This is a genomic window from Desulfocastanea catecholica (genome assembly GCF_054657295.1).
Window position 1 is genome coordinate 1 of the sequence record NZ_BAAHYZ010000019.1, and the last position, 57,671, is coordinate 57,671.

Annotated in this window: 49 protein-coding genes, 1 tRNA gene and 1 pseudogene (1 of these 51 running past the window's edge); 38 read left to right on the forward strand and 13 right to left on the reverse strand. The window is 49.3% G+C overall.

Translation table 11 applies throughout. The features are described from left to right. A partial coding sequence (locus ACYQ8U_RS16130; protein WP_459946585.1) for a hypothetical protein occupies positions 1-209 on the forward strand: 209 nt, incomplete at its 5' end. 310 nt (positions 210-519) lie between these two features. On the opposite strand, the gene ACYQ8U_RS16135 is transcribed toward ACYQ8U_RS16130, so the two are convergent. Continuing rightward, the gene (locus ACYQ8U_RS16135) at positions 520-786 is read right to left on the reverse strand and encodes a hypothetical protein (protein WP_459946586.1); all 267 of its coding nucleotides are present in this window, start codon (positions 784-786) and stop codon (positions 520-522) included. Between the two features lie 50 nt (positions 787-836). On the opposite strand from ACYQ8U_RS16135, the gene ACYQ8U_RS16140 reads away from it, so the two are divergent. The 19 genes and pseudogenes from ACYQ8U_RS16140 to ACYQ8U_RS16230 all read left to right on the forward strand — a co-directional run bounded on the left by ACYQ8U_RS16140 (position 837) and on the right by ACYQ8U_RS16230 (position 22,456). Next, the gene (locus ACYQ8U_RS16140) at positions 837-986 is read left to right on the forward strand and encodes an IS66 family transposase (RefSeq protein ID WP_459946587.1); all 150 of its coding nucleotides are present in this window, start codon (positions 837-839) and stop codon (positions 984-986) included. A gap of 401 nt (positions 987-1,387) precedes the next feature. After that, positions 1,388-2,353 carry an IclR family transcriptional regulator gene (locus ACYQ8U_RS16145; protein ID WP_459946588.1) on the forward strand — a complete coding sequence of 322 codons (966 nt, stop codon included), beginning with the start codon at positions 1,388-1,390 and terminating at the stop codon, positions 2,351-2,353. Between the two features lie 137 nt (positions 2,354-2,490). Further along, the gene (gene iorA / locus ACYQ8U_RS16150) at positions 2,491-4,341 is read left to right on the forward strand and encodes an indolepyruvate ferredoxin oxidoreductase subunit alpha (protein WP_459946589.1); all 1,851 of its coding nucleotides are present in this window, start codon (positions 2,491-2,493) and stop codon (positions 4,339-4,341) included. A 15-nt stretch (positions 4,342-4,356) separates the two neighbouring features. Then, on the forward strand, positions 4,357-4,956 hold the full coding sequence (locus ACYQ8U_RS16155; protein ID WP_459946590.1) for an indolepyruvate oxidoreductase subunit beta: 600 nt from the start codon (positions 4,357-4,359) through the stop codon (positions 4,954-4,956). A 157-nt stretch (positions 4,957-5,113) separates the two neighbouring features. Beyond that, a complete protein-coding gene (locus ACYQ8U_RS16160) occupies positions 5,114-5,557 on the forward strand; it encodes an amino acid-binding protein (protein WP_459946591.1) in 444 nt (147 codons plus the stop codon). A 49-nt stretch (positions 5,558-5,606) separates the two neighbouring features. Next, complete coding sequence (locus ACYQ8U_RS16165) at positions 5,607-6,566, forward strand: ketopantoate reductase family protein (RefSeq protein ID WP_459946592.1); 960 nt, start codon at positions 5,607-5,609, stop codon at positions 6,564-6,566. A 117-nt stretch (positions 6,567-6,683) separates the two neighbouring features. Beyond that, on the forward strand, positions 6,684-7,478 hold the full coding sequence (locus tag ACYQ8U_RS16170) for an acyl-CoA dehydratase activase (RefSeq protein WP_459946593.1): 795 nt from the start codon (positions 6,684-6,686) through the stop codon (positions 7,476-7,478). Positions 7,479-7,490: 12 nt separating this feature from the next. After that, the gene (locus tag ACYQ8U_RS16175) at positions 7,491-8,738 is read left to right on the forward strand and encodes a 2-hydroxyacyl-CoA dehydratase subunit D (RefSeq protein ID WP_459946594.1); all 1,248 of its coding nucleotides are present in this window, start codon (positions 7,491-7,493) and stop codon (positions 8,736-8,738) included. A 253-nt stretch (positions 8,739-8,991) separates the two neighbouring features. Further along, positions 8,992-10,548 carry a class I adenylate-forming enzyme family protein gene (locus ACYQ8U_RS16180; RefSeq protein WP_459946595.1) on the forward strand — a complete coding sequence of 519 codons (1,557 nt, stop codon included), beginning with the start codon at positions 8,992-8,994 and terminating at the stop codon, positions 10,546-10,548. Between the two features lie 187 nt (positions 10,549-10,735). Further along, positions 10,736-12,316: an AMP-binding protein gene (locus tag ACYQ8U_RS16185; RefSeq protein ID WP_459946596.1), complete on the forward strand. Its 1,581-nt coding sequence runs from the start codon at positions 10,736-10,738 to the stop codon at positions 12,314-12,316. 269 nt (positions 12,317-12,585) lie between these two features. Further along, positions 12,586-13,185 carry an acetate uptake transporter family protein gene (locus ACYQ8U_RS16190; RefSeq protein ID WP_459946597.1) on the forward strand — a complete coding sequence of 200 codons (600 nt, stop codon included), beginning with the start codon at positions 12,586-12,588 and terminating at the stop codon, positions 13,183-13,185. A 290-nt stretch (positions 13,186-13,475) separates the two neighbouring features. Beyond that, a pseudogene (locus ACYQ8U_RS16195) lies at positions 13,476-13,592 on the forward strand (AMP-binding protein); the annotation flags it as partial. Positions 13,593-13,634: 42 nt separating this feature from the next. Next, positions 13,635-14,012 carry a class I adenylate-forming enzyme family protein gene (locus ACYQ8U_RS16200; protein WP_459946676.1) on the forward strand — a complete coding sequence of 126 codons (378 nt, stop codon included), beginning with the start codon at positions 13,635-13,637 and terminating at the stop codon, positions 14,010-14,012. Positions 14,013-14,115: 103 nt separating this feature from the next. Next, entirely contained in the window at positions 14,116-15,240 is a 1,125-nt protein-coding gene (locus tag ACYQ8U_RS16205) for a 3-hydroxyacyl-CoA dehydrogenase family protein (protein ID WP_459946598.1), read from the forward strand. Between the two features lie 102 nt (positions 15,241-15,342). After that, complete coding sequence (locus ACYQ8U_RS16210) at positions 15,343-17,382, forward strand: 3-hydroxyacyl-CoA dehydrogenase/enoyl-CoA hydratase family protein (protein ID WP_459946599.1); 2,040 nt, start codon at positions 15,343-15,345, stop codon at positions 17,380-17,382. Between the two features lie 135 nt (positions 17,383-17,517). After that, positions 17,518-18,708, forward strand: coding sequence for a thiolase family protein (locus ACYQ8U_RS16215; RefSeq protein WP_459946600.1), 1,191 nt, complete (start codon positions 17,518-17,520; stop codon positions 18,706-18,708). 281 nt (positions 18,709-18,989) lie between these two features. Continuing rightward, the gene (locus tag ACYQ8U_RS16220; RefSeq protein WP_459946601.1) at positions 18,990-19,403 is read left to right on the forward strand and encodes a VOC family protein; all 414 of its coding nucleotides are present in this window, start codon (positions 18,990-18,992) and stop codon (positions 19,401-19,403) included. Between the two features lie 245 nt (positions 19,404-19,648). Further along, positions 19,649-21,187, forward strand: coding sequence for a benzoate-CoA ligase family protein (locus tag ACYQ8U_RS16225; protein ID WP_459946602.1), 1,539 nt, complete (start codon positions 19,649-19,651; stop codon positions 21,185-21,187). Between the two features lie 36 nt (positions 21,188-21,223). After that, positions 21,224-22,456 (forward strand): hypothetical protein, encoded by a 1,233-nt coding sequence (locus tag ACYQ8U_RS16230; RefSeq protein ID WP_459946603.1) that lies wholly within the window; start codon positions 21,224-21,226, stop codon positions 22,454-22,456. A 231-nt stretch (positions 22,457-22,687) separates the two neighbouring features. On the opposite strand, the gene ACYQ8U_RS16235 is transcribed toward ACYQ8U_RS16230, so the two are convergent. Both ACYQ8U_RS16235 and ACYQ8U_RS16240 read right to left on the reverse strand, forming a co-directional pair. Next, positions 22,688-23,152: a GNAT family N-acetyltransferase gene (locus ACYQ8U_RS16235; RefSeq protein ID WP_459946604.1), complete on the reverse strand. Its 465-nt coding sequence runs from the start codon at positions 23,150-23,152 to the stop codon at positions 22,688-22,690. A gap of 4 nt (positions 23,153-23,156) precedes the next feature. Next, on the reverse strand, positions 23,157-23,363 hold the full coding sequence (locus ACYQ8U_RS16240) for a DUF2080 family transposase-associated protein (RefSeq protein WP_459946605.1): 207 nt from the start codon (positions 23,361-23,363) through the stop codon (positions 23,157-23,159). Positions 23,364-23,813: 450 nt separating this feature from the next. Here ACYQ8U_RS16240 and ACYQ8U_RS16245 point away from each other — a divergent pair, with 450 nt between their 5' ends. From ACYQ8U_RS16245 to ACYQ8U_RS16260, 4 genes are all read left to right on the forward strand, one after another. After that, a complete protein-coding gene (locus ACYQ8U_RS16245; protein ID WP_459946606.1) occupies positions 23,814-24,956 on the forward strand; it encodes a cyclohexane-1-carbonyl-CoA dehydrogenase in 1,143 nt (380 codons plus the stop codon). Between the two features lie 45 nt (positions 24,957-25,001). Continuing rightward, positions 25,002-26,144, forward strand: coding sequence for a cyclohex-1-ene-1-carbonyl-CoA dehydrogenase (locus ACYQ8U_RS16250; RefSeq protein WP_459946607.1), 1,143 nt, complete (start codon positions 25,002-25,004; stop codon positions 26,142-26,144). 90 nt (positions 26,145-26,234) lie between these two features. Beyond that, positions 26,235-27,926: a class I adenylate-forming enzyme family protein gene (locus ACYQ8U_RS16255; RefSeq protein ID WP_459946608.1), complete on the forward strand. Its 1,692-nt coding sequence runs from the start codon at positions 26,235-26,237 to the stop codon at positions 27,924-27,926. Positions 27,927-28,143: 217 nt separating this feature from the next. Next, positions 28,144-29,826 carry an adenine deaminase C-terminal domain-containing protein gene (locus ACYQ8U_RS16260; protein ID WP_459946609.1) on the forward strand — a complete coding sequence of 561 codons (1,683 nt, stop codon included), beginning with the start codon at positions 28,144-28,146 and terminating at the stop codon, positions 29,824-29,826. 139 nt (positions 29,827-29,965) lie between these two features. Here ACYQ8U_RS16260 and ACYQ8U_RS16265 read toward each other — a convergent pair whose 3' ends face one another. The 4 genes from ACYQ8U_RS16265 to ACYQ8U_RS16280 form a co-directional block, all read right to left on the reverse strand. Next, positions 29,966-32,068: a (Fe-S)-binding protein gene (locus ACYQ8U_RS16265; RefSeq protein WP_459946610.1), complete on the reverse strand. Its 2,103-nt coding sequence runs from the start codon at positions 32,066-32,068 to the stop codon at positions 29,966-29,968. A 159-nt stretch (positions 32,069-32,227) separates the two neighbouring features. Continuing rightward, positions 32,228-33,190, reverse strand: coding sequence for an electron transfer flavoprotein subunit alpha/FixB family protein (locus tag ACYQ8U_RS16270; protein ID WP_459946611.1), 963 nt, complete (start codon positions 33,188-33,190; stop codon positions 32,228-32,230). 64 nt (positions 33,191-33,254) lie between these two features. After that, a complete protein-coding gene (locus tag ACYQ8U_RS16275) occupies positions 33,255-34,040 on the reverse strand; it encodes an electron transfer flavoprotein subunit beta/FixA family protein (RefSeq protein WP_459946612.1) in 786 nt (261 codons plus the stop codon). A gap of 130 nt (positions 34,041-34,170) precedes the next feature. Next, complete coding sequence (locus ACYQ8U_RS16280) at positions 34,171-34,665, reverse strand: MarR family winged helix-turn-helix transcriptional regulator (RefSeq protein ID WP_459946613.1); 495 nt, start codon at positions 34,663-34,665, stop codon at positions 34,171-34,173. A gap of 239 nt (positions 34,666-34,904) precedes the next feature. Here ACYQ8U_RS16280 and ACYQ8U_RS16285 point away from each other — a divergent pair, with 239 nt between their 5' ends. The 14 genes from ACYQ8U_RS16285 to ACYQ8U_RS16350 all read left to right on the forward strand — a co-directional run bounded on the left by ACYQ8U_RS16285 (position 34,905) and on the right by ACYQ8U_RS16350 (position 50,544). After that, the gene (locus ACYQ8U_RS16285) at positions 34,905-36,056 is read left to right on the forward strand and encodes a (Fe-S)-binding protein (RefSeq protein ID WP_459946614.1); all 1,152 of its coding nucleotides are present in this window, start codon (positions 34,905-34,907) and stop codon (positions 36,054-36,056) included. Between the two features lie 115 nt (positions 36,057-36,171). After that, a complete protein-coding gene (locus ACYQ8U_RS16290; RefSeq protein WP_459946615.1) occupies positions 36,172-38,163 on the forward strand; it encodes an aldehyde ferredoxin oxidoreductase N-terminal domain-containing protein in 1,992 nt (663 codons plus the stop codon). A 14-nt stretch (positions 38,164-38,177) separates the two neighbouring features. Next, the gene (locus ACYQ8U_RS16295; RefSeq protein WP_459946616.1) at positions 38,178-38,726 is read left to right on the forward strand and encodes a 4Fe-4S dicluster domain-containing protein; all 549 of its coding nucleotides are present in this window, start codon (positions 38,178-38,180) and stop codon (positions 38,724-38,726) included. Between the two features lie 97 nt (positions 38,727-38,823). After that, positions 38,824-41,859 carry an FAD-dependent oxidoreductase gene (locus tag ACYQ8U_RS16300; RefSeq protein ID WP_459946677.1) on the forward strand — a complete coding sequence of 1,012 codons (3,036 nt, stop codon included), beginning with the start codon at positions 38,824-38,826 and terminating at the stop codon, positions 41,857-41,859. Between the two features lie 21 nt (positions 41,860-41,880). Continuing rightward, positions 41,881-42,747 (forward strand): hydrogenase iron-sulfur subunit, encoded by an 867-nt coding sequence (locus ACYQ8U_RS16305; protein ID WP_459946617.1) that lies wholly within the window; start codon positions 41,881-41,883, stop codon positions 42,745-42,747. Next, positions 42,744-43,193 (forward strand): GNAT family N-acetyltransferase, encoded by a 450-nt coding sequence (locus tag ACYQ8U_RS16310; RefSeq protein ID WP_459946618.1) that lies wholly within the window; start codon positions 42,744-42,746, stop codon positions 43,191-43,193. Before ACYQ8U_RS16305 ends, ACYQ8U_RS16310 begins: the two co-directional genes overlap by 4 nt. 149 nt (positions 43,194-43,342) lie before the next feature. Then, complete coding sequence (locus tag ACYQ8U_RS16315) at positions 43,343-44,026, forward strand: enoyl-CoA hydratase/isomerase family protein (RefSeq protein ID WP_459946619.1); 684 nt, start codon at positions 43,343-43,345, stop codon at positions 44,024-44,026. After that, positions 44,023-44,838: a formate dehydrogenase accessory sulfurtransferase FdhD gene (locus tag ACYQ8U_RS16320; protein ID WP_459946620.1), complete on the forward strand. Its 816-nt coding sequence runs from the start codon at positions 44,023-44,025 to the stop codon at positions 44,836-44,838. The genes ACYQ8U_RS16315 and ACYQ8U_RS16320 overlap by 4 nt, the downstream gene beginning before the upstream one ends. Positions 44,839-44,875: 37 nt before the next feature. Beyond that, positions 44,876-45,949 carry a 6-hydroxycyclohex-1-ene-1-carbonyl-CoA dehydrogenase gene (gene had, locus ACYQ8U_RS16325; RefSeq protein ID WP_459946621.1) on the forward strand — a complete coding sequence of 358 codons (1,074 nt, stop codon included), beginning with the start codon at positions 44,876-44,878 and terminating at the stop codon, positions 45,947-45,949. 26 nt (positions 45,950-45,975) lie between these two features. Further along, positions 45,976-47,121, forward strand: coding sequence for a 6-oxocyclohex-1-ene-1-carbonyl-CoA hydratase (gene oah / locus ACYQ8U_RS16330; RefSeq protein ID WP_459946622.1), 1,146 nt, complete (start codon positions 45,976-45,978; stop codon positions 47,119-47,121). Positions 47,122-47,140: 19 nt separating this feature from the next. Continuing rightward, a complete protein-coding gene (locus ACYQ8U_RS16335) occupies positions 47,141-47,890 on the forward strand; it encodes an SDR family oxidoreductase (protein ID WP_459946623.1) in 750 nt (249 codons plus the stop codon). Between the two features lie 90 nt (positions 47,891-47,980). Beyond that, a complete protein-coding gene (locus tag ACYQ8U_RS16340) occupies positions 47,981-49,150 on the forward strand; it encodes a thiolase C-terminal domain-containing protein (RefSeq protein ID WP_459946624.1) in 1,170 nt (389 codons plus the stop codon). A 13-nt stretch (positions 49,151-49,163) separates the two neighbouring features. Continuing rightward, entirely contained in the window at positions 49,164-49,595 is a 432-nt protein-coding gene (locus ACYQ8U_RS16345) for a Zn-ribbon domain-containing OB-fold protein (protein WP_459946625.1), read from the forward strand. A 562-nt stretch (positions 49,596-50,157) separates the two neighbouring features. Further along, positions 50,158-50,544: a DUF488 domain-containing protein gene (locus tag ACYQ8U_RS16350; RefSeq protein ID WP_459946626.1), complete on the forward strand. Its 387-nt coding sequence runs from the start codon at positions 50,158-50,160 to the stop codon at positions 50,542-50,544. Positions 50,545-50,630: 86 nt separating this feature from the next. Here ACYQ8U_RS16350 and ACYQ8U_RS16355 read toward each other — a convergent pair whose 3' ends face one another. The 6 genes from ACYQ8U_RS16355 to ACYQ8U_RS16380 all read right to left on the reverse strand — a co-directional run. Beyond that, entirely contained in the window at positions 50,631-50,945 is a 315-nt protein-coding gene (locus ACYQ8U_RS16355) for an aldolase/citrate lyase family protein (protein WP_459946627.1), read from the reverse strand. Between the two features lie 14 nt (positions 50,946-50,959). Beyond that, on the reverse strand, positions 50,960-51,400 hold the full coding sequence (locus ACYQ8U_RS16360) for an alanyl-tRNA editing protein (RefSeq protein ID WP_459946628.1): 441 nt from the start codon (positions 51,398-51,400) through the stop codon (positions 50,960-50,962). A 123-nt stretch (positions 51,401-51,523) separates the two neighbouring features. Continuing rightward, complete coding sequence (locus ACYQ8U_RS16365; RefSeq protein WP_459946629.1) at positions 51,524-52,441, reverse strand: MBL fold metallo-hydrolase; 918 nt, start codon at positions 52,439-52,441, stop codon at positions 51,524-51,526. A gap of 300 nt (positions 52,442-52,741) precedes the next feature. Further along, the gene (locus ACYQ8U_RS16370; RefSeq protein ID WP_459946678.1) at positions 52,742-55,669 is read right to left on the reverse strand and encodes a TOTE conflict system archaeo-eukaryotic primase domain-containing protein; all 2,928 of its coding nucleotides are present in this window, start codon (positions 55,667-55,669) and stop codon (positions 52,742-52,744) included. Positions 55,670-56,270: 601 nt separating this feature from the next. Continuing rightward, positions 56,271-56,346 (reverse strand) — tRNA-Arg (locus ACYQ8U_RS16375). 126 nt (positions 56,347-56,472) lie between these two features. After that, positions 56,473-57,671 carry the 3' portion of a glucose-1-phosphate adenylyltransferase family protein gene (locus ACYQ8U_RS16380; RefSeq protein WP_459946630.1) on the reverse strand. 88 nt of this gene lie beyond the right edge of the window, so only the last 1,199 of its 1,287 coding nucleotides appear in the window; its start codon lies beyond the right edge, outside the window; the stop codon is at positions 56,473-56,475.

Consider the following 57,671-nt stretch of genomic DNA (forward strand, 5'->3'; position numbering starts at 1 on the left):
TATGGGAAAGTATCAGGGGAATTTTTAAAAGATTCATCGTACCTTCCATAAAAGTAATCCTGTGGGTGATCGTCACCGACAGGAAAGTGCTTCTATGTTGGCCTGAAGTCAGCCTGAAGAACCATCCTATATCACAGAACAAGTCCCTTCCTCAAACTTGTCTGGAAGAGCGAAAGGTTGTACTGTGCCTTTATCAGACTGATTCTTAACGATTTATGGTAATTCCTGACCTATGTGTTGATCGTTTTTTCAGTTGGGCGACTGGCACCGTCCTATAAACCATTGTCCGAGTGATAGCCGAGTGAAAAAGAGGATGAAACAATAAGCTTCTCGTAACTTGCTCCATCAAAATGGAAATGGCTGGTTTGCAATGACTCTAGAAATGCAATCATCAATTTCAACAAAGAGGCTTACGAGCGTCTTGAGTTTTTTGACAACTGGCTGAAAGAACAACTGGCCTTTTCTGCCTTGGTGCATGTCAATGAAACCGGCATCAACACCGGCGGCAACCGCAGCTGGCTACATAACGCCTAAAACGACAGGTGCAGCTATTTTTATTACCATGCCAAACGAGGCGGCGCTGCGCTGGATGAAATGGAGATTTTGCCAAACTACCAGACCATCCTCTCTAATAATCGTTGAAAATCCTACTTCAATTATGGCCGCGTACACGGCCTCTGCAACGCCCACCACCTGCGCAACCTTGAAAGTGCCTCGGAGCAAAACGGGCAGCAGTGGGCGGAGCAGATGAACATCCTGCTCAAGCAAATCAACCAGACAGTCCATGATGCAGACTGCTACCTTGACAGGCCAACGTCCGGTTTGAAAGCGATGTCTTGCGATTCATGGATGGCTCCATCGTCCCCTTCTCAAACAATCAGGCTGAAAGCGATTTGCGCTTGATCAAGGTTCAGCAGAAAGTGTCGGGGTGTTTCAGGGCGATGGACGACGCCAAGATATTCGCTGCATCCGCAGCTATCTTTTAACCTGCAGAAAATATGATCTAACCGCCTCTGAAGCCTTGCGCTTGCTCTTCCAGAGGAAGTGCCCCTGACATTGATGACAAGTGCAGCTCCAATTATGGATGCTGAATAGTAATAAAAATTAAAATATTCTCTTGACACACAGACTACGCCTTGATACATTCTCACATAGAGATAACGCATTATCGCATTACGATAATACTTTTCATCAGGTACGAGTAGTTTTTGGGATTTTCGACATGGCTTCTTTTGCAACCGATAGCTTGAAAATAGTCTGTGCTGTCGGCAAGAAAATTCACATTATAGATGTTGTCCGGAATGATGGAAATGTAAGTATATGAATTTATTATTTTTTGACATAACCAAATGAAATTTAATACAATAGTGCGATAATCAGAACAAAAATGATTAAAGATTTTGCTCAAATTTTTACTATTTGCACCATTCCAGGTGTTGTCTGTCCATCTGTTTCATGCCGCACATCATCTTTATCTGAAATTCCGTGGATTTTTTTTCAGAAACCACATTCCGCTATCGGAAAACATTCCGCTATCGGAAAATTAGGGAGATTTATCTTGGGTAAGTCGTTTGGTAGTTTAGAAAAAGCAATTGATATTCTTTGTCTCTTCGAATCAGAACATCTTGAGTTATCTGCTCAAGAGATTGCGGAAAACCTCTCCATACCATTGAGCACAACATATAAATACTTGCAGGTTTTAAAACAAAAACAATTTCTTTCCAAGAATGAGCAAACCAATCAATTTTATCTTGGTCTGACGATCCTCAAACTCGGTCTTTTAGCAGCCAAGAAAACTCCCGTAATGAAAATTACATCTCCTTATCTAAAATTAATGTCCGATCGTTCTCTAGAAACAGCGATTTTGGTCGTAGGAGACGGTCCAAATGCGATTTGTGCGGATATCATAGAGAGCCCAAGGGCAGTCAAATTCATGACCGCCAAAGGCCATACAATGCCTCTGTACGCCGGTGCTCCTGGAAAAACGCTTCTGGCCTTCAAGGACCCTGCTTTCATTGACCAATTAATTGAGACCACAGGGCTTGCCAAGCTGAACAAAAATACGATTACCGATAGCGAAAAGTTGAAAAGAGATTTAGCCGATATTCGAAGACTAGGGTACGGCGAAAGCGATTCGGAATTTGAATCTGATGTATGCTCTGTTGCTGCTCCTATTTTCGATTATAAAGGGCAGGTCATCGCTTCCATTTCAGTAGCTGGTCCTGCGGAACGAATTTTTCGTGAGAATAAACAGAGTTTGATCGATCTGGTGAAGGATTGCGCTAAAAAGATTTCCTCGGAATTGGGCTATGGAGAGAAGCAGGCCGAGGAGAAATATTCCCTGACGGCTTAAACCGCTTTCGACAATTGAAAACGGTTGAATTACCACCGACGCATGAGTCAACAGACAGGTTTTTATCAAGGTATTTCCTAACCACTACAAGTTCAGGACTACCGAATAATTTATTTTCCAATTACTAAGGAACGATCATGCACAAATTACTTTCAAAACAGCGTGACAAGAAGATGCTCCTTCTAGGCAACGAAGCGATTGCAAGGGGCGCACTGGAGGCAGGACTTGCCTTTGGGGCGACATACCCTGGAACCCCTTCGTCGGAAATCTCAGCTGCTCTTTTCGAAATATCTCATGAGAGTGATCTCTACTTCGAATACAGCACCAACGAAAAGGTGGCCCTCGAGGTGGCTGCAGCGGCAGCGAATTGCGGTCTGCGGAGTATGGCCATCATGAAGCACGTCGGGCTGAATGTCGCTGCCGATGCTCTCATGACCCTTGCCTATGTCGGTGTGAAAGGTGGGATGGTCATTCTGTCGGCTGATGATCCATTTATGTTCTCCAGCCAGAACGAGCAGGACAACAGGTACTATGGAAAGCTTTCGGGGCTTCCGGTCCTCGAACCGTCCTCGGTCGATGAAGCCAAGGAAATGATAAAATACGCTTTCGATCTTTCCGAAAAACTCCAGGAACCTGTAATTTTTAGAACCACAACCCGAATCAATCACTCCAGCGGAATCGTCACTCTTGGCGATATGCCTCCGGTTAAGACGATCGGCGATTTTGTCAAGGATCCATTTAGCTATGTCACCGTACCGGCTGTGTCGAGAAATCTCCATGTAAAGCTTCTAAAGCACTGGGATGAAGCCAAAAGTATTTCAGAAAACTCTGTGTATAACTTAATAGAAGGGGACGGTTCCTGTGGGATCGTCTGCAATGGTATCAGTTACAATTATGTCTCGGATGCCGTGAAGGATCTCAAGTGCGAGGAGAAAGTCAAAATCTTGAGAGTCGGGTTCTCGAACCCTATGCCTGAAACACTTGTAAAAAGCTTCCTCAAAGGGTGTGAAAAGGTGCTGGTCGTGGAGGAAGGAGAGCCCTATATGGAGGAGGCGGTCAAGGCCTTTGCCCAGGAGGAAGGATCGACCATTACCATCAAGGGAAAAAGCCCATCACACTTCTCCAGATTATACGAATATAATCCGGCCCTGGTAAGAAAAGTTCTTGCAGATTATTTGAACCTTGCCTACGAACCGGCCGCCATTCCGGACATGTCCGATGTGCCGGAAATTCCCCAGCGGCCGCCCAACCTGTGTGCGGGCTGCTCTCATCGGGCAACCTTCTATATCGCCAAACAGGCTGCCGCTGGAATGGAGACCATCATTCCGACCGATATCGGCTGCTACACGCTGGGGTTGCTTCCTCCCATTTCGATGGCCGACTTTGTTATCTGCATGGGGTCGTCGGTTACTACCTCCTGTGGTTTTTCGAAGGCAACTAACAAAAAAGTTATTTCCTTTATTGGGGATTCGACCTTTTTCCATAGCGGCATAACTGGACTGATCAATGCGGTTTTCAACAACCATAATTTCACCCTCTTTATTCTGGATAACGGAACGACAGCCATGACCGGTCATCAACCCAACCCGGGAGTGGATATGAGCCTGCTGAATCAAACGGGATTCGGTCGCATTGCCATCGAGGATGTTGTTCGGGCTGTTGGTGTTAAGGAAGTGACCGTAATTCAGCCATTCAAGGTGAAAAAAAGCATCGAAGCGGTCAAAAAGGCGTTTGAATTCGAAGGGGTATCGGTCGTCATTTCCAAAGAGATGTGTACGTTGTACGCCAAGAGTTTGAAACTTCTGAAGGGCAAGCGATATCGGGTAAGCGACAGGTGTAAGAACCATCGTGATTGTATCAATCAATTGGGATGTCCGGCCTTTTTCCTGAATGAGGGAAAGGTTCAGATTAATCCTGCACAGTGTACAGGCTGCGCGGTGTGCGTACAAGTTTGCCCTGAAAATGCAATCCTGCCTATAAAAGAATAAACAGCCGGAGACGAGATGAACACAACACGAGTAATCTTAGTAGCTGTGGGGGGACAAGGAAATCTTTTGGCATCGAGTGTATTGGGCGAAGCCGCACTCCTTTCACAGATTCCCGTTCGGATGAGCGAAATACACGGTATGGCACAGCGAGGTGGAGTTGTGGAATCGGCGATGGTGTTTGGAGATGCCAAAAGCCCTGTTATTTCTGATGGAGAGGCGGACGTTCTAGTAGGCTTCGAGCCCTCGGAGACGCTTCGGGCATTGACAAAATGCAACGACGGAAGCGTGGTGATCACCAACCTCCAGCCGTTGCCGCCATTCACCGTTGCCATCGGAAAAGGCGTGTATCCCGACCTGAATGAGTTACAGAGCTTGATTCGCGCAAAGACAGCCAAACTGATTGCCATCGATGCGGTCAAGCTGGCGCGGGAAGCCGGAAACGAGCTCTCAGTGAACATGGTTTTGTTGGGAGCCCTGATTCAGACCGGAAAACTCCCCGTCCAGGCGGAAACCGTCAAGGAAGTGATTCGGACCAAGACGAAGCAGGCATTTGTCGAGTCCAACATTAAGGCTTTTGAACTGGGCTTTTTCGCAGCACAGAAGGAAAATATATGATCATTATCCTGTAAATATCATCCTGACAGCCGCCTTTTTTCGACATTGCAGACTGTCAAAGTGCTCAGGCGTAAAGGCAATCAAAAGAACGAAGGCCCATGTTGGGTTTCGGGGCAAGGGGCCCTGGACATGAGGTTTTAAAAAAAAGGAGGTCATAATGAAGCTAAAACAAATCGTTTTGTCCATAGAGAATGCGCCTGAGAGATTATACGAGGTGACCAATGCTCTGGGTGAGGCAGGAATCAACTTGAGAGCGCTCAATTTAGTGGATACCGGAGAATTTGGACAACTGAGGCTGTTGGTCTCGGATGTGGCAACTGCTCGACGCATACTCATGGAGATGCAGATGCCCGCATTCATCACGGAGGTTGTTGCAGCTGAAATTCCGGATGCCCCCAAAAGCCTCGCCAATCTGTTGAAGTTGCTAAGGGACGCAGGAGTCTACCCCAACAACATGTATGCGTTTCACGGATCTTCGCCTGGAAAGGCCGTCATGATTTTTCGGTTCACCAATAATGATAAGGCAATTGAGATTTTGCAGGAACAAGGCGTGACGCTTCTTGATGCGAAGGCTTTTGGAATATTGGAAAGCGGCAAATAGATAGAGGAAGACGAAGGCAATAGCAAACAGATAAAAAAGGAACAAGGTAATGACAAATACAAATCCTGACTTTAGTCCAAAAAGGTTTGCGATCATCGGTGCGGGGCCTGTGGGATGCATAGTTGGCGCATTCCTCTCAAAGGGCGGCTATGATGTAACTATCTGTGATGTTGTTCCCGAGTTGGTTGATCCTGCAGCATCGACAGGTATTACCATCGAAGGTGCGGAACAGTTACACCAAAAGGTTACCCGTACCTGTCACTCCGTTGACGAGTTGGCACAATACAATCCTGATGTGATTTTCATCACTGTAAAAGCGAATGCACTGCCCCTGATCGTCTCGGCGATTGAAGAATTTTACAAAGAGGGCACCTATATTATCAGCTGGCAGAATGGAATCGATACGGAACTCGAGGTTTCAAAAGTACTTGGCAACAAACCGGTGATGCGAGGTGTGGTCAACTTGGGATGCGGCCTGAAAGAGCCCTGCCATGTTGTCATACCGTTTCATCACCCACCCCATTATTTGCAGGAGCTTGCGGCTGAATCCGCTGATGCGGCAGTGATCATCGCAAGGATATTGACTGAATGTGGACTACCAACCGAACACACGGATCGGATCGTACCCATGGTCTGGCAAAAGTCTGTGATGAACGCGTGCATGAATTCCGTATGTGCCGTAACAGGTCTGACCATGGCGCAAGCCACAACGGATCCAATCATTTTCAGACTTGTAGACGCGTTGATGAAGGAATGTATACAAGTCGCACGGAGCAATGATATCCTCTTAGGTTGGGACTATTACCCGAAAGCGGTTGAATACCTGAAAACGGCGGGAAATCATAAGCCATCAATGCTGATGGATATAGAGAACAAGCGTCGCACGGAGATAGACTTTATGAACGGTAAGTTCATTGAGTACGGAATCCGTGCAGGTATAGAAACACCTTACAACAATACACTTCAATCCCTGGTTAAAGGGCTGGAATCCACCATGCGGGGCCGGTAAACAATAATGTTGCCGCCCATAAAAAAAAGGATCTCAGAACACTCAGGACCGGCGAATGGCCACCGCCGTGTTGGACAAATGCAAAGGCAGAAAACGCTAAAGAAGAGCTGAGAATACATGAATCATTGTTATGTCGGAGTTGATATCGGTGCCTCCAGAACGAAAGTAGCGGTTCTCGATCTAACGAAGAACCTTATTGGATATAACGTCAGGAAATCTGGTATTGATTTTTCAAAAACGGCGAATGAATGCCTTAAAGCATCTCTCAAGATGGCAGGTCGCACCGAGGTGGATACCGCCGGTGCTGTGTCAACCGGATATGGTCGAAAAAATGTCCTTTTTGCCCGAGAAACCAAGAGCGAAATAGCCTGTCACGGCAAGGGCTCCTATCTCTATTTTCCTATGGCCATTACGATCATCGATATTGGGGGACAGGATAACAAGATTATCAAGCTAGACGAGACAGGGCGACGAACTGGGTTCAAAATGAATCGTAAGTGTGCGGCTGGAACCGGTGGATTCTTGGAAGAAATGGCCTTTCGCCTTGATGTGCCGTTGAATGAAATGAGTTCCTTGGCAAGCCGGTCAACGAATATGGTGAAACTGGGCAGCTTTTGTACGGTTTTCTCAGCTACGGAGGTTCTGGAGAATATTCGGAGTGGGAAAAGACTCGAGGATATCGTCAAAGGCGTTTTCTTTTCGATGATCCAGAGAGTTCTGGAGATGGATTCTCTTACTGAAAATGTCGTCATGACCGGAGGAGTGGTGGAAAACAACCCATATATCGTAACCATGACCGAGGAATTGATCGGCAGAAAAATCTTAATCTCCAAACATCCTCAGTTGGCGGGTGCGATCGGAGCTGCACTGTATGCCATGGATTTATTTCCCATAAAATCGGCAAAACGTTAGAAAGGGTACAATATGGCTAAAGAAGAGGTTGGGATCAGGCGGCTTAAGACGACAAAAGATATCGGAAAATTCATGGCGGATTACTACTATGAGTTGGATGATGCCTCTAAATCGGGTAAGCGAAAGATTGCATGGTGTACCAGTGTTGGCCCTGCGGAAATTCTAAGGGGGATGGGATTTCTCATCTATTTTCCGGAAACTCATTCGGCCATGCTGGGAAGTACAAAAATGGCCACTGAGCTGATTCCCAAAGCTAATGCCATTGGGTATTCGCCGGAAATTTGTTCCTATTTGACTGCCGATATAGGAGCGTTTCTCCAGGGGGTTACTCCCCTGTCCAAAGCATTTCCCGGAATCGAGCGCATTCCGGGGTGTGATGTCCTTGTTTACAATACAAACCAGTGCCGGGATGTTCAGGACTGGTTTGCCTGGTACTCGAGAAGGTTTGGTGTGCCTTCCGTGGGGATAGAGACACATCGAAATATCGGAAAGGTCACTCAGATGCACGTCTTGTCCATTGCCGGTCAGATGGAGAGTATCGTCGAACCACTCGAGAGAATAGCTGGTAGGAAGCTTGACATGGATGAGTTGAAGAATGCAGTGGCTCTATCCCGTCAGTGTTCTGATCTCTGGGAAAAGTGCCTGGCCACGGCAGCGGCAGTTCCCTCACCTCTCACGTTTTTTGATGGTACCACCTTGATGGGGCCTGCAGTTGTCGGCAGGGGGACTCAGAAGGCCGTCGATGTATACAAGCTGCTGCTGGAAGAGTTGAATGAACGTATAACACAGAAATTGGGGGTCATAGATGATGAGAGGTATCGAATTTACTGGGATGGAATGCCGGTCTGGGGCCGTTTAGGCATGCACTCCAAGCTGTTTGCCGGCTTAAATGCGAATGTGATAGCATCTACCTATTGCAGCAGCTGGATTTTCAGTTCATTGGACCCGGCGGCACCTTTTGAGAGCATGGCAAGAGCGTACTCAGAGCTGTTTATTGTTCGTTCGGATGACTATAAAGAAAATTACATCAAGGAAAAGCTCAAATTCTTCCATTGCGATGGCATCATTTATCATGATGCGAAAACTTGTCCTAATAATTCAAATTGTCGGTATGGCTTACCGCTACGCCTTCAGACACAAACGAATGTTCCATCGTTGATTATCAATGGCGATCTCAATGATCTTAGATTCCTTTCGGATGAGCAAACAAAGACAAATATTGAGGCTTTCATTGAGCAGTTAGAAGAATCAAAAGCATGAACTTGCATTTTTCCTTTATTATGGTTCTTTCAAGTAATTGCCTAACCCAATGGTTCAGGAAATTTCTAACTCCTAAGCTCCATTTCGAGAACCAGGGTGAACGATTTCTTTTTGTTCATAGAAATTTGGATAGACCTTGCAATTGGTAGTACGCCAGTTTTGTCTGCGCACCAATTGTAAGGTTGATATTCAGGTGATTTCCGAGGAAGTCAATAGACAGATACTTTTTTATTTTTAATATTGGAGGTCGAACATGGCTCACTGGATGAATCTGGGGCAGAACCTTAAGGTTAATGCGAAAAAATTTGCGAACAAAGTGGCACTGAAGGAGAAAATGAGAAGTTTCACCTATGCTCAAACAAATGAGCGCGTGAATCAACTGGCCAACAGTCTCCTGTCTCTGGGGTTGAAGAAGGGGGATAAACTTGGCGTTTTGTTGGAAAACTGTATTGAAATGGTTGAATTGTACCTTGCAACAGCAAAAACGGGTCTCATTATCGTCCCGATAAATTTCCGTTTGGTCGGACGGGAAGTCGAATATATCCTGAATAACTCAGATGCAAAGGCATTATTTGTACACGATCAGTTTACGGGCACTATAAACGGGATCAGGAGCGAGCTGACCACCTTGCCGCCGGAGCATTACTTCGTGGTGGGGAAAGATAGCGTCGGATATATGGCGTATGACTTATTTCTCACCGGGGGGAGTCTCGAAGAACCGGACTGCGAAGTATTGCCTGAAGATATCTGGATTCTGATTTACACATCGGGCACAACCGGAAAGCCTAAAGGTGTGCTCCGTTCGCATGAATCTCACATAGCGTATTATTTGCTCAATGGGCTAGAATTCGGCTTCACCAAGGATGACATCTGTATGAATGTGATGCCTCTTTGCCATATCAACTCCGTATATTACTCTTTTAACTTCATTTATCTCGGGGCGACAGTCTATATTCATCCGGCAATGTCTTTCAATGCTGAAGAAGTTCTCGATATTATAGGAAAAGAAAAAATAACCTTCATTTCCCTGATACCGACTCATTACAGTCTTATTCTGCGCGCAGGTGAAAAAGGACGAAAATGGGATTTGAGTTCTATACGAAAAATGCTTTGTTCTTCAGCGCCGGTGAGACAGAAGATGAAGATGGAAATTATGGATTTTTTTCCAAATGCACAGCTGTTCGAAGCCTATGGATCGACTGAGGGCGGGGTTGTCACCATACTCAAGCCCGAGGACCAGTTGAAAAAACTTGGATCGATCGGATGCGAAACTTTGGGCACGGATTTGATCAGGCTTCTGGATGTGAATGGAGAGGATGTGCCGGCTGGAGAAGTCGGGGAGATTTTTTCCTGCGGACCGATGCTCTTCAGCGGATACTATAAGCTTCCTGAAAAAACCGCTCAATCCTTCCAAGGTAAATATTTTTCTGCCGGAGATATGGGTAAGATGGATGCGGACGGTTACTACTCCATTGTAGACCGGAAGGATAACATGATCATCACAGGAGGTGAGCACGTTTATCCCAGTGAAGTGGAGGAACTGGTCGGAAGCCACCACGCCGTCGATGATTGCGCATGCATCGGGATGCCCGACGAAAAATGGGGAGAAAAGGTAGCGGTTGTCGTCATTCTGAAGTCAGGGGTATCCGGAGCTGAGATCAATGAACACGATATAAAGGAGTACTGCAAAAAAAACCTGTCTACCTACAAGTGTCCCAAAGAGGTGCTATTCATTACGCCGGAAGCAATGCCTCGAACCGCAACTGGAAAAATCTTGCACAGAGTGTTGCGGGAAAAATTTGTGTCTTAACCCTATTGTGTTAATTCATCATTGTTTGATGATGTTTAAAAAATCGGGTCGGATAAGGGTGTTGCAAAGGTTTTTAAAAACATTCCAGTGAAAGGAGGTGCAAACCGGATAAAAAAATAACTCGAATTGTGGAAATATATTAATTCAACGGTATTGTGTTAAACATTTTACCTGGAGGTTATTAACAGTGAATTACTCTAAATATGCCGCCATACATGCCCGTCACCTTTCCAATAAAATCTGCCTGATTGAGCGAACCCCCTCGATCGGAAAACGAAGGACGCTTACCTGGAAACAGTTTAACGACGCCATCAACCGCACTGCCAATTATCTGGCCAAGGAATGTGGCGTTAAAGACGGTGAATATGTTATGCATCTTCAAAACAATTCACTCGAATGGTTGATTACTTATTTTGCCGTGATTCGTCTGGGCGCCATCATCGTACCGCTGAATTTCAGGTTTGAAAGTAACGACGTTATGTTTGCAGCCAACGTCAGTAATCCTCGTGTATTCTTATTAGGATCTGAGTTTTTAAAGGTTGTCCAACCAATTCAAAACCAACTGAAAACAGTTCAGCATTATATCTGTATAGGTGCTACCGTTCCGGACGACATGATCGACTATACAAAAGTAGATGCATACGATGATGTGTCGGATGTAATGGCTGACGTGGACGACAATCATGACCTTGCCATGATGTTCACCTCCGGTACGACCGGAACGCCCAAACCGGTTGTTCAGACCCATTTTTCAATGAAAAACACTGCTGCCGGAAATGGCATGACCTATTTCGTTGAAAAAAATGACAATTATCTTTTTTTTCTACCCCTTTTCCATAGTGGGACCATGTTTTTATGGGCACCATTTTACACCACGGGTGCAACCGGCACTATCCTTCGTGAATTCAACGATCCCAAGTATATTGTCGAGACTATTGCTGAAGAAAAATGCACCGACGTTCTTTTTGTCGTACCTGTTGGTATCATGATCTTGAATGCCATTGAGAATGGTACGCTCAACATTACTGATTACGATTTGTCGGCCTGGCGGTACATGGAAATTGGCGCTCAACCGGTACCTTTCGACATTATGAAGAAGTTGGTCGAAAACTTGCCCTGCGGCGTTTCAAATATTTACGGAATTACAGAAGGCGGTGGCGGTGGGCTATTCAATCTTTATCCTGAAGATGTCTTGAGAAAACCAGGTTCCATTGGAAAACCGACCTACGGCGTGGAGGCAAAAATCGTTGATTTTGAAGGCAATGAAGTTTCAGCCCGTTCGGTTGGCGAGCTATTATTTTCAACGGACCGCATGATGAAGGGATATCATGGAAATCCAAAAATGACCGCTTCTACCCTTCAAGACGGGTGGCTTCGTACGGGCGATCTGGTGCAAATCGATGAAGAAGGATTCTTCTACATTGTTGACCGCATGAAGGATATGATTACGAGCGGCGGAGAAAACATTTATCCGGTGGAAATCGAAGATGCTTTAATGGATCACCCCGATATAGAAGACGTGGCCTGCATTGGGTATCCGGATGATCGACTGGTTGAAATCGTGCTGGCGGTGGTTCAACTCAAAAAAGGCAAATCTATGACTGAGGAGGAACTGATTAAATTTGCTGAAACGAAAATGGCGAAATACAAACTCCCGCGCAAAGTAATTTTCGACGAGATCCCGCGAAGCGCTACTGGAAAAGTGAGAAAACCGCTGATCAGAGAGAAGTTTACAGGCAGAAAAGAAGCCTTTAAAAAGCTCAACTAATAGATGTGTGGTGCTTTACCTTATTTCAAAAAGTATCGATCTGCTGAATTGCTCATCAACTGTACGTCTGTTTCTGAGCAGTCAGGGTTTTCCCCATGATTTTACGACAGAGCAAGGCCACCACCCTGTTGCAATTAGCATGATCTGTTTGTGTACCGTGTGGGATGATTCATCGACAGAGAGTGAACCAATAACACAATCAGCCTACTGAAAAGTTACTTGTCGGCGGGCTGATTGAAAAAAATGTAAACCAAAGAAAGGAGAATTTTATGTCTTCCCACGATCATATGTTTGCAAATCCTCTTCCCGTCGGTTTGGGTACTTTGGCAATGGCATGCTTCGGTTTTGGGGCGCTATTGACGGGGAAGGTAACCCATGACGTAACCCCTATACTGGCTGTATGGCTTATTGGCGGTTTCTTCGTTCAGATTGTGGTTGCAATTATTGAGTTCAGGGACAAAAACCTCCCTGGTGGCAATGTATTCCTTATGTTTTCCTGCATCTTTATGCTGACTGGAGCATTGAGTTTCAGTGCCAAATATTTTCTCCACCAGGCTGGAATGCCATATGATGCTTCCATCGAAGGTTGGTTGTGGCTTGCTATAACATTATGGTTTTTTATGATGCTTCCGTGCTTCTTGAAAAGCCCGAAAATACTCTTCATGATTGGCGTCCTCATCTGCATCGCTCTTCCATGCATCGTTGTTCTTGATTTCGGTATCACATCAGGGAGAGCCACTATTGCAAAAATAGGTGGTTATACCTTGTTCATAACAGGAATTCTTGCCATTTATCTTGCAGGAGCGATTTCGATAAATACGCACTTAGGCAAGCAGGTTCTGCCTGTAACGACCCCATTTATAGAATAGATTTTATGTCAAAAGATTGTAGCCTCTTTGGGCACAACACCACAAAGGGGCTACCGTCAAAATGGAAGTCATCGCGGCCTTTTATTGGAAACTTGGGTTCCTTCCGTATTTCTCGTCACCTCGTAAATGTTTTTTTTATCTCCTTGTGAATGATTTTCCTAATGATTTGTAGGTTATTAACAACTTGAAATTAGTGACAACTCCGATTTATAGCACCTCTCCCTATCTGTATGTTTATACTCGGGTAAACTACTTTTATATTGAAATAAAAAAAACACAATAAACACAAACCCGGCTCCATCGGCCATCCTGTTATCAACTGTGATATGAAAATTGTTGATGAAGGCGGAAATCCTGTAGCCCCTGGAGAATGGGGAGAAATCTGCATAAAGGGCCCCAATGTCATAAAAGGTTACTGGAACAAGCCTGAAGAGACGGCTAAAACCATTATAGACGGCTGGCTCTTGACGGATGATGTGGTTACCCAGGATGAAGACGGAGATTATACCATTGTAGACCGTGTAAAAGACATGATCAATTCCGCGGGGAATAATATCTATCCCACTGAAATTGAAAACCATTTGTATGGTCATCCATCTATTCTTGAGGTTGCAGTTTTCAGAATGCATGATGACGTCAAGGGCGAATTTGTAAAGGCGGCCATTGTTCTTCAACCCGGTACAACACTTGAACCAGAAGATATTATTGCATTCTGCCGTACGAAAATGGTCAAATACAAGGTTCCCCAACAAATTGAATTTGTTAATGAACTACCAAAAAGTCCTACCAATAAGGTTTTGAAACGGGTATTACGTGCAGGTTTTTAAGAGCAGATAAGAGTTTACTGATTAGTAGCCGTTTTTCTTTTGGCACACACAACTACATGAACAACCAAAGATAAAATTTAACTACAGCTTAGAGGATGATGAAATGGTTAAGGAAATAAAAACAATAGGAATCATCGGCTTTAATGTAATGGGCGCGGCTATCGGACTCAATGCCGCATCATCTGGTTTTCGGGTTATTTATAAAGAACTGAATGACACCCTTGTCCAGAGCATGTATGACCGATGGGTGATAGACGCCCTTGGTAAACGGGTGGCAAAAGGCAAGATGACCCAGGAAGAAATGGAGAAGGTGGCTGGCAGAATTACAGGAACTTCCCATTATCCTGATTTGGCGCCCTGTGATCTGGTTATCGAGGCGGCCGTTGAAAAGATGGATCTAAAAATTCAGATCTTCCGGGATTTGGATTTATCATGCCGTCCTGACACTATTTTAGTCAGTAATACTTCGACGTTTCTTATTGAAAAACTAATGGCCTCGGTTTCAAATCCTGAGCGAACTGCGGGATTACATTATTTTTTCCCAGCTAATATAAACAAGTTGGTCGAGGTAATCCGCCAGAAAAAGACCAGTGATGAAACCTTCGAGGCACTGATGACTTTTGCCGATAAAAACGGAAAAGTAGCAATTTCTGTCAATGATTTTCCAGGATTTGCCATCAATCCAGTATTTATTTCCAGCTATATGGTCCTCAATTCGATGTATAGCGATACCTGTAATGCGGCAACCTTGGATTATGTCTCAAAACTGGCTTTGGGTGTACGTTACGGCATCATGTGGGTACTTAACGGCTCTGGGTTAGGCACTGCCTATCACGCTGCTGTATCTATGCACGAACACCTTGCTCATACTGATGTAGGCTTTCCGGCAGTGCCGGTGCAACTGAAAACTCAATTTGAAAGCGGAAAACCCTGGGACATCGAAGCCGTGGTGTCGGATGATGAAGCACTGCTGAAAGCAGCTAAGGAAAGCCTGTTGGGATCAATTTTTGCGATTTCCACTCATCTTATAGAAAAAAACGTCGTTTCCATCAAAGACCTTGAGCTGGGAATTACAACTGCATTGGCTTGGCCCAAAGGACCTTTCACCTTAATGAACGAAATGGGAATGGCTGAGGCAACCAGATTGATCCACCTGACTGTGGATAACGGTACGTTCAAAATGCCTAAAACCTTTGCCGCAGGAATCCCATCTTTATGGAGGATGTAACAAAAAAATACTGCTGAATTTATTATAGCACAGGTGACGTAGTTTGTTACTAAGGCAAGGCAATCCAAAGAAGCAGCATCATAAAGGTATTAAGGGAATGATATGAAAGAATTAACGAAAATTGGTGTCATTGGTGCAGGAAACATGGGCAGCGGAATTGTCCAGAAAATTGCCCAGGAGGGTCTTTCTGTCGTCATGATCGACACCTCAGAGGTGTTCGTGCAAAAAGGCCTGGCAAACATCAAGTCACTACTTCAGGCAGGAGTTGATCGGAAAATTTTTTCCCCCACGCAAATGGCAGCAATTCTTTCCCGGATTACTGCAACAGTTGATTTCAATCAGGTTGCAGACGCTGATCTGATTATAGAAGCAGTTTTTGAAGACAAGGGTGTTAAGACAGCTCTATTTCAAAAGCTCGATACCATTTGCGACGAACACACTATTCTTGCCACCAATACCTCAAGCTTTTATGTTCGAGAATTTGCAGAGAAAATCGATCGACCAGATCGATTTATCGGACTTCATTATTTTTACCACCCTGCTAAAAACCGTCTGCTTGAAGTGATCCCCCATCAGGAAACCAGTTCAGAAACGGTGGAAATCGCCAATATGTTTGCAAAACTTCACGGCAAGACAGCTATTACAGTCAAGGATTCACCGGGCTTCGCCGTTAACCGATTTTTCGTTCCATTCTTAAACGAAGCAACACGAATGCTCGAAGAAAACCTCGCTAACATTCCAACTATCGAAGCCGCTGCCAAGCACGCATTCAAAATTGGCATGGGGGCATTTGAATTAATGAATGTCACCGGCATTCCCATTGCAGTTCATTCTGCGGACACCCTTGGCAGGGAACTTGGACCGTTTTATGCCACATCCGTGACTCTTCGAAGTCAAATGGAAAAAAAAGAAAACTGGGATCTTTCAGGTCAGGTTGATGAATCAAAACTGGAAAAAGTCGAGGACAGATTCCTGGGTGTTTGTTTAGGTGTTGCGGCTGCCTTGGTAGATGAAGGAGTAGCTTCTGTTGAAGATACCGATCTGGGGGCAAAAATCGGTTTAAGATGGGCGAAAGGTCCATTTGAAATCATGAATCGAATCGGAATTGCCAAAACCTGTCAGGTAGTTGAGGAGCTTGCTCTGAAATACGCTGATTTCGCGGTCCCTGAAATTCTGAAAAAACAAAACCAGTTAGGCAAACCGTTTGTGTTTAGGTGTGTTGAAATGAAGGTCAAAGATCAGGTTGCCTATATCACAATTAACCGTCCGGAGGCGATGAACGCCTTGAATGAAGCGGTTGTTCGTCAGCTTGAGGAAAGATTCTCTGAGGCAGAAAGCAATCCAGATGTTAAAGGTATTGTCATTCAGGGGGCAGGCAAGGCCTTCGTGGCTGGTGCTGATATTCGATATTTCATCCACAATATCAAAAACGATCGCATTGACGATACGGTAGCATTTACCAGAGGCGGGCATGAACTTCTGCTCCGTATCGAAAATTCAACCAAGCGATCCATAGCTGTACTGGATGGACTGTCTCTCGGCGGTGGCAGTGAACTGGCTTTAGCTTGTCAAGCTATTGTTGCGACTCCAGCCGGTTCGTTGGGCTTTCCGGAAACAGCGATCGGCATTTTTCCTGGTCTTGGCGGCATGATGCGGATAGCCCGTCAAATCGGAACGGAGCTGGCCAAATATTATGTTTTCACAGGTAGGACGATCAGTGCCCAAGACGCATATGACCTGGGTATTGTATCCAAAATAGTAAATCCACAGGATCTTGAAAAGGCTATTCTGGAGATTTGCAACGGGCCAAAACAAGATAAATACAGGTCAAGGAAGCATCCAGAACGGTTTGCAGAATTGGCCAAAGTTTGCTCGCCGAATAATGTCAAAGCCTTGTTGGCTGGTTTAAAGCCGGAAGGGATTTCCGATGACTTGGCGGAGAAGACTCTGAAGACTATCTCCCGCAAAGCACCTTTGGCTTTATTGAAGGCTGACCAGCTTATAGATGCTCAGCAGAGAGTTTCAATACCTGAAGCTATAGAGCTAGAACTAGCCGAGCTTAACTCTATGTTTTCTACAGAAGATGCCCTGGCAGGTCTTTCGTCGGTTGGAGGTAAGCCTCCCCAGTATCAGGGCAAGTAGCACGTTTATAATCGGGAAACTTCAATATGATAGTACAAAGTCAGAGCTTTTTTCAGAGGTAGGGTCAACTTTTGGCAGGCTGTATCTCATGTGGAAAAAACTAAACATTTCAATTTTAAAAGGAGACATCACAATATGTTAAGCAAAGCATTTATCCCCTATAAAGGATACTACAGCTCCCCATTCTCTCGTTGGCAAAGCAGCATGGCCAATGAAAATTCCATTGTCCTTGGATCAAACACTGCCAAGCGTTGGCTCGCCTCAAAACAATGGGATCCAAAGATGTTCGATTACCTTATTTTGGGTGTTACTATCGGACAGCCTAAGATGTTTTATGGAGGTCCCTGGTCTGCAGCGTTGATTGGTGCTGATACTATTCCTGGATTAATGGTTAGTCAGGCTTGCTCCACCTCGACTATCGGTATTTTTCAAGCCGCAATGGGTGTTGAAACTGGTTTTTGCAAAAATGCTTATACGTTGTTCGCCGATCGCTGTTCAAATGGTCCGCATACTATCTGGCCGAATCCGATGGGGCCAGGAGGTGAGGTTATTTCTGAAAACTGGATGATGGAACATTTCAATTATGATCCTTGGGGCGGTGCGTCAATGATTCAGACTGCCGAGAATGTTGCCTCCTTGAGTGGAGTGACCCGGGAAGAGTGTGATCAGGTAGCATTACGCCGATATATACAGTACACCGATGCATTGGCGAACGATAGAGCCTTTCAAAAACGTTACATGTTTCCAGTGGAAGTTCAACTGAGCAAGAAAAAGACCTTGGTAATTGAAACTGATGAGGGCATTACGGAAACAACAGCTGATGGCCTTGCGCGATTAAGGCCTGTTTTACCTAATGGAGCACATACATTTGGCGCCCAGACTCATCCAGCGGATGGCAATTGCGGCTTGATCGTTACTACTCAAGAGAATGCCAGAGAATTAAGCAGCGATCCAAACGTTGAAATTCAAATTGTGTCCTACGGCTACTCAAGGGTGGAAAAAGCCAATATGGCGAAGGCACCAGTACCTGCAGCCCAGATGGCTCTGGATAAAGCGGGTCTGAAAGTGAGCGATATATCCGTCATTAAAACTCATAATCCATTTGCAGCTAATGACATCTATATGGCCAAAGAGATGAATATTGATGTAAATAGCTTTAATAATTATGGAAGTTCATTGGTTTTTGGCCACCCACAAGCCCCTACGGCAGGAAGATCTATCATTGAAGCTATTGAAGAGTCCGTCATGAAGGGGGGAGGTTATGTCCTTTTCACGGGTTGTGCAGCTGGTGATACCGGCGCTGCTATGGTCATGAAGGTGAAATAACAGCGTATATTCTATTTAGAGTGAGCAACCAAGACGGCATCAAACTCGTTGCTCACTCTTTTCTTTGCCGATTTGATGCATTCTTTAACAACGTACAAATAGAAATAATTTCATCATAAATAAAGGAGGGGCTACCATGTTTAAAAACAGAAAAACATAATATCAAACCATCGCTTGGCGAGTCGTCACTTTGATCGTCAAAACCGGATGAAGGCCCTGCCTTCTTATCCCGGGCAACCGGAAATCAACAAACCAACCTTTGAGCATGGAGAACATTGACGATGATCGGTATCAACAAAATTGACCACATTTGTATTGCGGTTCGTGACCTGCAGGAAGCAAAGCAGCGGTGGGGACGACTTCTTGGCAAATCAGAGCCCGATCTTGAATATATATTTGTTGAAGAATCCATTGAAGTCGCCAGATATTACGTGGGCGAGGTGGGATTCGAACTGATGCAGTCCACCCGAAGCGGAAGCGATGTTGACAAGTTTATCACCAAGCATGGCGAAGGGGTAATGCTCATTTCTTTTCAGGTGCCGGACACTGCAGCCGCCATCCCGATTCTCAACGCCAATCATTTCGAAATGATTGACCAGAAACCACGGGTTTGGGAGGGCTTACACTATGCCTTTCTACAACCTGGAGCACTCAATGGGGTTTTAGTGGAAATTATCGATAGTGGTCGCAAATAAAGGTATCCGCAGAAAAGATCTTTCTCCCAACTAAAAAAAACTTTCCCCACGGTCGACTAGGCCTCGTTTTCGTCCTCCTCCGCTTGCCACTTATCTCTCTAGAATCAATACACTTCTATTTTTTCTTCATGCATTTTTAGGCCATTATATTTACTGGCGCGATTCTTGCTGTATATGTGAGCAGTGAGCAGCATAGATTGCCCATCGAATCATTTTCCAATAAATTAAGCACAAGGAGAAACAAAATGCATGTTGACTTAAATCTCCCAGAAACATTCAACGCGGCCGACTATTTTGTCGATCGGAACATCAGAGAAGGTCGAGGCCAAAAGACTGCGATTCTCTGCCGGGATAAGGCCTTTACCTATGCCCAAATCCAGGCAGGCGTCAACAAAGTAGGAAATGCTCTTAAGGGTTTGAACATCGAAATGGAGAATCGAGTCGCCCTTCTGCTGCTGGATTCGGAAGTGTATGCCATGTCCTTCTTCGGGGCCATAAAAACAGGGGCGGTTCCGATTTGTCTCAACACCCTGATGCAGCCCAAGGACTACCTGTATTTTCTCAATGACAGCCGTGCCAAGGCCTTGATTATTGATGCAGAGCTCTACAGCAAGTTCGACCCCATCAAAGACAAGCTCCGCTTCCTAAAGAATATCATCGTGGTGGGAGGGCAGGCCCCTGCCGGAACCACCAGTTTCGATACCTTTATTGAAGGTGCTTCCGATCAGCTAGAGGCGGCGCCGACCACCCCGGACGATGCCTGCTTCTGGCTTTACAGCTCGGGGTCCACCGGTCAACCAAAAGGAACGATCCACCTGCAGCATGATATGGTCTATGCATCCGAAACCTATGGCAAGCAGGTACTGGGGATTCAAGAAAACGATATCTGTTTTTCGGCGGCCAAGCTCTTTTTTGCCTATGGCCTCGGCAATGGACTGTATTTTCCCTTCAGTGTCGGAGCAACCTCGGTATTAATGCCGGGCCGACCGACCCCGGACTCAGTTTACGAGACCATCGCACACTACAGACCGAGCCTGTACTTCGGCGTCCCCACCCTGTATGGCTCGATGCTGCAGGAAGAGGGCAGCCTCGATGGTGTAAAGCTATGCGTTTCCGCCGGGGAAGCATTGCCTGCTGATATCTTTAAGCGCTGGAAAGAACGCCATGGCGTTGAGATCATCGACGGCATCGGTTCCACGGAGTTAAGCCATATATTTATCTCAAATCTCCCGGGCAAGGCCAAACCGGGAAGTTCGGGAAAACTGGTTCCCGGATACGAAGCCCGTATAGTCGATGAAAATTTTCAAGATATACCGATCGGAGAGGTTGGCACCCTTCTCGTCAAAGGGGATAGCGCTGCTGCCGCATACTGGAACAAACATAACAAAACCAAAAGTACCATGTTGGGCGATTGGCTGAACACCGACGACAAGTATCTTATGGATGAAGAAGGCTACTTCTATTACATCGGTCGAACCAATGACATGCTCAAGGTAGGAGGAATATGGGTCTCTCCCGTAGAAGTGGAGGCGTGCCTGATCGAACACCCGGCAGTGCTCGAATGCGCCGTCGTTGGTGCTATGGATGATAAAAATCTTGTCAAACCAAAGGCGTTTGTTGTCTTGAAACGTGGCTACAACGGCGATGAGCAATTGAAAAAAGATCTCAAGGAGTACGTTAAAAAAACCCTCGCCCATTACAAATATCCTCGTTGGATCGAGTTTGTCGATGACCTTCCCAAAACAGCGACCGGAAAGCTCAAGCGTTTCCAGTTGAGAGCGTAGAACTTCATCTAACAGCAATTCAGGAGAAAAACAGTTATGGGTCAATTTATTGTCAAACACAGTTTCAATAGCTTGATCACAACGGGAATTGTTGCCGCTGTGGCCTGCTTCATCCTGAGCCTGATCTACTGGCCGATCTGGGGATGGATTTCCAAAAGCATTATACTGGCCTTCGGGGCACCGGGGCTGCAGGAGGTGGATGCCAAAACCGCCGGGAAATTTGTCCAGGTCTTTGCAGAAGCGACGTTTTTCTGGATGGTCATCAATGCCTGGATCTGGCAGGCCCTGCTCTTTGGCGGTTACGGCAAGTACTCGATTACCAGCCGACAGCCCTGGGCCGGTATCTGGTATTCCGTTGTCGGCTTAGTGGTTGGTCTGGTTGGTTTTCTGGTCATTGTCGGGCTGAGCGGACTGTGGTGGAAACCCTTCAGCTTTGCGATACTTTTCATACCGCAAACCGCTGATCAGGTGACACTGGCCATCGAGGGGTGGGAGGCCAGCAACTTCTACGCGCTCCCCGTCATCATGGCCAATATCGGTTACGCCGCATTGTTTCACAAATGGCCCTTTGCCGGCAACATCAAGGCGCCTTGGGACAGTGTAGCTGCCTGGTCGTTGAGCTCTTATTTTTGCTTTCTTGCCTGGTTTGCGCTTATTATACCGAGTTTCTGGCACTTACAGATCGGCGAACACGAAATCGTCTCCAAGCCTATGGGATCCTGGCCAACGTTTGTGGCCTACGCACAATGCTTTATCTGGTGGTTCTTGATTCCGGCAGAGGGCGGCGAACACTATCCCATGAAATTATTTGCTAAGAAACAACCCTGGATGGGCATCATCGGCCTTATCATCACCATAGTGATGGGGTTTGTGCAGCTAGAGGTCCTTCAAGCGCTCATCCATCCATTAAATCTGCTACCAGGCGCCCCTCCGGATGTTGCTGTTGCCTCGATCGCCCTCTCCGTAGTTATCGCCACCCTTCTGTGGCACCATGTGTTTGACGATTGGCCAACGGCTGCAATGGTGAAAAATCAAGCGCTGCGAATTTTTATCCGCATCGGCATATGGTGGGCAGTAGGTCTTACACTCGGATTTTTATGGATAAAGGCATTCAAATACATCCCGTTTGGCGGTACCGACATGGGTTTGGGCTACCCACTCATGGGGATCCTGGCAGGCCAATTCGTATGGCTCATGTGTTTTCTGTACTACAACACCTTTTTTGACAAATGGCCGCTGGTCAAAAAAGTCCCTGCGACAAAACAATAAGACTCCCGAGGAAAAGGTCCCCTGAATGTTTCGATAGATCTTCTGAAATCTCAAAGTTCAAAGAACATCCACGCTTTTGCGTGGATGTTCTTTGCCAAATGATCTGCTTCCGTAAGCAAACGTACACCTACCGGTGCCAACGCCAACTGGGTAAAAATCAGGATTCATAGGCACCATGCATCAAGGTGCCCATTATTCATTAAAGGAAGAGAAGAAGGATGGGGATCAGGGTTACAGGGATTTTTCCAGGTTGATGAAATCACTTCGATGAAATCCCAGCGTCTTGAAAAAAGAGACGAGATCTGTGGCATCCCATTGCACGGAGGTGTGAAGGTTGGTGATGCCCTGGGCTTTGTAAAACGCAAAAGTCTCCCTTGCTAACTGGGCTCCGATCTGTTTCCCCATGTACCTTGGCTCTACTCCCATGGTGGCAATCCATGCGCTTTTTTCCATACTAAAGCTGAAGGCCATAGCAAAACTGATCATAAAGCCCACTACCTTGCCTTCGAATTCGGCCACAAAACAATTCGCCCCCAATATCCGCTTTTCGCAAGAATTTTCCACCAACTCCCTGAAATCTTCCTTCGTGGCTTTTTGTGTGATAAGCTCGTAAATTCTTTTGATATCTTCGATATCATCGAGTCTCATCTTTCTGATAGAGATGGATATTTCATCTGGATTCATTTTTTTCAGCACATCCTCAGTCTAATCTTATGATCTTCACACGGTGGCCCACCCAGACCGGAGGTAAATATACCCTCCCACTGTTTCCACTGAGTTTGACCTCCTTTTCGAGCATTTCCTCACCAAATACCTCAAATTTGACTTTTCCACGCTTTGCACTGAGCTGATCTGATTGGACGGCGAGGTGTTCAGGGTCATCACTATTGTTAATCTTGCTTTCCATCTATTCTATCACTCATTGGTTTTACGTTCAAATCAGATTAGATGCATGAAGCCTGGGGAATCTGATATTTTTCTATCTCATACCATGACATAACCGGATGGTCAAGGCGAAGTGAATACGATATGGCTAAATTATTGCAATCTAATGACCCTCTTGCAAAGTGAAGAGCCCCGCCAAGGAGCGTATCCATTGGTCAACATGTATCCCTTTGGGTACACCCTAGTGAAGGCCTGGTTTAAGGCTTATTCAAGCTATTCATGTATACGATCGTCTACATATACAAAATACAGCACATCGCACATTGTTCACATATAGAATTAATAACTATTAGATATCAATATGTTATAATTGTATTTGCGTTTTCTTTCGGTCTGGCACGATTGATGAAATAGAGTTTGCTGAAAGACACAATCATCCTACCAACCCAGAAAACAACAAGCAGGAGGAACAATGTTTGCCGAATCAGATGAAACCCGCATTGTGACTGAGACCATCCGCCAGGCCGCAAGAGAGAAAATCGCCCCGGTGGCCGCAACTATCGACGCCACCGGTGAACTTGACAAAGACGTATTGACGCTGTTGTGGGATCTGGGGCTGATGACCATGGCATTCCCTGCAGAGTATGGGGGACCTGAGCAGAATCAAGGAACCTTGCTCTGTGTCGCTGTTGAAGAAATTGCCCGCCACTGCGCCTCTTCCGCCCTGATGCTGATCATTCAGGCCGTCGGCAGCTACCCTTTGATACACGGGGGGAGTCCTGAACTTCTCGCCCGGGTGCTGCCCCGCATCGTCAAGAATCGTGAACTGGCGGGGTACCTGGTTTCCGAACCCGGCGCCGGGTCCGATGTCGGTTCTCTGCGCACCACGGCGGTACGGGATGGCGATGAGTATATCCTCTCCGGAACCAAATGTTTCTCGACCAATGGTCCGGTCGCATCGTACTACACCGTCCTGGCCCGCACCTCCGACAATGGTCGGAACGGCCTGACCTTTTTTCTGGTAGAGCGGGGCACTCCGGGTCTGACGGTGGGCAAGATCGAGAAGAAACTGGGGCAACGCGGCTCGAAGACCTCGGAGATGTATCTCGATGGGGTTCGTGTCCCGGTCGGCAATGTGCTTGGCGAAGTCGACAAGGGATTTCTGCTGGCCATGAAGGATTTCGATATGTCTCGACCGGCCATCGGCGCCCAGGCCCTGGGGATTGCCGAAGGGGCCTTTGACCAGATGGTGAAACATTCCAAGGAGCGGAAAACCTTTGGCCAGCCATTGTGCGAGCATCAGATGATCCAGCAGATTATTGCCGACAGCGGCACCAAGATTGAAGCATCCCGTGGCCTTATCTATCGGGCGGCGGCCCAGTTCGACAAAGGCCAGCGCAACACCAAACTCGCCTCGATGGGCAAGCTGTTTGCTTCCGATGCCGCCATGCAGATTACCACCGACGCCATTCAGGTCTTCGGCGGCTATGGCTACATGCAGGACTATCCGGTGGAGCGGATGTTCCGGGATGCCAAGCTGACCCAGATCTTTGAAGGCGCCAACCAGATCCAGAGACTGGTCATTGCCAGGGAATTATTGAAAGAGACCGCGTGAATCGCCCAACCCGAAATGCTGCACCAATCATAAAGAGGTAAACCAATGAAACATCTGACTGAAGAACAACGCTTGACGATCGACATGGTCCGCGATGTCGTGACCAAGGAAATCGCCCCGCTGGCCCAGGAACTCGACGAGACCGGGGCCTTTCCCGAACATGCCCGCGACCTGTTTGCCGAGCTCGGCCTGCTCAACCCCCTGCTGCCGGAAGAATACGGCGGCACCGGCATGCCGGTTTTAACTCTGGCCATGGTCATGGAAGAAATCGCCAAGGGCTGTGCCGCGACGGCGCTGCTGCTGATTGCCCAGGCCGACGGTATGCTGCCGATCATCCACGGCGGCAGCCCGGAACTGAAAGAACGTGTTCTGCGCCCCTTTGCCGGCGAATCGAAGCTGCTGACCGCACTCGGCGCCACCGAGCCGAACGCCGGTTCGGACCTGCTCGGCATGAAGACCCGGGCGGTGCGCCAGGGCGACAAATACATCATCAACGGGCAGAAGTGTTTCATCACCAACGGCTCGGTCGCCGACATCATCGTGGTCTATGCCATGACCAACCCGGAGAAAAAGGCCAAGGGGATGACCGCCTTCGTCGTCGAAAAGGGCACCCCGGGTCTGATCTACGGCCGCAACGAAAACAAGATGGGCATGCGCGGTTCGATCAACTCCGAGCTGTTCTTCGAGAACATGGAGGTTCCGGCCGCCAATATCATCGGTGAGGAAGGGGGCGGGTTCAAGAATCTGATGGATACCCTGACGATCAACCGCATCTTCTGCGCCGCCCAGGCGGTGGGCATCGGCCAGGGCGCCCTCGATATCGCCATCAAGCACACCCAGAACCGGGTGCAGTTCGGCAAATCGCTGGCCCACCTGGCGCCGATCCAGTTCATGATCGCCGACATGGCCACCGCCGTCGAGTGCTCGCGCCTGCTGACCCGGAAGGCCGCCGAGCTGGTCGACGAGCATGACAAGAGTGCGGTGCTGTACGGCAGTATGGCCAAGACCATGGCCAGCGACACCGCCATGCACGTCACCACCGATGCGGTCCAGGTCCTGGGCGGGTCCGGCTACATGAAGGAGAACCACGTCGAACGGATGATGCGCGACGCCAAGCTGACCCAGATCTATACCGGCACCAATCAGATCACCCGCATGGTCACCGGCCGGGAACTGCTGTTTTCCTAACGCGAAAATAAGCAGGTGCCATGAAATAAATGAACGATGGCTTCAATGAAAATCGTTGCCCGTCCACAATGCCCAGCAAAGGAGTATTCTATGACGCAGAACCGGCAATTTACCTACGATATTTCAATGTTTCAGGACACATTCGAAAATGATTTCACCTATATTAACGGCTTTATGCGCAACACCCACAGGTACGCCGACCGGATTGCGGTGACCTGTTATGAGCGGGAAAAGCAGTGGACTTATCATGAACTGAACAAGGAAAGCAACCGTCTCGCCCATGCCCTCATGGCGGACGGCGTCAGCAAGGCCGATGTCGTCATGTATCAGCTGTATAATTGTGCCGAGTGGGTATTTATTTATCTGGCGCCGCAAAAGCTCGGCGCCATAAACTGTCCGATCAATTTCCGCCTTTCTTATGGTGAAATTGCCACCACCATCGATGACAGCAAACCAAAGATCTTCTTCTACGACGCCGCAGACTCGGATACGGTTGAAAAGGCCCTGAATACGGCCTCCCACAAACCCAAAACTGTCGTCATGGTCGACATGTACGGAACCGCCAAACCATTTGCCGGCGCCATATCCTTTGAGCAGTACGTCGGTGACCAGCCGACGACGGAGCCCGGTATCGATCGGCCCACCCATATTTACGACGAAGTCACCCGGCTCTACACCTCAGGAACAACCGGCAGGCCTAAAGGAGTTCCTCTCAACAATATCAATGAGATCTTCAGTGCCCATGATGTCATCATGCACTTTCCCCTCTCTCCGCTGGACAAGACGCTGAATATGACCCCCTGGTTTCATCGCGGCGGACTGTATTCAGGAGGTCCGTGTCCGACGCTCTACGTCGGGGGAGGGCTGGTTCCCCTCCGCCATTTCAACGCCGTTACCGTGCTGACTCTGGCAGAAAAATATGGCATCAGCTTCCTGATCGGGGCGCCGGTCACCCTGTCGGCCCTCTGCGATGAGCAAACCAAGAATCCTCGTGACCTCAGCAGCTTGAAAGGGATCATTACCATGGGCGCCCCGCTCGAGCGGGCGGCCTGCATCAAGTTTCAGCAGATGCTCACCCCCAATATTTTCAATGGCTACGGCAGTACCGAGGCGTTCTGGAATACCTTTCTCCGCCCCTACGATCTCCCGGAAATGGCCGGGTCGGCGGGACGCTCCTGTACCGATGACGACATGGCGGTCGTCAACGTATATCACGACCGGCTGGCCGAACCGGACGACCATGTGGAAAAAAACAACGAGACGGTGGGCGAGGTCATCGTCAGAGCCGCAACCAAGTGTTCCTGCAGCTATCTCAACCGGCCCGACGAAACCAAGGCCAAATATTACAAGGGCTGGCTGTATATCGGTGATCTGGCCAAATGGAACGAGAAAGAATACCTGACCATCGTCGGCAGGAAAGACGACATGTTCATCTCCGGCGGGGAAAATATTCACCCAACACAGGTTGAGGCTATCCTCAATGAACACCCGGCGGTGAGCAGCAATTTAGTCGTCGGCACGCCTGACCCTAAATGGGGGCAATTGGTAGTCGCCTATGTTGTCGTGCGACCAGGAAGTTCCGTCACCGCCGACGAGCTGGATGAATTCTGCGTCCAGCACCCGATGCTGGCTAACTACAAGCGCCCGCGATACTACTGCTTTGTCGATAAACTGCCGATGACGGCGACCGGCAAATTGCTGCACTACAAGGCCAGAGCGCAAGCTGAGGAAGACATGAAGAACGGGTTGTTTGAAAAGGTCGGGGGAAAAAATATAGTGTGAGATTGTCAGGGTCGGGTGTGATGGCCGAATCGCACTCTGGGGGAGTCACGAGCCGTACCGGGTTTGCTGAACATAGAAGGCGCCACCGGCTCGTGAAGTTTATCCCCTCCGATTCGAACCATCCCCCAACTGGAGTTAGTCAAGTTTGCCCATGGGTTTTGCAGTATGCAATGATGCGGCAGCGCATACAGGTTTATAATCGGGAAAGGAGAAACAGATGCAGGCTGATGCCATCATCCGCAATGGGCGGGTGGTCAATGTTTACTCGGGAGAAATTCTCAGGGCCGACGTGGCCATACGCGACGGCAGAATTCTCCATGTCGGGGATTTTCCCACCGAGGGCGTAGCGTCGGCTTCAATATACGACGCCGATGGTGATTTCCTGATTCCGGGTTTTTTCGACGGCCACGCCCACATGGACTTGTTCTACAACCCCTTCGCCTATGCCCGCTGCGTCCTCGCCCTGGGCACCACCTGCATCTTCAACGATGGCCATGATCTGGCCACCGCCGTTGGGGTGGACGCCTATCTCGCCATCATTGCAAGTCTGCAGCACGGCCCGATGACCATCAAGGGCGGGGCCCCGGCAGCAACCCCGCCGTATCCGGAGGTCGAGGGAGGTGAGCTCTGGTCGCTGGCCGATTTTACCAAGGCCATGGCCTGCGACGACATTGTCTCGGTCAGCGAAACGGCCTCCTACCTGCGGATTGTGCACCGGGATCCGATCCTCATGGAACGGTTAAATCTGGCGCGCGCCATGGGCAAGTTGATCGAGGGGCATACCACCGGGGCCAACTGGGACCGCCTCAATGCAGTGGCCTACGGCGGGGTTCTCTCGTGCCATGAATCGTTGAAATCAGCGGATGTCACCTCCCGTCTCCGGCTGGGATTTTATGTCATGCTGCGGCATGGCTCCATTCGGCAGGACATGCAAAAATACATCGAGGCGGTGCACGCGGCAGAGGCCTTCGACACCAGCCGGATCATGCTGGTGTCAGATGGTATCTTCGCCGATCACCTCAGCGAGTGGGGCAACATGGATTGGGTGGTCGCCGAGGCGGTGCGCTGCGGGATCGACCCCATACGTGCGATCCAGATGGCGACCTTGAATCCGGCCCGCTATTTCCGCCTGGACCACGAGGTGGGCGCCATCGCCCCCGGGCGCCTGGCCCATATTCTGGTGGCACCGTCCCTGGAAAGGCCAACACCCCGGCTGGTCTTCGCCAGGGGAGACCTGGTCGCCGAAGAGAGGCGACTCCTGACCGATGCCTATCAACAGACCGACCCAGTCGTGGGCAGCCGCCCGTTCGCGATTGCCGACATCCACCCCGATCGTTTCCGGATCGCGGAAAGGCCCGGCCTCGCCACGGTGCCGGTGATCACCCTTGTCAACCATACCGTCACCGGTGCCGAGGAAGCAGTTCTTCCGGTCCGAAGCGGTTTCTATGCACCCCCTGAAGACATCCTGCCGGCGTTCCTGATCTCCCGTGACGGTCGCAAGACAGGGCGGGGTTTCGTCAAGGGATTCCCTCGTGGACTGGGCGGATTTGCCTCCACCGTCTGCCACTGTAACCATGGCTTCCTGGTGGTCGGGAGCAACCCCGCAGACATGGCCCTGGCGGCCTCCGAGGCACTGAAAACTGGCGGCGGCGCCGTGTTCGCACACAACGGCGAAATTCGCGCCAGCATCCCGCTGCCTTTGGGAGGAATATGTTCGATGAAACCGATGCCTGAATTGGCAAGTGAGATCCGTCATATGAACAGTGAACTCCAATCCTTGGGTACGGATTTGGACAATCCACTGTGGACCCTTATCTTTTTAACCTTCACCTCTGCTTTGCAGCTTCGGCTGACCTATGAAGGAGTCTATGACGTGCGCAGGGGAAAGATCGTCTTTTGAGATGTAATAAGTTCAGGCAACAATTTGATAATTGTTGCCTGAAATTATCGATATTGAGCTTATGCACATCTTATGCACATATTCTTTCAGGGGAGACTGCTTTTGAGTCCGACAGGCTCCCAGTCAAGAAACTTCCGGACTACACCATATACTGCGCTACCAGTTCGGCGATATCCCTGGTCCGGACTGTGTCTACCTTTTCCATTTCTTTGATACCGTCTTCGATCATCGTCAGACAGAAGGGGCAACTCACCGCAACGGTTGTGGCCTGCAGATCGACGATTTCCCTGGTCCGCTCAAGATATATTTTTGTGCCTATGTTTTCTTCCATCCACATTCGGCCCCCACCTGCACCGCAACAAAAACTTTCTTTGCCGCTTCGATCCATCTCCTTGATCTCATCAGTAGAAACAGCTTGCAGCAGTGACCTCGGCTGGCGGTAAATGTCGTTATAGCGGCCGAGATAACATGGATCATGGTATGTTACCGTGCCTTTCATCGATTGGTTGAGCTTGATTTTTCCTTCTTTTACAAGCTGCTCAATGAATTCGCTATGATGGATGAGCTGATAATTTCCTCCCAGTTGCGGATAATCATGCTTGAGCGTATTGAGGCAATGCGGGCAGGCGGCGATGATCTTTTTAACGTTATATCCATTGAGTGTTTCGATATTTTCCTGGGCCAGCATCTGAAACAGCATTTCATTGCCGACCTTTCTGGCAAAATCACCGGTACATTTTTCCTCCACCCCGAGAATACTGAAGCTGACGCCTGCTTTTTGCAGAATCTTCACCAGACTGACAGATACTTTTTTCGCTCGGTCATCAAACGAACCGGCACATCCTACCCAGAGGAGATATTCGACGTCCGGATTATCCGCCATTGTTGTAACGCCCAGTCCCTTGGCCCACTCATCGCGTTTATCATAGCCAATACCCCAGGGATTGCCGTTACGTTCAAGACCTTTTAAAGCCGGGTTCAGCTCTTTGGGATAAGATTGGGCAATCAGGGTCTGTCCTTGGCGCATGGCAACGATACGCGGCACATGTTCAATCGCCACCGGACACACCTCTTCACAGGCTCGACATGTTGTACATGCCCAGAGTGTGTCCTCTGCAATAACATCGCCGACCAACTGTTTTTCACTGTTCAGTGCCAGGACCTTTTCTTTCGATGAATCGGTATCATGGCCACTTTTTTCTGCACCTGATAACAGTTTTGCTCTTTGGATAATGGCAGCTTCATTATCATTCAGCTCCTGCCTCAGGTTGAGATTAAAATCGTACAGATTGAGTGGTTTATCAGTGGTATAGGTAGGACACACCTGCTTGCATCGTCCGCATTCGGTACAGGTGAATAGATCCAGTGCCTGTTTCCAGTCGAGTTGGTGGATGTGATTAAGACCCAATGATTCATTTTCCCATGCATCTTCATCCTCCATATCCAGGAGTTTTGCCTTTTCATGGGGATACCCCAGGCTTTTGAAAAAAACATTGGGAAGTGCTGTGATCACATGAAAGTGCTTGCCATAGGGAAGAATATTTAAGAATACCAGCTGGGTACAGATGTGCAGCCAAAACATGACTCCCATCAGCAGAGCAAGGGTCTCAGCGCTGAATCCGGAAATGAGCGCAGCTGTTGCCTTCGATAACGGTGCCCAAAGAGTTTCCGGGCCATATTGCGGATTGTTGAAAATGTGGATATCACCTACAAAATCAGGAAATTGGACCAGGTTGAATCGTGCGCCGTCGTAGAGCAGATCAGACACCATTAAAATGCCGATTAACACTAGAACCAAATACGCTTTGAAGCTGTTATGCAATCTCTCTGGTTTGACAACGGCTCGACGATAGATTGCCCAGATGACCATGGCCAGGACAATCCCTTCGATTAAATCTTTTAAGGCAATATACGCGTAGCCAAGCAGATGTTGCTCGCCGAAGAAAGGCAGCTCAAATCCTTTTTGGAATCCTTCTCCGTAGAGCATCAAGCTGCGAATTAACAGAATGCAGAATCCCCAGAAAATTAAAGCATGCATAATTCCGGAGCCTCTTTCCTTCGCTCTGCCGACAAGACGCTGCTGACCGACAGCCAGAATCATCATGTTTTTTAAACGTGCTTTCAGATGGTTCGCTCTGTTGGCAGGCGCCAGTGCCTGGAGCAGCTGAATCTTACGAACCATTGAATAGCAGAATACACTAAGGGCAATAAAAAGCAGAAAAGCCATTACCAAGGGATTCAAAGCTATCTCCTCAATTTGTATATATAATGGAATTATATGATCACATCCTGCTGAAACAAAAGAACTATCTGAAAACCGAGAAACTCAGCCTGGCCAAATATTAGAGGATTTTCCGGCCCTCGACCAAACTGGCTGAGTTTTAAGAGTTACCAGAAAACACTACCTTTGAATACTCTTTATCTGCTCACGGAGAATCGGAATAACTTCAAAAAGATCCCCTACTATGCCGTAGTCAGCGACATTAAAGATCGGTGCTTCAGGATCGTTATTAACAGCCACAATTACCTGCGAGCCGGTCATACCGGAAAGGTGCTGGATCGCTCCTGAAATGCCGACGGCAATATACAGTTTCGGGGCCACTATTTTGCCTGTCTGGCCAACCTGTTTGTTGTGCTCTATCAAACCGCTGTCGACCATGGCCCTGGAAGTGCCGAAACCGGCACCCAAATCATCAGCCAGTCCTTTTACCAGATCAATGCCTTTTTGATCTTTGACGCCGCGCCCAACTGAGACGACAATGGCGGCATCGCCCAGATCGATTTCTCCACTGGCATCAGCTATCAGTTCCTTGACCACAGCACCCAGATCAGTGGGCGGCGCTGCAAGGCGGATGACATTTTCGCTGCCGGCAATGCCCTCCTCCGGCATCTGAAAAGCCCCTGCTCTGACAACTGCAACGAGCTTTTCACTGTTTATTTTTACCCGCTGTATCACTTTATTGGCTATGGCAGGTCTTGTAATTTCGATATTGTCCCCAGCATAGGCCACATCAGTAATATCTGTTGCACAGGCCACACCGAGCCGGGCAGCCACCTTTGGTGCAACAGCTTTGCTGCTTTCTGTTGAAGCGAACCAGATCTGGTCGGCGCCAAACTGGGTTGCCGCGTCTACGACACAGGAGGCGTATGGACCGGCTGAAAACAGTTCCAGACCTGGATCATCGGCAATATATTGGCTATCAGAGCCGACACTAATCAAGTTAGGCATCAATGCATCCAGGTTGTAACCGATAGCAACGACAGCAGTCTCAGCACCAATAGATCTGGCTTTTGCCAGAAGTTCCGCTGTGCTACGCTTCACCTCACCTCGCTTGATATCCGCAATTACGATTACTTTAGCCATAATCTTTTTTTCCTTATATAAATTTATTTAATTCAATGAAATATTCGTAATTGACAGGTTGTCTTTATAAGACCTTAGCCTCATTCACTAGCAGATCAACAACCTGGGCGGTGATTTCAGCGGCATCACCTTCATATTTTTTGCCGGCCTCACGCGCTGGAGATCTACTGAATTCGACAATTTCAGATCGATTATCAGTCCCTCCGACCCCCTCAAACGAGGTGCCAAGTGCGGCCAGATCCATTACCTCGATCTTCTTTTTCTTGGCCATCATAAGGCCACGCATTTGCGGCAGTCTGGGTTCATTGATACTATCGCTGACCGTGACAACCGCCGGTAACTTCAATTCCACAATCTCCTTGCCGGCGTCGCCCAGCCGCGTCACCTTGATGTGCGCGTCGTCTATCACGTCAATGGCGACCACATTACTGACGCAGGGCACTCCAAGGTTCTCGGCCAGAATTATTCCGGTTTGACCATTATCGGTATCCTGGGCTTGTTTGCCGGTTATGACCAGATCATAGCTTCCCTTTTCGTAAACCTTTTGCAGTACCCTGGCCAGGACAAAGGAATCCGCTCCAGCAAGCAACGGGTCATCGACCTGGATACCGTTGTCAATACCCATGGCAAAGCCGCGACGGATAATCTGTGTGTTGTCATCGCCGCCGCCAATACTGACCAGTGTTGTCTCTGCACCATTATTTTCTTTGAGCTGGACAGAGGCTTCCACCGCATTTTCGTCCCAGGCATTCATGACATATTGCAGCCCCTCTTCGACAATGGCCCCTGACTCGACACGAATGGTCAATTCCACATCAACCACTTTTTTTACGGTAGTAAGAATTTTCAAAATATCCTCCTGCTATTTTATCAAGCATTGTTGGGAAACTACAGTTATCACCCAAGATATCATTAACATGTTAATACATAACATGTTAACATATTCAGTGTCAACAATTTTGTTCTTAGGGAAATCAATCTTAGCGTACGTCTTTGTATACCTGTTTCAGATCCTCAAGCAAATTTCTTTGCTTCTCAATGGAAAAGTCTTTCAAGTAGCTGTTAATTTTAGACAAATGCTCTTCTTGAATGTTTTTTAATATGCTTGCCCCTTTGGGGGTAATTTCCAGAACTGTAATCCGCTCGTCACTGGGATCCTGCTTTCTCATGAGCAATCCGCTTTTTTCCAATCGTTGGGTGACACCGGTAATATTGGAACTGGACACCAGCATAATCTTGCTGGTAATGCTCACCTTATTCTGGCCATTCTTGGAATTATTTAATATTCTCAAAACGTTATACTGGGAAAAAGTCAACCCATAATTTTTATAGGCAATATCGAGATCCTTTTTTATTGTCTCAGAAGCTCGCACCAGGACAGCAATGACTTTTTCACCAAAGTCCATGTTATTTTTATAGTTGTATTCACCCCAACCACTTTCGTTGGTTTCTGCTGGGTCGGTTTCTTTTGACATAGCCTCATCCTTAGTTCAGTATAGAACAGAAATAATTACATAATGTTATCCATTTTCAATGGAGCAACGTTCAGGGCTTAGTATAGTTTCATGTTCGCCATTTTCAATGGTGCAACGTTCGGGGTTTATTTTAGTCTTGACACCTATTAATTATTAATGTAATAAATGGTAACATGTTAACTATAATATACTGCAGCATGTTATTCAACCGTTTAAACTGAGAGCGAGGACAAAACAAAGTGGAAACAGTTGCCCCTTTCAAAGAAGTAGTTGAAGAGATAGAAGAAGCCGGCGGACAATCACAGAGATTTTGCTTTCAGTGCGGCTTGTGTGACACAGTTTGTCCCTGGAACAAGGTAAGGCAATTCAGTATGCGTAAAATCATACGTGAGGCCACCTTTGGTTTGACCGAAATCGACGGTGAAGACATCTGGCGATGCACCACTTGCGGAAGATGTCCAGCACAATGCCCAAGAGGAGTAAAGCAGATTGAACTCGGCGTTTCTTTACGGCGGGTTGCCGCCGGCTATGAAGTCTTCCCGGCATCAGTCAAGTCTGCTCGCACGGCAAGAGCGAGCCTTATCTCAGAAGGGAATCCGTTGCAGGTAGAGCGGCAGAAACGAGCGGATTGGGCAAAGGAGCACGGTGTCAAACCATATTCCGAAGGAATGGAGGTGCTGTTTTTTGTCGGCTGTTATCTGAGTTATGATCCGAGGATGAAAAAGGTTGCAGCAGCCACGGCCAATATCCTCAAAAAAGCAGGAGTTGATTTCGGCATATTGGGCAACAAGGAAAACTGCTGCGGCGAAAGTATCCGCAAGTTCGGCAGTGAACAGGTGTTCACGTCCCTGGCCAGGGAAAATATCAAGACCTTTGTCGATCATGGGGTGAAAAAAATTCTGGTCTCGTCCCCCCACTGCTACCATACGTTCAAAAACGAATATCCCGAATTCATGGTCAACTTTGAAGTTGTCCATATCAGTGAATATTTATTGGAACTGCTCAATGAGGGACGCATCCAGTTAAGCCATCCAGTTGAGAAGAAAGTTACTTATCATGATCCATGTTATCTCGGCAGGCACAACAATATATATGACCAACCCCGTACTGTCTTGAACAGGATAGCCGGACTTGAACTGGTTGAGATGGCCGAATCACGCCGTGATAGCCTCTGTTGTGGTGGTGGTGGCGGGAGAATTTGGATGGACACGCCACAAGACCAGAGATTTTCCGACATCAGGTTGAATCAGGCGGTTCAAACTGGAGCCCAGGTGCTGGTAACCAGTTGCCCATATTGCATTACCAACTTCGAGGAAAGCCGTCTCAACCTCGAATATGGTGATTTGCTGGAAATTAAGGACATTACAGAAATAGTTCAGGAAGCAATGTAGCTTATGCCGGACACAGGTGAAATTCATTTATAGAGTCTCAATAGTGGATTTTCCGGTTTATTCAGTTTTACCGGGAAAACTCAAGTAAACTAGCAGACAGTACAAGGAAAAGACAATGAGATACGCAGAAACAGGCTATAATCTAGAGATTGATTTGACCCGGAGCAATATCGAACGGGTATCAACTAATCCCGAAGATAGTCAATTATATCTCGGTGGTTTGGGAACAAATGCCAAGATCATGTGGGATCGAGTAGACCCGGAAGTCGAAGCCTTTTCGCCTGAAAACCTGCTGATTTTCGGCACCGGTCTTTTATGTGGAACGCCGGCCATAGGCTGCAACCGGACTATCGTCACTACCATTTCGCCGGTGAATCAGTTACTGGCCTTTTCCATGATGGGCGGATTCTGGGCGCCGGAATTAAAGTACGCCGGCTATGACAAGGTAATCCTTCGCGGCAAATCTCCCAATCTGGTCTATATATGGATAAATAACGACAAGGTTGAGATCCGTGATGCCTCACACCTGAAAGGCAAAGGTGCCATTGAAACAGCGAAACTGATTTGCGATGAGCTCAACGAACCCAAAGCCCAGGTTGCTGCCATCGGCATGGCTGGTGAAAATCGGGTCTATTTTGCCTCTATTGAACAAGGTCGTTCCAGTGCCAGCCGGGGTGGGCTCGGGGCGGTAATGGGTGACAAGGGAGTAAAAGCCATTGTCGTCCGCGGGAACAAGGATATTCAAACAGCGCGGCCTGCTGAATTTATTGGCCTCTGCAACGAGGTATTGGAGTACATCCAGTTCCGTGAAAAGCATCCGATCCCTGGCGTCATGGCCATCCTTTCGGGACTTGGATCGCCCCAGGAGATGAAAACCCACGATGAAAAGTGGCATACCGAAAATTTCATGTGGGGCAATTCACGGGAGCGTCGAAAAAATTTCTGGACCGATGAGATCGCCAAGGAGTGGACCTCAACCATGGAGGGCATGCAGACACGTTTGATCAGCTGCTACAATTGTCCGATGAAATGTGGCGCGACCATTTCTCCACCGGATAAGCCAACATATATGATGAAATGTTTCTCCAAACTCACCTATACCATGGCGGCTTTCTCTGACCTGCAGTTCGGTCTAGGGATTGCCCAGGCCGCCACCGAGTATGGGGTTGACGGATTTTCTGCTCCGCAGGTTATGGCATTTGCTCTGGAACTCCTGGCAGATGGGATACTCACAGACGATGACTTCCCGGGTATGCCCGCAGACAACGAAGGGCGATTTTATTGGCTGCTGGATCATATAGTCCGTCGGGAAGGTATCGGCGATGTGCTGGCCAACGGGACTTACTGGGCAGCCAAGCAGATCGGTAACGGCGCTGAGAAGTATGCCCACAACACTATAAAAAAGACGGAGCAGCTGCCTCTCAAGTTGTCCATGCTCAACCCCATCTATTTTCTCATGTACGCAACTGGCGAGAAACTGAACATCACCCAGATTGAGGGACAGTTCCCGCAAGCGCCATTCCCCACCCGCGAAGAGCGGGAGGCCTTCGTCAAGGACTGGTTCCAGGTGCCGCATGAAAAATTCAAACAGTATTTCCTGGACTGGGAGCTGCGCGGCGACAATTCGATACCCTACTATCCGACACCGGCGATGTGCTGCGATATCGTTGATTGGCAGGAACGGATGCACTACATTGACGATGCCTTGGGTATGTGTGCCGGTTTGTCATCGTTTCCGCTCAAACCGCCCTATCATATCCACAACTATCCAAAATTCATTTCCGCAGGGGCTGGATTTGACATGGACGAAGAGAGCTTGACCAAGGCAGCCAAGCGCTATCGTACCCTGGTGCGGGCCATCAACACCACCAGAGGTGTGCGCAGAAAAGATGACAAACCACCGGAAAATCATTGGAAGAAGCGCTTCCCAGAGTTAGAAAAAGAGCTCTTAGACACCTACTACGCATTTAAAGGATGGAACGAGCAGGGTATCCCTACAGAAGAGTCTTTGCGTGATCTTGGCTTAGACAATGTTTACCAAGAGTTTGTGAGCCGAGGTGTCTATACGGAAGATGAGGATAGACCTTCAGAGCCAACCATGGCCTAGGTATTTAAGGAGGTATGATTTTGTCAACCGAAAAAAAGATCGTCAAAACAATTAAAATTAATGCTGACCTGTGTAACGGTTGCCGGGCCTGTGAAATGATCTGTTCAGCCTTTCACGCCGAGCCCAAATACTCCAGTAACAATCCAGCCAGATCCCGGGTCCAGGTTCTGCGCCATCCACTGGAAGATATCTATATACCGGTCTATGCCGGTGAGTCCGCCGGAGCTGAATGCGCTGGACGGGACATTTATATTATAGATGGCAAAGAATATGAAGAGTGTGCCTTTTGCCGTTCACCATGTCCATCCCGCGCGGACTTCAAAGAACCCGATTCGGGCCTGCCATTGAGATGCGATATGTGCGAAGGAGAAGAGGAACCTTTGTGCGTCAAGTGGTGCATCACCGATGCACTGGTATTAGAGGTACGGGAAGAAGAGGTTGAAGTTGTGGAAGAACAGGAAAAGCTGGATATCGGCTTGACATCCTTGATCGAAAAGCACGGCAAGCAGAAGGTCATGGATGCTGTGGCGAGAATGGCTGCTTCTACAAAAGATCTCAAATAACGCTTCTAATCCTGCGAAAAAAAGGAAACAAACCGTGGAAAACCAGTTGAATACACAACACTTTGAGGGTTCGAGTCAAGGAAAATTTGGAGACGTCATGGTGGTCGGCGGCGGAATCAGCGGCATTCAGGCCTCGCTGGATCTGGCCACCGCCGGTTTCAAGGTCTACCTGATCGAAAAGGGGCCGGCCATCGGTGGCCACATGGCGCAGTTGGACAAGACGTATCCGACCAACGACTGCTCGATGTGAATTCTTTCACCGAAACTGGTCGAGGTCGGCCGGCATCCCAATATCAAGGTTCTCACCTACACCGAAATTGACAGCGTCGATGGCCAGGAAGGCGACTTTTCCGTCAGGCTGACCAAGAAACCGCGCTACATCATCGAAGACAAATGCACCGGTTGCGGCGTGTGCGTCGAGTATTGCCCGGTGAAGTATCCCGATCAGTACAACCAGGAAATCTCCGACAACAAGGCGGTGCATATCTACTTCGCCCAGGCCATCCCGTTGATCACCTACATCGACGAGAGCTGCCTGTACCTGAAGGAAAAGAAATGCCGGATCTGTGAAGGGGCCTGCAAGAACGACGCCATCGATCTACACCAGATCCCGGAGAAAATCGAGCTGAACGTGGCGGCGGTCATTCTCTCCCCCGGCTATGATGTCTTCGATCCGAAGATCCGGGACGAATACGGCTACGGCCGGCTGCAGAACGTCGTCACCGGCATGGACTACGAACGGCTGTTGTGCGCCACCGGTCCGTACGAGGGCGAGATTCTGCGCGCTTCGGACATGCGCCATCCCCATAACGTCGCCTGGATCCAGTGCGTCGGCTCCCGACGGGACACCGAGGGCGACAACAGCTACTGCTCGTCGGTCTGCTGCACCTACGCCCAGAAGCAGGTGATCCTGACCAAGGATCACGACAGCAATGCCGCCTGCACCATCTTCCACAACGATGTGCGCGCCTACGGCAAGGGCTTCGAAACCTTCTACCAGCGGACCCAGCAGCTCCCGGACGTCCGATTTATCCGCAGTTATGTCTCGATCGTCGGTGAAGACCCGGAAACAAAAAATGTCATTGTCCGCTACGCCACCGAATCCGAGGGGGTCAAAGAGGAATCCTTCGACATGGTCGTGCTCTCCGTCGGGCTGAACCCACCCAAGGATTATCAGGGTCTGGCGAAGAAGTTCGGCATTGAGGTCAACAGCCACGGATTCTGTCAAATCGATTCCGCCAACCCGATGGCCACCACCCGTCCGGGGATCTTTGTCAGCGGCGCCTTCCAGGGGCCGATGGATATCCCCGAATCAGTTTTTACTGCCAGTGCCGCCGGCTCCCAATGCGGCGAGTTGCTCAACCACCGCCGGGGCAAACTGACCACCGAAAGGGTCTACCCGCCGGAGACCGACAATACCGCCGCGGAACCGCGCATCGGCGTGTTCGTCTGCCACTGCGGAGCCAATATCAGCAGGGTGGTGGATGTGCCCGACACTGTCGCCTATACCGAGACGCTGCCCAACGTGGTCCATGTCCAGCAACAGCTCTTTTCCTGCGCCACCAACTCGATGCAGGCGATCGTTGACACCGTCAAGGAGAAATCGCTCAACCGGGTGGTGATCGCCGCGTGCAGCCCCCGGACCCTGGAAGTGCTTTTTCAGGACACCCTGCGTGAAGCGGGCATCAACAAATATTATCTAGATATGGCCAATATCCGGGAGCACTGCTCCTGGTGCCACGCCCGCGAGAAGGAAGCGGCAACGGCCAAGGCCAAGGACATCGTCCGCATGTCGGTGGCCCGCGCCATCAACCTCGAACCCTTGCAGGAGTTCGACCTGCCGGTCAACAGGGCGGCCCTGGTGGTCGGCGGTGGTCTGGCAGGCATGACCTGCGCCCTGTCCATTGCCGACCAGGGTCACGACGTCTACCTGTTGGAACGGGAGGCAGAACTGGGCGGCAATGCGCGTCGTATCCATTCGACCATCGACGGCAAAAACGTCCAGGCCGATCTTGCCAAACTCATCGGCAGGGTCTACCGCCATCCGGCGATCCACGTCTACAACGAGGCCGTCATCACCGAGACCACCGGCTACGTCGGCAACTTTGTCACCCGGATCACCTCCGAGAGAGGGCCTTCGGTCATCGAGCACGGGGCCGCAGTCATCGCCATCGGCGCTGAAGAGTACAAGCCCACTGAGTACCTGTACGGACAGGATGAGCGCGTAGTGACGCAACTGGAACTGGGTGAACGAATCGCCCGGGAAAATGATACCGTCACCGGGGCGCAGAGCGTGGTGATGATCCAGTGCGTCGGCTGCCGCAACGAAGACCGCAACTACTGCAGCCGGGTATGCTGCAGCCATAGCGTCAAGAACGCCCTGAACCTCAAGGCGATCAACCCGGAGATGGATGTCGCCATTGCCTTCAGGGATATGCGCACCTACGGGTTCAACGAAACATACTACCGTGATGCTTCTCACAAAGGCGTGCGCTTCATTCGCTGGACGCCGGAAGATCCGCCGGTGGTGGCAGCGGCCGAGGCCGAAGACGGCAGACCTGTCTTGCAAGTGGCCCTGACCGACCCGATCCTGGGTAAAAAACTGGAGTTTGACGCCGATCTGCTGGTCCTGGCTGCAGCCGTTATCCCGTCAAAAAGCGCCCAGGAGATTGCAAGCCTGTTCAAAGTGCCGCTGGGGCCGGACGGCTTTTTCCAGGAAGGCCATGTCAAGCTCAGGCCTGTTGAATTTGCCACAAGTGGTGTTTTTCTCTGCGGTATGGCCCACTACCCCAAACATATGCCCGAGGCAGTAAATCAGGCCTATGGGGCGGCAGGCCGAACGTTGACCCTGCTGTCCAATGATATCGTTACCGTATCCGGAGCGGTCTGTGAGGTCAACGAGAAACAATGCATAGGCTGCGGTGCCTGTATCGAGGTGTGCAGTTATGATGCCATTGAATTGCGCAAAACCAAACTGGGCCAGAAGGCCGTCGTCAACCCGGTGATCTGCAAAGGAGACGGCTTGTGTAACGCCGTGTGTCCCACCGGGGCCATTGTCCTGAAGCATTTCACCGACCGGGAGATCCTGTGCCAGATCGATGCGCTGATTTCCGAACCTATAGACGCAAAATGACAAGCGAGGAGAGAGTAAAACATGAGTAGAGGACACCTGTTCACCCCCAGAATCATCGGCTTTGTCTGTCACTGGTGAGTATACGGGGCGGCTGACCTGGCTGGAGTTTCCAGACTGCAATACTCGACAAATATGAGACTGGTTCGCTTGATGTGCTCGGGCCGGGTGGATTTGGCGCACATCCTGCGGGCCTTTGCCAAAGGAGCGGATGGCGTTTTCATCGGCGGATGCCGCCTGGGTGAATGTAACTACATCACCCACGGCAATTACCATGCCCTGAACCTGGCCTTGCTCGGTAAAAAGATCCTTGAGCATATCGGCCTCAATCCGCAGCGACTGCACATTGCCTTTATGTCCGGCGGAGAAGGCAACCTGTTTGCCTCGGTAGTAGACGATTTCTGTAAAACGATAAAAGAGCTTGGCCCCATAGGGCAATCCGATGAGATTACACCGGCACAGCTCGAGGAGGCCATGACCGAGATCACCCGGCTGGTCCCCTATATCAAGATTGAAAAACACGATAAACTGACTGTCTGCCTGGAGGATGAAACCACCTACGAAGATCATTTCAGCCTCGAGGAGATCAAGCGGCTGTTTAGTGAGGTGGCTTCATACTATATCGACCCGGCCAAATGCCAGGCATGCATGATCTGCGCCAGGAGTTGCCCGGTGGACGCCATCGACGGCGGCAAGAGCGTGATCCATGTCATCGATCAGGACAAGTGTATCAAGTGCGGCACCTGTCTGAATGCCTGCCCTTCCCGCTTTGGTGCGATCACCAAGATTGTCGGCGGCCCGGTGCCGCCGCCGCTGCCCGTGGATCAACGAACGATTGTACGAAAGGGTAGTAAAAATAAAAACACTTCGACTGAAAGGGCGCTCCCATGACCAACGATACCATTACCATACGCCTTATGACGGAAAACGATCTCGATGCAATCCTCAAAATCGATGAGAAAATTACCAACACTTCCCGTCTGGAGTATTATCAGCTCAAGTTTGAAAGGCTTTTTGCCTCCAGGGATTATCTGCCCACATCATTTGTGGCGGAAGATAATGGGGCCGTAGTGGGCTTTTTGATGGGTGAACTCTATATGGGGCAATTCGGTATTTTTCAAGAGGTGGCGAGCCTGGATACCATCGGCGTTGATCCTTCCTATCACCACAAGGGGGTCGGTAAAAAGTTAATGAATGAATTCATAGATCATTTACGTCAGACCGGGGTCAACAAAATCAATACCCTGGTCGATTGGAATGATGCCGGACTGATCCATTTTTTCAGCGCAAATCAATTCAGTCCGTCCAGAACCATCAATCTGGAACGAAATATATGAACTAGATCATATATCAATAGACGACGATCTTTCTTAAAAATCCAGAATCAAAGGGTAATGACATAATGGAGCTTACTTATCATCAGTTAACACAAGAAAACGGCATAGCCCGAATTACGTTCAACCGTCCGAAACACAATGTGTTGAACATGGCTATGATGCAGGAATTGACCGCCATATTGGCTGAACTCAACGGCGATGCCGAATTGAAATGCGTGGTCATTGCCGCCGAAGGGGCCAGTTGGTGTGCCGGTGTCGAGGTCCTCGACCACAAGCCTGAACTGGCACCGGACATGATCCTGAACTTCGACGCTCTGCTCAGGCAGATTCATGCCCTCGCCGTTCCTTCCATTGCCGCCGTCAACGGTGCCTGCCTGGGAGGCGGGATGGAGGTCGCCATTGCCTGCGATATAGTTATGGCCGCCAGATCGGCCGTATTCGGCCAACCGGAGATCAAGCTCGGTTTTCTGCCGCCCTATGCCGCAGTCCGCCTGCCTCGTCTGGTAGGACCTTCGCGGGCCATCGAGATCTGCACGACCGGAAGGCGCTACAGCGCCGAGGCGATGCAGCAGATGGGAGTCGTGTGCGATCTATTCGACGACGATGCATTGGAAACAGGGGTGGCCAAACTGACCAAGGAAATCTCGCACGCCAGTCCGCTGATCATCCGACTCAATAAAAAGGCGGTCAACCAGCATGTCGGCATGACGATTGATGACGCCATGGATAGCGTCAACGATATGTTCCTCAACCAGTTGATGCACACTGAGGACACCCTCGAGGGCATCAGAAGTTTTGAAGAAAAACGCCGACCCGAGTGGAAAAACAGGTGAGCGATTACCGTCCCCAAATGACCGATTCCGGAGTGCGGCCTACTCATACCGTTTCGGTGAAAAACGAAAAGGGTGAGGCTAAAGAGGTCGAGATTGCCGGGGAATTACCACTGACGATCCTGGTGGATGGCCATGAAATCGTCACCTTGATGACGCTGGGCACCCACCCGGAGCTGCTTGCGCTGGGGTATCTGCGCAACCAGCGCCTGATAAGCGAGATCGAAACCATTGAATCGGTCCGGGTTGATTGGCAGACGGATTCCGTACATATAAAAACAATAGACGGTAACGGCGGGCAGCTCAGAGAGAAACTCACCGGTCGGACCGTCACCACCGGCTGTGGCCAGGGAACTATCTTCAGCTGCATGATCGATGGGCTCTATGCCGTGAAGTTACGCCCCATTACCCTACGCCAATCGCAGTTGAGCGGGCTGATAAAGTCACTTGCCTCATATAACGAAATTTATAAATCCGCCGGTGCAGTTCATGGCTGTGCGCTGTGCAGCACCGAAAAGGTGGAGATATTTGTCGAAGATGTCGGCCGCCACAACGCCGCCGACACCATCGCCGGGAAAATGTGGCTTGACCGGATCAGCGGTCGAAACAAACTTTTTTACAGTACCGGCCGTCTCACTTCGGAAATTGTGATGAAAGCCGCCTTGATGGAAATTCCGGCCATCGTCTCCAGGTCCGGCATCACGCACATGGGGCTGAATCTCGCCCAGGATCTTGGCATGATCATGATCGCCCGTATCAAGGGTGATAAATTTCTCATTTATAACGGGCAAGAACATTTCATTCATGACTTGTAATTTCTATAAACAACAAAAATGATAAGGAGCAGTCGTTATGACAACAATGGTATCATGGCAGATGGTGAAACCCAATCAACCGCTGGAGCGTGTGGAATCTCCCCTCCCTGAGCCCAAGGCCGGGGAAGTTCTGCTGAAAGTCAGCGGTTGCGGTGTGTGCCACACGGATCTGGGTTTCTTCTATGACGGTGTTCCCGTCAAATCGGCCCTGCCGCTGACCCTGGGACATGAAATCAGCGGTATCGTCCAGGCGACCGGCCCCGGTGCCGAAGCTTGGGACAGATGCGCCGTCGTGGTCCCGGCGGTAATGCCCTGCGGCGAATGTGAGTCCTGCAAGGAAGGCCGCGGCAATATCTGCAGCACCCAGAAAATGCCGGGCAATGACATCCAGGGAGGATTCGCCAGCCATATCGTCGTGCCGGCCAAACAGCTGTGCAATATCCCTGTCGACGAAAACATGAAGCCGATCGGTGCCGCCGACGTCACCCTGGAAGAACTTTCCATAGTCGCCGACGCCGTCACCACCCCCTATCAGGCAATTATCGAAGCGGGTCTCTCCGACAAGGATCTGGCCGTGTTTATCGGCGTGGGCGGTGTCGGTGGTTTTGGTGCCCTGCTGGCCAAAAGCTTCGGTGCCGCGGTGGTAGCCATTGACGTCGATCCGTTGAAGCTGGAAAATCTGTCTTCCTCTGTCGATGCGACCTTTAATGTCAAGGAAATTCCCTTCAAGGACCTGCGTAAGAAGGTCTACGGCGTCGCCAAGGAAACCGGGCGGTCGACCACCCATATCAAGATTTTCGAAACCTCCGGCACCGCCGCCGGACAGAAGACCGCCTTCGGTCTTTTAACCTTCGGTGCCCACCTGTCCATCGTCGGCTTTACCCTCGACATGGTGGAAGTCCGTTTGTCCAACCTGATGGCTTTCAATGCCACGGCGCGGGGCAACTGGGGATGTCTGCCGGAATATTATCGACCGGTCGTCGATCTGATCCTGGCCGGCAAGATGGACCTCAAGCCGTTTGTCAAGACCTTCCCGCTCGATTCCATCAACGAGGTGTTTGAGATGTCCCACCACCGTAAGATCAACCAGCGTCCCATCATGGTACCTTAACATCAATATTAAAAAGAGGATTGAGCATGAGTAAAACAGATGAAGTTATCGCCAAAACGGCACCGGAGCAACTGATTGATCACAACCTGATTGATCGGGACGTGGAGAAACTCTGCGACGGCATGGTGTTATATGAGAAGAGGCCGGCAAAACGTGCTGATGGCAGTGTGGTCGAAGGTTTATACAATGGTTGGATAATTTTCAACAACCCGAAACAGTATAACTCCTATACAACGGATATGGTGAAAGCCACCATTCTCGCCTTTCGCCGCGCATCCGTTGACCGTGAAGTCAACGCTGTGGTTTTCACCGGTTCTGGCGACAAAGCCTTCTGTACCGGTGGCAACACCAAGGAATATGCCGAGTATTATGCGGGCAATCCCCAGGAATATCGGCAATACATGCGACTGTTTAATGATATGGTTTCGGCGATTCTTGCTTGCGACAAGCCGGTGATTTCCCGGGTTAATGGCATGCGGATCGGCGGTGGCCAGGAGATTGGCATGGCCTGCGACTTTACCATCGCCCAGGATCTGGCGAATTTTGGTCAGGCCGGTCCCAAGCACGGTTCGGCTGCTATCGGCGGTGCAACCGACTTTTTACCGGTCATGATTGGTTGTGAGCAGGCCATGATTTCCGGCACGCTCTGCGAGCCATTCTCTGCTCATAAGGCGGCACGGCTTGGTATCATTGCTGACCTGGTGCCCGCGTTGAAGGTGAACGGCAAATTTATCGCCAATCCCACGGTTATTACGGATCAGATGTTCGACGAATACGGCCGGGTGATCCTTGGCGAGTTTAAGACCGGCACTGCTTTCAAGGAAGGTCGGGCTTTGATCAAAGATGGTGAGATTGACCTGAGTCTGTTAGACCAGAAGGTTGAAGAAATGTGCGCCAAACTTCTTGAGACCTTCCCCGAGTGTATGACTAAGAGTCTTGAAGAGCTGCGCAAACCGAAGCTGCAGGCCTGGAATCTGAATAAGGAAAACTCCCGAGCCTGGTTGGCGTTGAATATGATGAATGAAGCCAGGACAGGTTTTCGCGCCTTTAACGAGGGCACCAAAGAGACCGGTCGTGAAATCGACTTTGTCAAACTTCGCCAGGCCATGGCCAAAGGCGTTCCCTGGACCGATGAGCTAATTGAGAGTTTGATGCCGACTGAGAAGAAATAACAATATTAGAGAGGAAACTATGTTACTGGAAAATAAAAATGCCATCGTCACCGGTGGCTCCCAGGGTATCGGCACCGCCGCATCGTTAATGCTGGCCGAGGAAGGCGCCAATGTCTGCCTGACCTACCGCAGCCATAAGGAAGAAGCCGAAGCCATCGTCAAACAGATAGAAGGAATGGGGCGCAAGGCAATATGCGTCAAATGCGATATCGCCTCCTTCAGCGAAGCCGAAGCGGTGGTCAAGGCCGCCCTGGAAGCATTCGGCAAAATAGATATCCTGGTCAACAACGCGGGAATGAACTGGGACGGCGTCTGCTGGAAAATGACCGAGGAGCAGTGGGACAGGGTCCTGGAAGTCAATCTGAAAGGCTACTTCAATTTCACCCGTCACACCGCTCCCCTTCTCAAGGAACAGAAATCCGGACGCATTATCAATGTGACCTCGATCAACGGCATGCGCGGCAAGTTCGGCCAGTCCAACTACAGCGCCTCCAAGGCCGGCATCATCGGCTACACCAAGGCGGTGGCCAAGGAATTGGGCGCCTTTGGGGTGACGGTCAACGCTGTGGCTCCGGGTCTCATCGAAACCCCGATGCTGAAAGAGTCCGAGGCCCGAGACAAAATCGTCGATCTGGCCATGGCCGAAATCGTCCTCAAACGGGTCGGACAACCCGAGGATCTGGCCAATGTCATCGCCTTCCTGGCCTCTGACAAAGCCAAGCATGTTACCGGCGAATGCATCAAGGTTGACGGGGGTCAATACATCTAACACCCCGCAAGGGGGGTATAAGTGCCTTACAGTTTATTTTTTTTGCTCAAAAATACTCTGTAAGGCGCTCATCTCAAAAAGGAAACACCTATGAAAAAAGTAGCCATTATAGGAGTTGGACAGAGTAAATTTGTCCGTAATTATCCGGGATCAATCCGTGAGCTGGCCTTCGAAGGTTTCAAGGAAGCGATCACCGATGCCGGGATCACCGCCAAGGATATCGATGCGTCGATTTTGTGCTCAGCTCCGGAATATGACAAACAGCGGTCACCATCGGCTGTCGTTGCCGAGTACCTTGGGCTCAACCCGCAGCCGACCTTTTATATAGAATCGCTCTGCTCGTCGTCCAGTACAGGCCTGAAGATGGCCTACGCCATGGTGGCGTCCGGCGTCCACGACGTCGTGGCAGTGATCGGCCTGCAGAAGATGTCGGAAATCTCTTCGGCCGAGAGCCAGGAACGCATGGGGCGCGGTGCCGACATTCAGTGGGAGAGCCCCTTCGGCACCATGATGCCGGCCTATTACGCCATGCACGCCCAGGCCCATATGGACAAGTACGGCACCACCCTGGAGGACCTGGCGGCGGTTCGTGTCAAGGCGTCCACATACGGCCAGATCAATGACCGGGCGGTTTTCCGCAAGGCCGTGACCCATGATATGTTTACCGACCCGAAAAACATGATGGCAGGTCCGGTATCCAGCCCTCTGCGGGTAGGAGATTGCTGTGCCAATGCCGACGGCACCTCGTGCCTGATTGTGGCCAGCGCCGAAAAGGCCAAGTTATTCAGTAAGAAACCGGTCTATATTTTGGGTATTGGAGCGGCAAGCGCCAGCGTCAACCTCGCCGGACGAGACTATCTGTATGGACTGAAGGCGGCGGAGCAGGCAGCCAAGGAGGCATACGCCATGGCCGGAGTGGGCCCGAAAAATATCGATGTGGCCGAAGTACACGACTGTTTCACCATCGCCGAATTGCTCGCCTATGAGGCCTTGGGCTTTGCCGAGCCCGGCGGAGCCAAAGAGCTGATCCGGGGCAAGGAGACATACAAAGAGGGCAGCATTCCGGTCAACGTGGACGGCGGCCTGCTCTCCAAGGGCCACCCCATCGGCGCCACCGGCGGCAGCCAGGTCCGCACGATTGTCCTGCAGCTGCGGGGTGAAGCAGGAGACATTCAGGTCAAGGATCCACAGATCGGCCTGGTACATAACATCGGCGGTGTGGGCATCTACGGCAATGTGACCATTCTTGGCAACGAGTAATCTGGAGGAAGAGATGAGTGAAAAAAAGGAAGATGTCCGCTTCGGCAAATTCGGCACGGTGAGCTTCACCCGGACAACACGGGTTAACGATTTTATTGACCATTTGGAAAGCGGCAAGGTCATGTATACGGTCTGCAAATCCTGCGGGGTTAAATATTTCCCACCCCGGGCCGACTGTGCGGCATGCCTGTCAAGCGACATGGAGTGGCGTGAAGTGAGCGGAACCGGCAAGCTGGTATCTTACAGTCAGCTGCAATACGCCCCGGTGGGCTTCGAGGCCGACGTGCCATACACCATCGCCATGCTCGATTACGGCGATTATCAGGTTTTCGGACGACTCGACAAGGATCTTGATCTGGCCGAGGTCAAGATCGGAATGCCGATGACCACCGTCGTCAATGAACTGACCAACGGACAACTGAACTATATCTTCAAAAAGGCATAGCTGAAAGTCCCTTGAATCAGGCGACTTCCACGGATTTACGGTAAGTAAAGCTGCGACTCGTGCGGCGTTATTCCGCATACCGTATTTCCGTGGTCGGCCTCTGCTGTGCTCAGGCCGCGGCAGATCCTACAGAACAGTATCTCTGCGAACCCGACCGATGAAATAATCCTCATTTAATAAGGGTGTTTAAACATAATCTAGCCATAATTATGCTGCCATTTTTTTTTCAGGATACAGCGGGAGTTGCAGTGGATTGACAGTCCATTTCTTTTTTCGTTTGCCTGCCATTTTTATCAACAATACTGAGATGCTGCTCATTGTATAACAAAGCTTTCACCTCCTATTCATCCGTGCTTCCAGCGCGGTGAGCCCTTCTATGATTTCAGCGAAACCTGGGGACTTACCTATGAACATTTCGTTCCTTGCCTTATAATCTTTTCTATCTCTTCCAAGTAACGTATTGTCTTCAGGTAAGAGACGTAATCTGCCTATTTTGCAACAAAGGACTTGGCATACCTGAAAAAATGGTTTTGTTTACCACGAGTTAGGTTCGAGGAAGAAAATGACTATCAGGATTGTAAGATTGGGGAGTCCCAGAGAGGACACTGAAGGGCTGCGGATAGGAACGGTGCGGCGGCCTCCTCGTGGAGTGAAGAAGGAAGACTACTCCAGGAAGGATATCTACGATGTTTGGTTTCCAAATTTATCTCCAAGCGAGGCTTTGGTGAAGGAGGCTCAAGCCGCCGATGATGAGAAGTCCTGGAAAACGTTCAAGAGAAAATTTCTGTCCGAGCTGAAGGCTTCAGGACCAAGTAAGGATTTGGACCTGTTGGCGGCATTGTCACATCAGACGAATATGTCGATTGGCTGTTATTGCGAAGATGAGGCTCACTGCCATCGCTCAATTTTGAGGGAGCTTCTCATAAAGAGAGGCGCGGACGTCAAATAGACCATACCGGGCAACATAGCCCCCAAGCTTCGCTCAATCAATCGGAGGTATCTGTTCCCTCACCCGCTTCAACCAAGCCGAGATAACTAGCCTGGTCGTAAAGTCGCTGCGTCATCCCTCTGTGTCAATGTGAGTGAGATACCTACCCCTTCGACAATTGCCAGCAGGTTCCAGTAGGCATAAGCTGTGTCAAGACCATTGATGCGGATGCTTACAGTCTTCTTTTGCCAATCGATGGTTTGCAGGGACGTAAGAACCTGCATTCTTGCACCTTCTTTCGCCTCCTGCGGGACACTGTCTTCTAGGCCGAGCATGATAACATCGGCCGCACTTTCGGCGATCTTGGTATGCATTTTCTGAATATGTCCGGGAACCGACAAAATCGAGCGATAGGGTTTCATGAACATTCTCATCGCTATTCCGGGTCGCCGAGTTTGTAACGTATCCGAAGAACGCCATCGTTGCAATCCTGGGAGATCATATGGAACTCGCCGATTTCGGCGGTATTGTCCACATGTTCGCCGATGCAGGGGCAAAAATCATAGTCGCCGATGCGCACTATGCGAACGGTTTCGACGCCGTTTGGAAGACGGGTGAGGTTAAAATGCCGATTGGCTTCCTCAATGGAAATTATATCTTCAGTTACATCCAGATTCGCGGAAATCACCTTATTGACCACTGCTTCCACTTCCTTCGCTTCGTCATCTGTCAGGGCTCTGGCGAAGTGGTAGTCACACTTGGACTTCTTCTTGTTCACGTGGGCGCTGAAGCATCGTCCGCAATCGAATTTCCTGACCATTGCCTGATTGAGTATGTGTTCCGCCGAATGCATGCGCGGAACATAAGATTTTGTCATATCGCTCTATTGGTGATTTTTGACTGTTAAAAAATAATCCGTGGCATCGAGAGGTCAAACTTGTAAGTGTAAAGTTGAACCATTGGCATCCCCTGGGGCTTGTCGCTTCGTGCTGGTCCATAGTCAGGCTACCAGTTTCCGGCGTTCAGCTTCGCTGAGACCGGCAACATACTCGACCATACCGCGCAATGAATTGCCGAGAAACTCACGCTCGCGTTGCAGTTCGTCTGCAGGGAGTTGGCTGATCAGGGCGTAGTTTTCGTCTCGTTCAATCAGCCAGTCATAAAAAGCCTGCTCGCGTGATTCACCCTGAAGATGCTCCGTTGCCACTGCCCCTTTTACCCACAGCCTCAGCTGCTGTTTGGCGATTTTCAGGTGGGTCACGGCGTCTTCGACCAGACCATAATGGGCAAAGATCATCCGCTGAGGGGTTAGCGCGATCATCCGTTCGATCGAGTCGAGCGCGACCTCAAGAATGAAACGTGGCGGCGTGGCCGGGCGCATGTAGATTCCCCGGCTCACTTCGCTGTGTACTCCGGCAACCTCTCCAGCAAAGAGCAGATCGTCGGCCAGATAACAACAGTGGTGCTGGGCGTGACCGGGTGTCTTATAGCTGCGAATGCCGGTGCTGTCGATCTGTTCGAGGTAACAGATTTTTTCCTGGGGGATCGCGATGATTTCCCCATAGGCTTCGGCGGTTTTTCCCAGCACCTTCAGGGAACCCTGCCAGAGCTTAGCCGGATCGATCATATGCCGGATTCCCTCCGGGTGGCAGATCACCTGCGCGGTGGGGTAGTGCTTCAGCAGTTCGCCGGTTCCGCCGGCATGATCGATGTGAATATGGGTCAGCAGGATGTAATCGAGGTGATCGATTCCCGCCTTGCTCAGTTCCTGAAGCAGATGCGGGATGGTAGAAAGCGGGCCCGGGTCAATCAACAACCGATAACCTGCACTCTGCCAGCACCAGCTGCTTATAAAGCGGCTAAAGCCGGACAGGCTCGGCTGATTAAGATCGATGCAAAACAGATTCAGTTCTTTCATGGTGGATAGTCCTTTTAAAAATTCGATTCGACCCAGCGAGGGAGTCGCGGTCAATAAAACTGGACAAGCCAAAGGGATCGTCAGGTTACTGGAGATCCTGAGTTATTTTTCTCACCGTTTCAAGAAGTGGAGTGATTTTACGCTTGCACAGGTCAGATTCCCGGATTCGGAGGAGAATATCCACATCACCCTCCTCATTCCTTACTGTCGAACCAAAAATACCGATTGCCATGATGCCGTAATAATTGGCACGTTATTTTTTAGAATTACGCAGAATATCATTAAGTTCCCCTTTTTGCATTATCGCTTTCCTTGCTTTTCTATACTTTTCAAAAGTTCACTAGCGATATTAGGACTTTCGAGCCGCATGATGCTCTCTTCGGCGCTGCCGAAACTGAGCAGATTGATACTCCCATACCATACGATCTTTTGATCGATGAGCGCGAATTTCTGGTGTATGTTTGAACGAAACACCACGTTCACATTAGCATGTTGTAACATATCCAGAGTCCCTTGCAAGGCGGTTGGTTCCTTTTCTCCGAAATCTCCTGGCGGTCTCGTTACAACTATTACCCTTACCTTATTCCGCAACGCAATCTCCAACTGCTGCATCATTTGCAAGGTGCGCCTCTTGGTAACGAAGGGGCTTACGATCAGAATCTCTCTTTCCGCGGCCAGGATATCATTGCCGTAAACCGGTAAAAAATTACTCTTGTCGAAGATAATATTGATTGAGTCCGCCTCGACAGCTCCAGCTTTCGCCTGGTAACCGATTGAGGCGTAGCCGTTCAGCCGTTTATGGTACATCTTCTCCAGCATGCTTACATGGATATCGACATAGTCATAGATCTGGACCTCTCTTTTTTCTTCAAACAGTCGGTGAAGCCTACCCGCATATTGCTGCAGAGTCCCCTTCCAGGATATCGGCATGGTCAGAAACAAAGTGTCAAGACGCGGTTCGTCGAATCCCTCCCCGATATACCTGCCCGTAGCGACCAGCGTCAATTGCTTGTCTGTGGGTGTGTCGGATATGCATTTGAAGATTTCTGCGATTTCCCTTGTTCCCCTTCCACCTCTCAGTGTCATGACTTCGGAAATTCTTTCCCTTAGCTTTCCGGCGATTAATTCCAGATGGTTGGTCCTTTCAGTCAAGACAAGGCAGTTCCTGCCACTCTCATGACTTTTTACCACATCGTCAACAATCATCTGATTACGCATCTCGTTAACAACCATCAACGAATAATGTTCCTGAATGGATACGTCCTTTTCATCCTTGTCAAGCGGAACCCGCAGTGCGGTAAATCTCGGTATGACGAAATGATCGAAGGGCCTTTTTTCCGCCTGTTTCTTTGCGTCATCACTGTATCGTACCGGCCCGCATTGCATGAAGATTATGGGATGATGACCGTCCTTCCTGACAGGGGTTGCGGTTAAGCCATAGACATACTTTGCCTTTGCGGCTTTAAGAATCTGGTCAAAACTCACGGCTGCGACATGATGGCATTCGTCGACGATGATCATGCCATAGTTTTTCACGCACTCCCTCACTTCATTCTTCCTGTTCAACGATTGCATCAAAGCAATATCAATGATTCCACCCAGGCTGTTCTTGCCTTGCCCCAGTTGTCCGATTATGCTTGCAGACTTTTTTCGTCCTCTCTTTTTCACGCCTTTGTCCGATACAGGCAGGGGTTCATTTATCGCCAGGAATTCAGTCAATTTTTTCGTCCATTGCGTTATCAGGCTGGCTTTATCGACAATGATGAGGGTGTTGACTTTTCTCTCGGCGATCAGTTTGATTGCTACAACCGTTTTCCCGAAAGCCGTTGTGCCGGAGAGTACGCCGATATCATGCTCAAGCAACCTGTCCACTGCCTGTGGCTGCTCATCTCTCAGGTTGCCATTGAATGCAACGTCGATCCTTTTGCCGTGATTGGTCTTATCCAGGCAATTGACATCCATTCCTCGTTCAGCAAAAACTGCCCTCAGATCCTGCTCGCAGCCTCTCGGCAGACAGAGATATTCAGCGGTATCTTCAGCACAACAGATAATTCTCGGTTTGTCATAGGTCGGCATGCGCATCGCCTGATTCTTGTAGAACTCGGGATTCTTGAAAGCCGCCAGGCGTTTTAACTGGTTCAGAGCCCTTTGAGAGATACCTGCCTTCGGAACAAAGAGCATGTTTGATTTTACGATCTCTATTTGTCGCGGAAAATCTGTTTTCAGTAATTTGACCTTGGTCGTTTCCCATGGCTTTTGCGTTTCTTCTGCATCTCTTTTCAAGACCCCGAGTTCACTTCCCTGACCCAGTTTCAAAGTAAGTGTTTTTACGTCATCTTCCAAGAGCGTTCGAATCGTGTCTAAAAATGCCCACTGGTCTGGATACGCCTCGAAATTCCGGTCGATGAATTCACTGTTTTTATCCTTTCTTGCCTCCTTTTGCAAAGGCAGCGCTATCAGATTCCCCAGACCACCCCTGGGCATCGTGTCCTGATTGGGGAAAAATCTGTCATATGATCTGAAAGTGATCTCATGCCTGTTCTGCATGGTGTAGGTAAGGAGGGATGTGCCTAATTTTCTAGCCAGGCATGCAGCTATCGGCTCTTTAAAGAATAACCACGCATGACTTCCATTGCCGGAACGTGAGCGCTCAACGGCAACAGGGATATTAAATTCAGCACACACCTCCCGCAATACCGAGATATCCTTTTTCCACTCCCCATCGTCAAAATCGATCGCCAGAAACCAACACGTCTCATCAGGAAGCATCGGGTATATTCCGGCGACTATTTTCCCCCGCAGATGGTCATCAATCACTTTCTTATTTAGGCCAGCATACGCCTTATAGATACAACCGGTGCATGTCCCCTTCGGCTTAACGCATAGTCCGGGTTTCCATTCATTCAGACAGGAGGGAGAATACCCAGACGTCCCTTTTTTTTTGTTTTCCCATCTCCTGGCGTAAACATCGTCCCGCCCTCTGAAGAGCGACATAAACAGCCTGATTTTTTCTCCTTCGTCAGCGTTCTTGCTCATGCCTGGAGGCGAAACTCTAGCAGCCTGCGGAGCGATTATTTCAGATTCGGATTTATTCTTGGAAATTTCATCACTTGAATACCGCGCCTCCACAATAACCAACCGGGCTTTCAGGGTTCTGATTTCCTCTTTCAACTTACTGTTCTCGATCAATAACACCTGACACTTCTCAGACAGCTCTGAAATTGAAATAGAATCATCATTTTTCACGTTGAGACCTCTCGCATTTCCCGTCTGAGACGCAGGGATTAAAACTCTTCAAGAACAGGCTTCACGAACATTGCGACAGGAACGCTCATAGGCCCAGACAAAGACATAGCGTAACAGTTCGATCAGGTACTCAGTTCATGCACCCCGAACAACTCTTCCAGCCGCCGCGGCAAGGCAATCGGCAAATAAACACCGCCGCAGATATCTATCTGACAGTAAAAAAGATATCCTTATGGCCGTATTATGTCAATTTTGGAGGTGTTGATGATCCGCACTTTCGTTCTTCCCCCGGAAAAAACCAAGATGAGCCAGGATCTTCTCAGTGCTAAGAGGTATCCCTTAGCAGGTTGCAATCGGAGAGGCACCCTTCGAGGCTTGAGCTTCTTCCCGAATATGCGAAGACATGCGATAGAGAGAAACACTTGGTTAGATGGCAGCATCAACTGCTCCATTTTCAACATTCGAGTTACTTGATAGTGCTTTCGAATCAAGCATTGAAAGCTATATCGCAAAACAAGGAAAGATTTTTGGCAACAAAAAAAGGGATAACCAGCTATTATCGCTGGTTATCCCCTGTTTTTACTGGTACCCTCGGCGCGAATCGAACGCGCGACACCAGGATTAGGAATCCTGTGCTCTATCCCCTGAGCTACGAGGGCTTTTGGAACAAAAAGCAACTCAGGCGGAATAATACTCAAGTTTTTTTAAAGCGCAATCCTTTTTCAATAGTCCGTCGAGAGATTTACCGCCTAAACTGCCATTGTTTTTTCACGCCAAGGCGAAGATCAGAAAATCTCACCGTCAGCAAAGAGCGATTCACCGTCTTCAATGGTCTTTCCAGGATATGCGTCTTCGGTAATATTCGTATTAATCACACAGTTTCTGCCGATATTCTGGCCGGCAGGTACCATCGCACCCTTGCCGATCAAGGTAATTCCCGTATAGAGATGACTTGGTTTGAGTTGATTGACCACCGTATAGTTTTCACCGAAACCAACAACCGCATTGGCTCCTACCTGAACCCTTTTATCGAGGATGGCCAGGTCGACAATCGCCCCTTTTCTGACAATACAGTCTTCAAAAAGAATAGAATTTTTCACAATCGCCCCTTCCTCTACCACCACTCCAGGTGCGAGAACTGAGTTGATCACCGAACCCTGGATGTTACTGCCGGCGGAAATCATACAGTTTTCCAGGTGGCACGCTGTCCCAAAACGTGCCGGGGCACGATCGGCTGCTCGCCCCACGGTCTCGATATTGGTGCGAATCTCCCATCGTTGCGGCGAGATGCCGCTCTCTTTCTTTAAAATATCCATATTGGCTTCCCAGTAGGCCTGAATTGTTCCGACATCACGCCAATAGCCATAAAACGGGTAGGCAAAGACATTATCCTCGGCAATCGCCCGCGGCAGAATATGGTGGCCGAAATCAATTTCCGACTTATCGCGGACCAAGGTGTCAAGCAGGTATTTGTAATCAAAAACGTAGATTCCCATCGAGGCCAGATTGGTTCGCGGGTTCTTCGGCTTCTCCTCCCACTCGATAATCCGGTCGTGCTTGTCAACGATTCCGGAACCAAACTGGTACATTTCACTTTTCGGCACGATCATCATGGCGACAGTCACATCGGCATTCTTTGAGCGGTGATATTCGATCATCGCATCAAAATCCATATGATAGATATGATCGCCGGAAAGAATAACCACCTGTTCAGCTGGATTAGCCTCGAGAAAATCGAGATTTCTGCGCACCGCGTCGGCTGTACCATGGTACCAGTCTGATTCTTTTTCTCCCGTCCGTGGGGGCAGAATGGTTACGCCTCTGCTTCTACCGGTAAAATCCCAGGCTTCGCCCATGCCCAGGTGATGCATCAGTGACAGCGGCTTATACTGGGTCAGCACGCCGACCTTTTTCAGTCCGGAATTCATAACGTTACTGAGACTGAAATCGATAATCCGATAAATGCCGCCAAAGGGTACCGCCG

What these genes read in the sequence shown, in the direction of transcription:
- ACYQ8U_RS16180 (WP_459946595.1), top strand. Translation starts at nt 8,992, where the DNA reads ATGGCTCACTGGATGAATCTGGGGCAGAACCTTAAGGTTAATGCGAAA.
- ACYQ8U_RS16250 (WP_459946607.1), top strand. Translation starts at nt 25,002, where the DNA reads ATGAAACATCTGACTGAAGAACAACGCTTGACGATCGACATGGTCCGC.
- ACYQ8U_RS16170 (WP_459946593.1), top strand. Translation starts at nt 6,684, where the DNA reads ATGAATCATTGTTATGTCGGAGTTGATATCGGTGCCTCCAGAACGAAA.
- ACYQ8U_RS16295 (WP_459946616.1), top strand. Translation starts at nt 38,178, where the DNA reads ATGATTTTGTCAACCGAAAAAAAGATCGTCAAAACAATTAAAATTAAT.
- ACYQ8U_RS16190 (WP_459946597.1), top strand. Translation starts at nt 12,586, where the DNA reads ATGTCTTCCCACGATCATATGTTTGCAAATCCTCTTCCCGTCGGTTTG.
- ACYQ8U_RS16205 (WP_459946598.1), top strand. Translation starts at nt 14,116, where the DNA reads ATGGTTAAGGAAATAAAAACAATAGGAATCATCGGCTTTAATGTAATG.
- ACYQ8U_RS16365 (WP_459946629.1), bottom strand. Translation starts at nt 52,441, where the DNA reads ATGAAAGAACTGAATCTGTTTTGCATCGATCTTAATCAGCCGAGCCTG.
- ACYQ8U_RS16160 (WP_459946591.1), top strand. Translation starts at nt 5,114, where the DNA reads ATGAAGCTAAAACAAATCGTTTTGTCCATAGAGAATGCGCCTGAGAGA.
- ACYQ8U_RS16360 (WP_459946628.1), bottom strand. Translation starts at nt 51,400, where the DNA reads ATGACAAAATCTTATGTTCCGCGCATGCATTCGGCGGAACACATACTC.
- ACYQ8U_RS16210 (WP_459946599.1), top strand. Translation starts at nt 15,343, where the DNA reads ATGAAAGAATTAACGAAAATTGGTGTCATTGGTGCAGGAAACATGGGC.
- ACYQ8U_RS16175 (WP_459946594.1), top strand. Translation starts at nt 7,491, where the DNA reads ATGGCTAAAGAAGAGGTTGGGATCAGGCGGCTTAAGACGACAAAAGAT.
- ACYQ8U_RS16225 (WP_459946602.1), top strand. Translation starts at nt 19,649, where the DNA reads ATGCATGTTGACTTAAATCTCCCAGAAACATTCAACGCGGCCGACTAT.
- ACYQ8U_RS16310 (WP_459946618.1), top strand. Translation starts at nt 42,744, where the DNA reads ATGACCAACGATACCATTACCATACGCCTTATGACGGAAAACGATCTC.
- iorA (WP_459946589.1), top strand. Translation starts at nt 2,491, where the DNA reads ATGCACAAATTACTTTCAAAACAGCGTGACAAGAAGATGCTCCTTCTA.
- ACYQ8U_RS16350 (WP_459946626.1), top strand. Translation starts at nt 50,158, where the DNA reads ATGACTATCAGGATTGTAAGATTGGGGAGTCCCAGAGAGGACACTGAA.
- ACYQ8U_RS16290 (WP_459946615.1), top strand. Translation starts at nt 36,172, where the DNA reads ATGAGATACGCAGAAACAGGCTATAATCTAGAGATTGATTTGACCCGG.
- ACYQ8U_RS16230 (WP_459946603.1), top strand. Translation starts at nt 21,224, where the DNA reads ATGGGTCAATTTATTGTCAAACACAGTTTCAATAGCTTGATCACAACG.
- ACYQ8U_RS16165 (WP_459946592.1), top strand. Translation starts at nt 5,607, where the DNA reads ATGACAAATACAAATCCTGACTTTAGTCCAAAAAGGTTTGCGATCATC.
- ACYQ8U_RS16220 (WP_459946601.1), top strand. Translation starts at nt 18,990, where the DNA reads ATGATCGGTATCAACAAAATTGACCACATTTGTATTGCGGTTCGTGAC.
- ACYQ8U_RS16255 (WP_459946608.1), top strand. Translation starts at nt 26,235, where the DNA reads ATGACGCAGAACCGGCAATTTACCTACGATATTTCAATGTTTCAGGAC.
- ACYQ8U_RS16315 (WP_459946619.1), top strand. Translation starts at nt 43,343, where the DNA reads ATGGCTATGATGCAGGAATTGACCGCCATATTGGCTGAACTCAACGGC.
- ACYQ8U_RS16335 (WP_459946623.1), top strand. Translation starts at nt 47,141, where the DNA reads ATGTTACTGGAAAATAAAAATGCCATCGTCACCGGTGGCTCCCAGGGT.
- oah (WP_459946622.1), top strand. Translation starts at nt 45,976, where the DNA reads ATGAGTAAAACAGATGAAGTTATCGCCAAAACGGCACCGGAGCAACTG.
- ACYQ8U_RS16260 (WP_459946609.1), top strand. Translation starts at nt 28,144, where the DNA reads ATGCAGGCTGATGCCATCATCCGCAATGGGCGGGTGGTCAATGTTTAC.
- ACYQ8U_RS16355 (WP_459946627.1), bottom strand. Translation starts at nt 50,945, where the DNA reads ATGAAACCCTATCGCTCGATTTTGTCGGTTCCCGGACATATTCAGAAA.
- ACYQ8U_RS16135 (WP_459946586.1), bottom strand. Translation starts at nt 786, where the DNA reads ATGGACTGTCTGGTTGATTTGCTTGAGCAGGATGTTCATCTGCTCCGC.
- ACYQ8U_RS16215 (WP_459946600.1), top strand. Translation starts at nt 17,518, where the DNA reads ATGTTAAGCAAAGCATTTATCCCCTATAAAGGATACTACAGCTCCCCA.
- ACYQ8U_RS16270 (WP_459946611.1), bottom strand. Translation starts at nt 33,190, where the DNA reads ATGGCTAAAGTAATCGTAATTGCGGATATCAAGCGAGGTGAGGTGAAG.
- ACYQ8U_RS16145 (WP_459946588.1), top strand. Translation starts at nt 1,388, where the DNA reads ATGATTAAAGATTTTGCTCAAATTTTTACTATTTGCACCATTCCAGGT.
- ACYQ8U_RS16280 (WP_459946613.1), bottom strand. Translation starts at nt 34,665, where the DNA reads ATGTCAAAAGAAACCGACCCAGCAGAAACCAACGAAAGTGGTTGGGGT.
- ACYQ8U_RS16345 (WP_459946625.1), top strand. Translation starts at nt 49,164, where the DNA reads ATGAGTGAAAAAAAGGAAGATGTCCGCTTCGGCAAATTCGGCACGGTG.
- ACYQ8U_RS16155 (WP_459946590.1), top strand. Translation starts at nt 4,357, where the DNA reads ATGAACACAACACGAGTAATCTTAGTAGCTGTGGGGGGACAAGGAAAT.
- ACYQ8U_RS16245 (WP_459946606.1), top strand. Translation starts at nt 23,814, where the DNA reads ATGTTTGCCGAATCAGATGAAACCCGCATTGTGACTGAGACCATCCGC.
- had (WP_459946621.1), top strand. Translation starts at nt 44,876, where the DNA reads ATGACAACAATGGTATCATGGCAGATGGTGAAACCCAATCAACCGCTG.
- ACYQ8U_RS16340 (WP_459946624.1), top strand. Translation starts at nt 47,981, where the DNA reads ATGAAAAAAGTAGCCATTATAGGAGTTGGACAGAGTAAATTTGTCCGT.
- ACYQ8U_RS16240 (WP_459946605.1), bottom strand. Translation starts at nt 23,363, where the DNA reads ATGGAAAGCAAGATTAACAATAGTGATGACCCTGAACACCTCGCCGTC.